Source organism: Saccharopolyspora elongata (genome assembly GCF_004348985.1).
Lineage (GTDB): Bacteria > Actinomycetota > Actinomycetes > Mycobacteriales > Pseudonocardiaceae > Saccharopolyspora > Saccharopolyspora elongata.
Map to the genome: position 1 here is coordinate 56,678 of NZ_SMKW01000034.1, position 45,658 is coordinate 102,335.

44 protein-coding genes (1 of these 44 only partly in view) are annotated in these 45,658 nt (G+C 68.1%); 14 read left to right on the top strand and 30 right to left on the bottom strand.

What is annotated here, in order from left to right:
• The 3 genes in view from E1288_RS24345 to E1288_RS24355 are tightly spaced (at most 19 nt apart) and all read right to left on the bottom strand, a layout consistent with a single transcriptional unit that may run on beyond the window.
• Positions 1-1,186 carry the 5' portion of an amidohydrolase gene (locus tag E1288_RS24345; protein ID WP_132488822.1) on the bottom strand. The gene continues 107 nt to the left of window position 1, outside the view, so 1,186 of the gene's 1,293 nt are visible here — the first part of the coding sequence; it begins with the start codon at positions 1,184-1,186; the stop codon falls past the left edge of the window.
• The gene (locus tag E1288_RS24350) at positions 1,186-2,544 is read right to left on the bottom strand and encodes an MFS transporter (RefSeq protein ID WP_132488824.1); all 1,359 of its coding nucleotides are present in this window, start codon (positions 2,542-2,544) and stop codon (positions 1,186-1,188) included. The genes E1288_RS24345 and E1288_RS24350 overlap by 1 nt, the downstream gene beginning before the upstream one ends.
• 19 nt (positions 2,545-2,563) lie before the next feature.
• Entirely contained in the window at positions 2,564-3,370 is an 807-nt protein-coding gene (locus E1288_RS24355; protein ID WP_132488826.1) for a class II aldolase/adducin family protein, read from the bottom strand.
• Positions 3,371-3,509: 139 nt separating this feature from the next.
• On the opposite strand from E1288_RS24355, the gene E1288_RS24360 reads away from it, so the two are divergent.
• Both E1288_RS24360 and E1288_RS47140 read left to right on the top strand, forming a co-directional pair.
• Positions 3,510-4,139 (top strand): TetR/AcrR family transcriptional regulator, encoded by a 630-nt coding sequence (locus tag E1288_RS24360; protein WP_132488828.1) that lies wholly within the window; start codon positions 3,510-3,512, stop codon positions 4,137-4,139.
• Between the two features lie 15 nt (positions 4,140-4,154).
• Positions 4,155-4,325, top strand: a complete 171-nt coding sequence (locus E1288_RS47140) for a cupin domain-containing protein (protein ID WP_207954532.1) — start codon at positions 4,155-4,157, stop codon at positions 4,323-4,325.
• Between the two features lie 49 nt (positions 4,326-4,374).
• Here E1288_RS47140 and E1288_RS24365 read toward each other — a convergent pair whose 3' ends face one another.
• From E1288_RS24365 to E1288_RS24415, 11 genes are all read right to left on the bottom strand, one after another.
• Entirely contained in the window at positions 4,375-6,030 is a 1,656-nt protein-coding gene (locus E1288_RS24365) for a CoA transferase (protein WP_132488830.1), read from the bottom strand.
• Complete coding sequence (locus E1288_RS24370) at positions 6,027-7,367, bottom strand: MFS transporter (protein ID WP_132488832.1); 1,341 nt, start codon at positions 7,365-7,367, stop codon at positions 6,027-6,029. Before E1288_RS24370 ends, E1288_RS24365 begins: the two co-directional genes overlap by 4 nt.
• A 291-nt stretch (positions 7,368-7,658) precedes the next feature.
• A complete protein-coding gene (locus E1288_RS24375; protein WP_132488834.1) occupies positions 7,659-9,722 on the bottom strand; it encodes a 3-hydroxyacyl-CoA dehydrogenase NAD-binding domain-containing protein in 2,064 nt (687 codons plus the stop codon).
• The gene (locus tag E1288_RS24380; protein WP_132488836.1) at positions 9,719-12,016 is read right to left on the bottom strand and encodes an acyl-CoA dehydrogenase family protein; all 2,298 of its coding nucleotides are present in this window, start codon (positions 12,014-12,016) and stop codon (positions 9,719-9,721) included. The genes E1288_RS24375 and E1288_RS24380 overlap by 4 nt, the downstream gene beginning before the upstream one ends.
• On the bottom strand, positions 12,009-12,668 hold the full coding sequence (locus tag E1288_RS24385; protein ID WP_132488838.1) for a 3-oxoacid CoA-transferase subunit B: 660 nt from the start codon (positions 12,666-12,668) through the stop codon (positions 12,009-12,011). Before E1288_RS24385 ends, E1288_RS24380 begins: the two co-directional genes overlap by 8 nt.
• Entirely contained in the window at positions 12,665-13,339 is a 675-nt protein-coding gene (locus E1288_RS24390) for a 3-oxoacid CoA-transferase subunit A (RefSeq protein WP_132488840.1), read from the bottom strand. Before E1288_RS24390 ends, E1288_RS24385 begins: the two co-directional genes overlap by 4 nt.
• The gene (locus tag E1288_RS24395) at positions 13,336-14,508 is read right to left on the bottom strand and encodes a thiolase (protein WP_207954533.1); all 1,173 of its coding nucleotides are present in this window, start codon (positions 14,506-14,508) and stop codon (positions 13,336-13,338) included. Before E1288_RS24395 ends, E1288_RS24390 begins: the two co-directional genes overlap by 4 nt.
• Positions 14,502-14,939, bottom strand: a complete 438-nt coding sequence (locus E1288_RS24400) for a Zn-ribbon domain-containing OB-fold protein (RefSeq protein WP_207954534.1) — start codon at positions 14,937-14,939, stop codon at positions 14,502-14,504. Before E1288_RS24400 ends, E1288_RS24395 begins: the two co-directional genes overlap by 7 nt.
• Positions 14,940-15,045: 106 nt before the next feature.
• Positions 15,046-15,972: a LysR family transcriptional regulator gene (locus E1288_RS24405; RefSeq protein ID WP_132488842.1), complete on the bottom strand. Its 927-nt coding sequence runs from the start codon at positions 15,970-15,972 to the stop codon at positions 15,046-15,048.
• A 312-nt stretch (positions 15,973-16,284) separates the two neighbouring features.
• Entirely contained in the window at positions 16,285-17,067 is a 783-nt protein-coding gene (locus tag E1288_RS24410; RefSeq protein WP_132488844.1) for an enoyl-CoA hydratase, read from the bottom strand.
• Positions 17,068-17,169: 102 nt separating this feature from the next.
• Complete coding sequence (locus E1288_RS24415; RefSeq protein ID WP_132488846.1) at positions 17,170-18,396, bottom strand: CaiB/BaiF CoA transferase family protein; 1,227 nt, start codon at positions 18,394-18,396, stop codon at positions 17,170-17,172.
• Positions 18,397-18,692: 296 nt separating this feature from the next.
• Here E1288_RS24415 and E1288_RS24420 point away from each other — a divergent pair, with 296 nt between their 5' ends.
• Positions 18,693-20,855 (top strand): ATP-binding protein, encoded by a 2,163-nt coding sequence (locus tag E1288_RS24420; protein WP_132488848.1) that lies wholly within the window; start codon positions 18,693-18,695, stop codon positions 20,853-20,855.
• A gap of 248 nt (positions 20,856-21,103) precedes the next feature.
• Here E1288_RS24420 and E1288_RS24425 read toward each other — a convergent pair whose 3' ends face one another.
• A complete protein-coding gene (locus E1288_RS24425; protein ID WP_132488850.1) occupies positions 21,104-21,424 on the bottom strand; it encodes a GYD domain-containing protein in 321 nt (106 codons plus the stop codon).
• 563 nt (positions 21,425-21,987) lie between these two features.
• Here E1288_RS24425 and E1288_RS24430 point away from each other — a divergent pair.
• The 4 genes from E1288_RS24430 (at position 21,988) to E1288_RS24445 (ending at position 26,251) form a co-directional block, all read left to right on the top strand.
• Positions 21,988-22,281 (top strand): hypothetical protein, encoded by a 294-nt coding sequence (locus tag E1288_RS24430; protein WP_235883775.1) that lies wholly within the window; start codon positions 21,988-21,990, stop codon positions 22,279-22,281.
• On the top strand, positions 22,262-22,879 hold the full coding sequence (locus tag E1288_RS24435) for a DUF6879 family protein (protein WP_132488852.1): 618 nt from the start codon (positions 22,262-22,264) through the stop codon (positions 22,877-22,879). Before E1288_RS24430 ends, E1288_RS24435 begins: the two co-directional genes overlap by 20 nt.
• A gap of 46 nt (positions 22,880-22,925) precedes the next feature.
• The gene (locus E1288_RS24440; RefSeq protein WP_165968234.1) at positions 22,926-25,343 is read left to right on the top strand and encodes an ATP-binding protein; all 2,418 of its coding nucleotides are present in this window, start codon (positions 22,926-22,928) and stop codon (positions 25,341-25,343) included.
• A 188-nt stretch (positions 25,344-25,531) separates the two neighbouring features.
• Positions 25,532-26,251, top strand: a complete 720-nt coding sequence (locus E1288_RS24445; protein WP_132488854.1) for a methionyl-tRNA formyltransferase — start codon at positions 25,532-25,534, stop codon at positions 26,249-26,251.
• 226 nt (positions 26,252-26,477) lie between these two features.
• On the opposite strand, the gene E1288_RS24450 is transcribed toward E1288_RS24445, so the two are convergent.
• From E1288_RS24450 to E1288_RS24465, 4 genes are all read right to left on the bottom strand, one after another.
• On the bottom strand, positions 26,478-26,750 hold the full coding sequence (locus E1288_RS24450; protein ID WP_132488856.1) for a hypothetical protein: 273 nt from the start codon (positions 26,748-26,750) through the stop codon (positions 26,478-26,480).
• Positions 26,751-26,851: 101 nt separating this feature from the next.
• The gene (locus E1288_RS24455) at positions 26,852-27,901 is read right to left on the bottom strand and encodes a hybrid-cluster NAD(P)-dependent oxidoreductase (protein WP_235883776.1); all 1,050 of its coding nucleotides are present in this window, start codon (positions 27,899-27,901) and stop codon (positions 26,852-26,854) included.
• Between the two features lie 5 nt (positions 27,902-27,906).
• Entirely contained in the window at positions 27,907-29,154 is a 1,248-nt protein-coding gene (locus E1288_RS24460; RefSeq protein ID WP_235883777.1) for an aromatic ring-hydroxylating oxygenase subunit alpha, read from the bottom strand.
• 17 nt (positions 29,155-29,171) lie between these two features.
• Positions 29,172-31,205, bottom strand: a complete 2,034-nt coding sequence (locus tag E1288_RS24465; protein WP_132488862.1) for an oxidoreductase — start codon at positions 31,203-31,205, stop codon at positions 29,172-29,174.
• Between the two features lie 112 nt (positions 31,206-31,317).
• On the opposite strand from E1288_RS24465, the gene E1288_RS24470 reads away from it, so the two are divergent.
• Positions 31,318-32,238, top strand: coding sequence for a LysR family transcriptional regulator (locus E1288_RS24470; protein WP_132488864.1), 921 nt, complete (start codon positions 31,318-31,320; stop codon positions 32,236-32,238).
• A gap of 315 nt (positions 32,239-32,553) precedes the next feature.
• Positions 32,554-33,432 (top strand): hypothetical protein, encoded by an 879-nt coding sequence (locus E1288_RS24475; RefSeq protein WP_132488866.1) that lies wholly within the window; start codon positions 32,554-32,556, stop codon positions 33,430-33,432.
• A gap of 80 nt (positions 33,433-33,512) precedes the next feature.
• On the opposite strand, the gene E1288_RS24480 is transcribed toward E1288_RS24475, so the two are convergent.
• Both E1288_RS24480 and E1288_RS24485 read right to left on the bottom strand, forming a co-directional pair.
• Complete coding sequence (locus E1288_RS24480; protein WP_132488868.1) at positions 33,513-34,094, bottom strand: hypothetical protein; 582 nt, start codon at positions 34,092-34,094, stop codon at positions 33,513-33,515.
• 174 nt (positions 34,095-34,268) lie between these two features.
• A complete protein-coding gene (locus tag E1288_RS24485; protein WP_207954535.1) occupies positions 34,269-34,406 on the bottom strand; it encodes a hypothetical protein in 138 nt (45 codons plus the stop codon).
• Between the two features lie 150 nt (positions 34,407-34,556).
• On the opposite strand from E1288_RS24485, the gene otsB reads away from it, so the two are divergent.
• Both otsB and E1288_RS24500 read left to right on the top strand, forming a co-directional pair.
• Entirely contained in the window at positions 34,557-36,125 is a 1,569-nt protein-coding gene (otsB, locus tag E1288_RS24490; RefSeq protein WP_132488870.1) for a trehalose-phosphatase, read from the top strand.
• A gap of 687 nt (positions 36,126-36,812) precedes the next feature.
• Positions 36,813-37,001: a ubiquitin-like protein Pup gene (locus E1288_RS24500; protein ID WP_132488874.1), complete on the top strand. Its 189-nt coding sequence runs from the start codon at positions 36,813-36,815 to the stop codon at positions 36,999-37,001.
• 172 nt (positions 37,002-37,173) lie between these two features.
• Here E1288_RS24500 and E1288_RS24505 read toward each other — a convergent pair whose 3' ends face one another.
• The 7 genes from E1288_RS24505 to E1288_RS24535 all read right to left on the bottom strand — a co-directional run bounded on the left by E1288_RS24505 (position 37,174) and on the right by E1288_RS24535 (position 41,701).
• The gene (locus E1288_RS24505; protein WP_132488876.1) at positions 37,174-38,061 is read right to left on the bottom strand and encodes a universal stress protein; all 888 of its coding nucleotides are present in this window, start codon (positions 38,059-38,061) and stop codon (positions 37,174-37,176) included.
• 18 nt (positions 38,062-38,079) lie between these two features.
• Positions 38,080-38,586 carry a universal stress protein gene (locus E1288_RS24510; RefSeq protein ID WP_235883778.1) on the bottom strand — a complete coding sequence of 169 codons (507 nt, stop codon included), beginning with the start codon at positions 38,584-38,586 and terminating at the stop codon, positions 38,080-38,082.
• Between the two features lie 99 nt (positions 38,587-38,685).
• Positions 38,686-39,324: a hypothetical protein gene (locus E1288_RS24515; protein ID WP_235883779.1), complete on the bottom strand. Its 639-nt coding sequence runs from the start codon at positions 39,322-39,324 to the stop codon at positions 38,686-38,688.
• A 38-nt stretch (positions 39,325-39,362) separates the two neighbouring features.
• Complete coding sequence (locus E1288_RS24520) at positions 39,363-39,611, bottom strand: SHOCT domain-containing protein (protein WP_132488914.1); 249 nt, start codon at positions 39,609-39,611, stop codon at positions 39,363-39,365.
• Between the two features lie 22 nt (positions 39,612-39,633).
• The gene (locus tag E1288_RS24525) at positions 39,634-40,518 is read right to left on the bottom strand and encodes a universal stress protein (protein ID WP_132488880.1); all 885 of its coding nucleotides are present in this window, start codon (positions 40,516-40,518) and stop codon (positions 39,634-39,636) included.
• A complete protein-coding gene (locus E1288_RS24530; RefSeq protein WP_132488882.1) occupies positions 40,515-41,468 on the bottom strand; it encodes a nitroreductase family protein in 954 nt (317 codons plus the stop codon). The genes E1288_RS24525 and E1288_RS24530 overlap by 4 nt, the downstream gene beginning before the upstream one ends.
• Complete coding sequence (locus E1288_RS24535) at positions 41,465-41,701, bottom strand: CBS domain-containing protein (RefSeq protein ID WP_132488884.1); 237 nt, start codon at positions 41,699-41,701, stop codon at positions 41,465-41,467. The genes E1288_RS24530 and E1288_RS24535 overlap by 4 nt, the downstream gene beginning before the upstream one ends.
• A 347-nt stretch (positions 41,702-42,048) precedes the next feature.
• Between E1288_RS24535 and E1288_RS24540 the strand changes: the two genes are divergently transcribed.
• The gene (locus tag E1288_RS24540; RefSeq protein WP_132488886.1) at positions 42,049-42,867 is read left to right on the top strand and encodes a universal stress protein; all 819 of its coding nucleotides are present in this window, start codon (positions 42,049-42,051) and stop codon (positions 42,865-42,867) included.
• 108 nt (positions 42,868-42,975) lie between these two features.
• Here the strand turns inward: E1288_RS24540 and E1288_RS24545 are convergent, their stop codons facing one another.
• Together E1288_RS24545 and E1288_RS24550 are read right to left on the bottom strand one after the other, a co-directional pair.
• Positions 42,976-43,140, bottom strand: coding sequence for a lasso RiPP family leader peptide-containing protein (locus E1288_RS24545; RefSeq protein ID WP_132488888.1), 165 nt, complete (start codon positions 43,138-43,140; stop codon positions 42,976-42,978).
• 313 nt (positions 43,141-43,453) lie between these two features.
• Complete coding sequence (locus E1288_RS24550; RefSeq protein ID WP_132488890.1) at positions 43,454-43,828, bottom strand: hypothetical protein; 375 nt, start codon at positions 43,826-43,828, stop codon at positions 43,454-43,456.
• Positions 43,829-44,000: 172 nt separating this feature from the next.
• On the opposite strand from E1288_RS24550, the gene E1288_RS49895 reads away from it, so the two are divergent.
• Both E1288_RS49895 and E1288_RS24555 read left to right on the top strand, forming a co-directional pair.
• Positions 44,001-44,135, top strand: a complete 135-nt coding sequence (locus tag E1288_RS49895; RefSeq protein WP_268951860.1) for a hypothetical protein — start codon at positions 44,001-44,003, stop codon at positions 44,133-44,135.
• Positions 44,136-44,245: 110 nt separating this feature from the next.
• Complete coding sequence (locus E1288_RS24555) at positions 44,246-45,553, top strand: helix-turn-helix domain-containing protein (RefSeq protein WP_132488892.1); 1,308 nt, start codon at positions 44,246-44,248, stop codon at positions 45,551-45,553.
• Positions 45,554-45,658 lie beyond the last annotated feature (105 nt).

Here is a 45,658-nt window from a genome sequence, read left to right on the forward strand (position 1 = left end):
GGGCGAACAGCGCCGAGTGGTTGCCTGGGATGTGCGGCGGAATGCCGTTTTCCAGCAACGCCTCCCGGTCGATGTCGCCGAACGCGGCGTGGTCGGTACCGCCGAACATCCAGTACACCGACGGCGCGTCGAGAGCGGCGCCGAAAGCACCGAAGTCCTCGCTACCGGTGACGGCCTGCGGCAGGGTGAACACCAGCTCCGCACCGAAGGTCTCGGTGAACGCGCGGAACACCGTCCCGGTCGCCGCCGGGTCGTTGACGGTCACCGGAAAGCTCTCGGTGATCGTCACTTCGGGATCCCGGTCGGCTCCGGACGCGACGGCTTCGCCGCGGATGATCCGTCGCACGGCCGCCAGCACCTGCTCGCGGATCGCGGCGGTCTCGCTGCGAACGCTGATGTGCAGCTCGGCGGTGGACGGGATGATGTTCGCCTTGGTCCCGGCGTGGATCGCGCCCACGGTCACCACGGCCAGCCTGCCCGAGCCGATCTCCCGGGCCACCACCGTCTGCAGGCGCGTCACGATCGCAGCCGCCATCACCACCGGATCCACCGTCGTCTCCGGCCTGGACCCGTGCCCGCCCCGGCCGAACAACCGGACCCGCAGAGTGTCGGCCGCGGCCATGACCGGACCCGGCCGGGTTCCGACGGCTCCCACCGGTACTGGGCTGACGTGCTGACCCAGGCACACGTCGGCGCGCGGGAACCGCTCAGCGAACCCGTCCTCGATCATCGCCGCAGCACCACCGACCTCCTCCGCGGGCTGGAAGACCGCCACAACGGTGCCCCGCCAGGCGTCCCGGTTCTCGGCCAACAGCGCGGTGGCACCCAGCAGGCACGTGACGTGCATGTCGTGGCCGCAGGCGTGCATCACGGGCACCTCGTTGCCCTCGGCGTCCACCGCGGTCCGGGTGGAGGCGTAGGAGAGGCCGGTCTCCTCCCGCACCGGCAGCGCGTCCATGTCGGCGCGCAGCAGCACCACCGGCCCCTCGCCGGAACTCAGCACGCCGACCACGCCGGTGCCGCCGACCCCCTCGGTGACCGCCCAGCCCTGCTCGCGCAGCCGGGAGGCGACGATCCGGGCCGTACGCACCTCCTGGAACGAGAGCTCCGGGTGGGCGTGCAGATCCCGGTACAACTCGTGCAGCGCCGGCAGTTGGCCGTCCAGACCGGCGATCAGGGCAGTCATCAGGTCTCCGTTTCCGCTCGAACTGGTGGCAAGGGCGATGTCTCGGACTCGCTGCGCGGGAACCGCACCAACAGCGTCAGCAGTACGGCGAGGGCGAGGGCTCCGGCCAACAGCAGGAAGGCCTGGTCGAGTGATCCGGTGCTCTCCTTGACTGCACCGACGAGAGTCGGGCCGACCAGACCGCCGAGCTGCCCAATACTGTTGATCATCGCGATACCGCCCGCCGCTGCCCGGCCGGTGAGCAGCCGTGCGGGCAGCTCCCAGAACACCGGCAGTAGACCGCTGGCCCCGAAGGAGGCCACCGCGACGGCGACCAAGCTGAGCCCGGGCGGGAGCACCGCCGCAGCGGAGAGCCCGACGATGCCGATGAACAGGCCGATGAGCAGAAGACCGCGACTGTTCTCAGTGCGCCCCGCCTTGCGACCGAAGTACAGCAGGCCGATCGCGGCCACCAGGGTGGGGACCGTGATCAGCATGCTGAACGCGGTCGTGCTGAGCTGTCCGATCTGACCGACGAGCGGCGCAAGCCAGAAGCTCACCCCGTTTGTCACGAGGTGGTAGCACAAGAAGATAATCGCCAGTAGCAGGACGCGTCGGTCCCGCAGGGCCTTCCCGAGAGAGAGCGGTTCCCGGCCCCGGACGGCCGCCGCTTCTGCCGCGATAGCGGCCTGGACGGCCTGCGCGGTCTCGGCGTCGAGCCACTTGGCCTCGCCCGGATGGTTGGGCAACCACTTGGCCGCCCACAGCCCGACGAGGACGGCGGGCAGTCCTTCCACGAGGAAGAGCCACTGCCAGCCGTGCAGCCCGCCCGTCCCGGCGAGCCCCAGCAGGAGGCCGGCCAGCGGCCCACCCAGCACCCCGGCGATCAGCGGCCCGGCGAACAGCAGTGCGGTGGCCCTCGCTCGCTGCCGTTCGGGGAACCACTGCGTGATCAGGAACAGGACGCCTGGGAAGAAGCCCGCCTCGGCGATGCCCAGCAGCACGCGGAAGACGATCAGCGAGGTGGCGTCCCAGGACAGCGCGGAGAGCATGCTCACCGCGCCCCAGGTGATCATGATCCGCCCGAGCCACTTGCGCGCTCCGACGCGGTAGAGGATTAGGTTGCTCGGCACCTCCAGGAGCGCGTAGCCGAGGAAGAAGGCTCCTGCCGCAGCACCGAACACGGTCGCGCTCAATTCGAGCGTGCGCGAGATCGAGGGTTCGGCGTAGCTCAGGTTCAGCCGGTCCAGGTACGAAATGACGTACATCAGGACCAGCACCGGTATCAGCCGCCGCCTGGCCAGCGCGACACCCCTGTCGACCAGGGACTGGTCCAGGGGTGCCGGCCGGGCCGGCTCTGGGACGGAAGCGGAGCTCATGTCGTCCTCCCCGAGCCGCTCAGTCGAACAGGTCCGGTTGCTCCTCGGTGATGCGGTCCCACATGGGCCGGAACTGGAACCACCCCGACAACGGGCTGCCGATCTGCTCACGCACCTGGAGGGCGGTCTCGCGGTCGATCTCGTGCGGATGCCCGGCCGCCATGGCCAGCAGCTGCGCCTGGCAGGAACGTTCCATGGTGACGAACCACCAGGCGGCCTCCGCCACGGTCTGGCCGACCGTCAGCAGGCCGTGGTTGGCCAGGACGACCGCTTTGTGGCCGCCGAGCGCGACACCGATCCGCCTACCCTCCTCCGTGTCGTTGACCACCCCGCGAAAGTCCTCGTACAGGCCGTGGTCCTCGAAGAACGCGCAGGCGTCCTGGGTGATCGGGGACAGATGCCGGCGCAGGGTGGCGAACGCCTTGCCGTGCAAGGAATGCGCATGAGCCGCCGCGACGGCATCCGGTCGGGCCTTGTGCACTTCGGAGTGGATGCAGAACGCCGCGCGGTTCACCGGTCGGCGGCCCTCCACCACATTGCCGGCGTGATCGACCAGGATCAGGTCGGAGACCTTGATCTGGCTGAAGCTCATCCCGAAGGGATTGACCCAGAACCACTCGGGGTTCTCCGGGTCGCGAGCCGTGATGTGCCCGGCCACCCCTTCCGAGAAGCCGAGCTTGCCGAACAGCCGGAAGGCAGCGGCCAGTTCCTGCTTGCGGTGCAGCCGCTCCTCCTCCACCGAGTCGAAGGCGGGAGGGAGCATCGCCTGGAATCCGGGCGGGGTCGGTCCAAGTCCGATGTGCACGTCGGCAGCGGTCGTCTCCATCAGAACTCCTTGAGGATCAACGAAACGAGTACGCAGTCGTAGCTCATGCAGAGTCGTATTTCATACAGAGCCGTATGTCATACGATGCTGTATCGTGAAGGGCGTCACGTCCGGATGTCAATGCCCGTGGAGGAATGCGTTGCCGAAGGGACAGACCAAACGCCGCCCGAAGACCACCGAGCGCCTGCTCGATGCGGCGCTCGAGACGTTCGCCGACCGCGGCTTCTACGGCGCCTCGATCGAGGAGATCTGCGACCGGGCGGACCTCACCCGCGGCGCGTTCTACTACAACTACCGCACGAAGGAAGACCTGTTCTTCGCGTTGTTCGACCTGCACGCCCAACGGGTCATCGACCGGCTCACCCAGGCGATCGAAGAGATGCGGGACGCGCCGGACCCGCTGGGCACGCTGATCGCGCGCACCAACGCGGTCGACGACAGCGAACGTCGCTGGTACCTGCTGTCGACGGAGTTCACGCTCCACGCCATCCGCAACCCCGAGACGGCACGCGCTCTGGCCGAGCACGACCGCCGCCTGCGCGACGAGATCGTGCGACTGCTGGGCACGCTGTTCGACCGCCTGGGCCGACAAGCCGCCGTCGACCTGGACTCGCTTGCCCGGTTCATCACCGCCCTGCACGAAGGCTCCCTGGCGCAAAGCCTCGTCGAGCCGGACCAACTGGCCCCGGACGAGCTGGCGACGGCCTATCTGCCGCCACTCATCAAGGCCATCTCCCGAAGCCGAGCCAAGCGGAAAACCAGCCCCTGACCCGAGTTCCGCACGATGCGGCGTTCGCAACCGGCAAGAGTGTCCGGCCGGGTCGCCCTGGTCGACCTCGAAGGCGGCCGCGAGGAATTCGTCCCCGGCCAGGTCTTCTTCGTGCCCGAAAACTTCCGCGGCACCTGGCTCACCCTGGAACCTTCGAAGAAGTTCTTCTTCGCATTCTCCCGTTGATCCGCACCGAGGTCAGCGGCATGAGCCGGGGCGATCAACACGCTTGGCGCTACGGCGCCTCGGTCGTCGCGAACTCCTCGCGGAGCGCCGCACCGTGCTGGTCGAGCGCGGGTACGGATGCGGACTCGAGTGACCAGGTCGAGTGCTGCGTCGGGGGCGCCGTCACAGAAACGGTGCCGGCAGGCGTGTCCACCCCGAGCCGGCTCAGCTGGGGGTGGGCAGCGAGCTCCGGAACCCCGTTGATCCGGGCGCACGGGATGTCGACCTGCACGAGCCGGGCGACGGCCTCGTCGGCGGTGAGCGGCGCGAGAAAACCTTCGACAAGACCGTCGATCTCGGCCCGGTGGGCGACCCGCTCGACGTTCGTGGCGTACCGCTCGTCGCCGGCGAGCTCTGGCCGGTCGAGCAGCCGCTCCGCGAACCGCCGCCACTGGACGTCGTTCTGGATGCCGACCAGCACCATCCCCTCGCCGGCGGTGGGATATGCCCCGTACGGGGCGATGACCGGGTGGTTGAGGCCCACCCGCGGCCAGATCGTGTGCTGGTGCTCCCAATGCAGCAATGGGACGGCCATCCACTCTGCCATCGCCGCGAACATCGAGACGTCCACAACGCCGCCTGAACCCGTAGTCGCGCGCCTCAGCAGCGCCTCCACGATCCCGGCGTGGGCGGAGAGTCCCGCGGCGATGTCGCATGCGGACACCCCGACCCGGCCTGGCGCCTCGGGCGTGCCCGTGACCGATGCCAGCCCGGACTCCGCCTGGATCAGCAGGTCGTAGGCCTTCATCTGCGCATAGGGCCCGGTCCGGCCGTAGCCGGAGATGGTGCAGGCGACGAGCCGGGGATTCGCCTCCACCAATGATTCCGCTTCGAGACCGGCACGGGCCGCTGCACCGGGACCGAGGTTCTGCACGAAAACATCAGCGCGGCTGATCATGGCTCGCAACAGGGCAGCGTCCTCTTCCCGGGTGAAGTCCAGGCAGATCGACTCCTTGCCGCGGTTGAGCCAGACGAAGTAGGCGCTCTCACCATGGACCGCACGGTCATATCCGCGGGCGAAATCTCCCGATGTGCGCTCGATCTTGATCACACGAGCGCCCGCGTCGGCAAGCCGGCACGTCGCCAACGGCGCGGCGACGGCCTGCTCCAGGCTGACGACGAGCATCCCTTCCAGAGGCTTGGTCATCCGAGGGTGTCCTCTCCTGTTCTCGCACTGCTGGGGATCAGATCTGCGTGGCGGGCCATCGCCGACCGCCGACTCGCGCTCGATTCCCAACTCGGCTCCGTACCGAGTCAGCGCTTCCATCGTGTCGGCGGCGGCGAAGGTACCGACGAACTCACCTACGCCGACATCGATGCCCACGTTTGTGGTCGTGTTCTGCCACGTCTCGAAGAGTCGCTTCTGCGACGCCAGCACGGTTGTGGTGTGGCTCGTGACCTTCGCCAGGAAGGTTTCGAGTACCTCCTCCAACCCACTCGGCTCGACGAGCCGGTTGCAGAGACCGGCGAGCTGCGGTGCGGTGGCCGGGTAAAGATCACCGGTCAGGATCATCTCCTTCGCGTGGCCGAGACCCACGTACTGCTGCAGGAGGCCGGCGTCGATGACCGACGGGATGCCCAGCTTGATCTCCGGCAGGCCGAAGCTGGATCGCGTCGTCACCAGACGCACATCGCAGGCGACAGCCAGCTCCAGGGCCCGGATCATTCGTGCGGTGCGGGAGTCCGGTTCAGGAGGGCCAGGGAGCAGACCAGCGACAGCACGACGTAGCCGATCGTCAGCGCCACCACCGAAGTGATCGAGCCCGTCGTGGTGAGCAGGTACTGGCACAGGAACGGTGCGGTGCCCGCGAAGACCGTGGTGGACATCTGGTAGCAGACCGAGATGCCGGTGTAGCGGGTCCGGGCGGGAAAGGCGTTGGAGAGGATTCCGGCCAGGGTCGCGTAGAACATCGAGTGCGGGAAGGTCGCCAGCACCATGCCCACGATGGCCAGGGCGGTAGACCCCGTGCCGATCAAGTAGAACATCAGCGGCATCAGGAAGATCTCCGGCACCAGGATCCAGACGATCGCGTTCCGGGTGTCGAACCTGGTGGCCAGCACCGCGCCGAAGGGCTGCGCCAGCACCTGCGCGATCAGCGCGATCATGATGACCATCAGGAAGGTGGACCGGGAGAAGCCGATGTCCTCGGTGGCCCAGGACAGCGCGAAGGTCGTCTTGACGTACGAGGAAGCCATGCCGATCGCGCCGGCCAGGATGCCGAGCACGACGACCTTCGGCGTGGACCGGAGCACTTCCGCCAGCGGCAGCCGTACAACCGTGCTGGACCGGCGGAGGCTCTCCATCTCCGGCGACTCCTCCAGCCGGGTGCGGATCACGATGCCGACGATGACCAGCACCGCGGAGAACAGGAACGGGATCCGCCAGCCCCACGAGGTGAACTGCTCCTCGGGAAGCTGGGTGATGGCGATGAACGCCAGCGTGCCCAACAGGTTTCCGACCGGCGAGCCCTGTTGGGCGAACGCGCCGAAGAGGATGCTCTTCTTCTTGGGCGCGTGTTCGGTGGCGATCAGCACCGCGCCGCCCCATTCGCCGCCGATCGCGATGCCCTGCAGCATCCGCACGGTGACCAGCAGCAGCGGTGCGGCGATGCCGATCTGGCCGTAGGTCGGCAGCAGGCCGACCATGATGGTGGCGATCCCCATCATGGTCAGGGTGATCATCAGCATCTTCTTGCGGCCGAGCCGGTCGCCGAAGTGACCGAAGATGACGCCGCCGAGGGGGCGAGCGATGAATCCGACCCAGATGGTGGCGAAGGCGACCAGCGTGCCGATGGCAGGCGACACCGTCGGGAAGAACAGCGCGCCCAGCACGAGCGCCGATGCGGTGCTGTAGATGTAGAAGTCGAAGATTTCGATGGTGGTTCCGACGAAGGCCGCGACTCCGGCCCGGCGGGCCATCCTGGATCGCGCGGCGGAGTCGATCGGAGCCGCGACGCCGGAGGCGTCCTCCGGCGTCCCGGTATCGAGCGAACGTGTGGACATGCGGACTCCTTCGTCCAGCAATGAGCGTTTTTCATCCTGGTCGGCCCGCAGTCGCGGGTCGCAAAGCTGCACGTCGATGGGGTGTCGCATGCGCCGCAGGCGCATAGCCCACGTACGACACGGGCGCCGCCGCGGGTTCACGGTGCCCACCCCTCCCGGGGTTCCCCCGGCGAGGACGGCCCCTCCGCCGCGTATTTGGACAGGGGCACCCACAGACCAGGGAGCCTCTGAGGTTCCGCTACCCGCACCGCCACGCGAAACGAGGTTGGAAGAACCTCAATGAGACCGGGGTCAGAGACTGGTGCGGCCTTCGGCCACGGCGCGCTCCAACAGCGGCGCGGGTGTCCAGAACTCGCCATGCGCGGCGTGCAGCGCCTTGATCTTGGCCAGGGTGATGTCCAAGCCGGTGGTTCGGGCGTGGTGCATCGGTCCGCCGCGCCAGGCCGGGAATCCGTAGCCTTGGACGTACACGACATCGACGTCCGAGGCCCGCTGCACGATTCCCTCTTCGACGATCCGTGCGCCCTCGTTGATCAGCGCGAGCACGCAGCGGTCCACGATCTCCTCGGTGGAGATCTCGCGGCGCTCGATGCCGGCTTCCCGTGCGCACTGCTCGATGATCTCCTCGACCGCTGGGTCTGGGATCGGTGTGCGGTCGCCCGGTTCGTAGCGGTAGAAGCCGGCGTTGGTCTTCTGCCCGAACCTGCCCTGCTCGCAGATGCGGTCGGGCACCGCCGAGTAGCGCAGGTGCTTGGGGCGAGTCGGGGCGAGGCGCTTGCGGGCGGCCCAGTTGATGTCCAGTCCCACGAGGTCGGACATCGTCAGCGGCCCCATGGCCATGCCGAAGTCCTTCATGGCCCGGTCGATCTGCTGCGGCGAGGCGCCTTCTTCGAGCAGGAACCAGGCTTCGCGCCAGTAGCCGGTGAGCATCCGGTTGCCGACGAATCCCTCGCACACCTTGACCAGCACCGGGATCTTCCCGATGTCGGTGGCGATCCGCATGCTGGTGTCGATCACCTCGTCGGCCGTCCGGGCGCCGCGGACCACCTCGAGCAGCCGCATCACGTTGGCCGGGCTGAAGAAGTGCAGCCCGATCACGTCCTGCGGCCTGCTGGTCGCGGCGGCGATCTCGTCGATGTCCAGCCGGGAGGTGTTCGTCGCCAGGATCGCCCCCGGCTTGCACACCGCGTCCAGTTGCTGGAAAACCGCCTTCTTGATGGGCATTTCCTCGAACACCGCCTCGATCACGAGGTCGGCGTCGGCGACGTCGGGCATTTCCAGCGTGGGTTTGATGCGCGCCAGCCGTTGGGTGATCTCGTCCTGGCTGAGTTTGCCCTTGTTCGCGGTGATCTCGTAGTTGCGGCGGATCAGCGCCAGCCCACGATCCAGCGGCGCTTGCTCGCGTTCGAAGACGGTGACCGGGTATCCGGCGTTGGCGAACGCCATCGCGATTCCGCCGCCCATGGTCCCCGCACCGATCACGGCCACCGACTTGACCGGGCGGTTGCCCGGCCCGGGTGCCTTGGCCGCCTTGCGTTCGGCGAAGAACAGGTGCCGAAGGGCTTTCGACGTCGGCTCGCCGACCAGCCGTTCGAAGACCGCTCGCTCCCGGTCCAGGCCGTCGGTCAGGGGCAGTTCGGTGGCGTGTTCGACGCAGTCGATGGCGCCGCGCTGCGCGTCGGCGTTGCGGGCTCGCGGGGAGACCGCTGCGCGGGCTGCGGCGAAGTCGACTTCGGCGGCTGCTGGAGCGCGGCGGCCGATCACCGGGTGACTCGGCGCGTCGAGCACCGTGCGGGCGAATTCGACGCCGCCATCCACCGGGTCGCCGTCGAAGGCCGCATCGGCCAGGCCGAGTGCCACCGCCTTGGCCCCGTTCACCGTGCGGGCGTGCTGGATCAGGTCCAGCGCGGCGGCGACCCCGATGAGCCGGGGCAACCGCTGGGTGCCACCGCCGCCGGGCACCAGGCCGAGGTTGACCTCGGGCAGCCCGAGGGTCGCGTCCGCGGTCACCACTCGGTAGTGGCAGCCCAGTGCCAGCTCCAGTCCGCCGCCCAGCGCCATGCCGTGGATCGCCGCGATGACCGGTTTGGCGGACTCTTCGATCGCGGCGATGACCTGGTGCAGCATCGGTTCGGCATTCGCCGCGGGGGTGTTGAACTGGCGGACGTCGGCGCCGCCGGAGAAGCCTCGGCCGCGCCCGGCGAGCACCACGGCCCGCACCGCCGGGTCGGCGACCGCCCTGGTGATGCCTTCGAACAGTCCTTTTCGGACGGTGTCACCGAGGCCGTTGACCGGCGGGTTGTCGAGGAGGAGGACGGCGACGTCGCTGCGCCGCTGGTAGGTGGCGGTGGTCATGAGTTCTCCGCGAATCTGGTCAGGTGGTGGCGAACGCCGCCGTAGGTGTGCTCGATGGCGAACAGGCGCTTGACGTAGTGGCCGAGCGCGAGCTCGTCGGTCATGCCGATGGCTCCGTGCAGCTGGATGCCCTGCTGCCGCAGGAGGCGCCCGGCTTCGACGCAGCCGACCTTGGCCGCGGAGACCATCCGGGCACGCATCGCCTGGTCGGCATCGTCGACGTGGCGGGCCGCTAGCCAGGCCAGCGAGCGGGCCTGTTCCAGCGCCAGCAGCATGTCCACCCACCGGTGCCGGACGACCTGGAAATCCGCGAGCCTGGAGCCGAACTGGCGGCGGTCCCGGATGTACTGGGTGGTGAGGTCCAGGACGGTGCTCATGAGCCCGACCGCTTCCGCGCACAACGCGGCGGTCGCGGCGTCGAGCGCCTTGTCCAGCACCGGGAAGGCCTGATCGGGAGCTCCGATCAGGGACGTTTCCGGCAGGTGGATGTCGGTGAACCTCAGGTCTGTCCCGCGGCGGCCGTCGATGGTCGGGTAGTCGCGGAGGTCCAGCCCGGTCTGGTCGCGGTCGACGAGGAACAGCGAGATGCCGGCCTCGGCCGCCGCATCGCCCGAGGTGCGGGCCGAGACGATGAAGTGGTCGGCTCGGCCACCGTCGATCACGACGATCTTCTGCCCGGTCAGCGACCAACCGTCGCCGGTGCGCACCGCTCGGGTCTCGACGCTGCGCGGATTATGATCCGTCTGCGCCTCGCCGTGGGCGAGAGCGACGATGCGCTCGCCCGCAACCACCTCGGGCAGGATTTCGTCGCAGGCGCGCTGCCCGCGAAGGCCGCCGGCGAGCAACCGTGCGCCGAGCACCGCCGTGCTCACGTACGGTTCGTCGACCAGACGGCTGCCGAACTCCGCCAGGACTACGGCCGTCGTGCTCGCATCCGCGCCGGAATCCTCGGCGGCAAAGCCCAGCAAGCCCATTTCGGCGAAGGACTTCCAGTGCGCGGGTTCGAGCGTGGTTCGCGGCGGCGAGTACTCGCGGTCCAGGTAGCTGCCGACGGCCTCGGCGATCGCCCGCTGCTCGTCTTGCAGGTCCACGTGCTGCCAGCGGCCTTCGCGCTGGTCCAGCAGGGCCTTGGCGATGATGTTGCGCTGGATCTCGTTGGTTCCGCCGCAGATCGAGATCTTGCGCAGGTTCAGGTGGAAGCCGGCGAGCGGCTCCGCCCAGTCCGGGCCGACTCCGGCGCCGTCCAGTGAGAAAGCGCCGTCCGGGAACCGGATGCCGTGCACCCCGGCCACCTCGACCTGCTGCTCCGTGATCCGCTGCGCCAGGTCCGCGCCGAGAAGCCGCAGCACCGACGCCTCGGTGCCCAGCCCTCCGTCGGCCAGCACCCGTTCGGTCAGCCGCAGGTTGGTCTCCTGCAAGGCGAGCGCGTCGATCTCCAGCCGCGCCAGTTTCGAGGCGAACACCGGGTCCGCGCTCAGCGGCGCCCCGTCGATGTCCCGCTGCGCGGCGATCCGCTGGAGGAACGCGAGTTCACGCTTGGCCCGGCCCACGCGTGCGGCGCCGAAGCGTTCCTGCGCCAGCAGGAACTTCGCGCAGGTCCAGCCGCCGCCGAGCTCGCCGACGAGGTTGTCCACCGGCACCCGGACGTCGTCGAAGAACACGTCGTTGATCTCGGTGTCACCGTCGATGGTGCGGATCGGTCGCACCGTGACGCCCGGCGAACGCATGTCGACGAGCAGGAACGAGATCCCCTCCTGCGGTTTGCCACCGCTGTCGGTGCGGGCCAGGCAGAACATCATGTCCGCGTACTGCGCGTAGGTGGTCCAGGTCTTCTGTCCGTTGAGGACGAAGTGGTCGCCGTCCCGGTCTGCGCGCAGCTTCAGCGATGCCAGGTCGGAGCCCGAACCTGGTTCCGAATAGCCCTGGCACCACCAATCCTCGCCGGTCAGGATCCTGGGCAGGTAGCGTTCTCGCTGCTGCGACGTGCCGTACTCGAGCAGCACCGGGCCGACCATGCGCAGGCCGAACGGTGGCGTCTCGGGCGCCCCTGCGATGGCGGCTTCCTCGTCGAAGATCTGCCGCTGAGCCGGCGACCATCCAGCCCCGCCGTGGGACACCGGCCAGTTCGGCGCGGCCCAACCGCGCGCTTGCAGGATTCCTTGCCAGCGCGGGAAGTCCTGCTTCTCCAGGCGTCGGTGCTCGATGACCTTGCGGCGCAGGTCCGCGGGCAGCTCGGCGGCTATGAAGTCCCGCACCTCGGCCCGAAAAGCCGCCAGTTCCGTGTTGTCAGACATGCTTCTCCTCCAGCTCGAAGCACAGCGGGGCACCGGTCCGGTCCTGCAGTTGCGCGCGGGTGAGCCCGGGAACCATTTCGCGCACCACGAAGCCGTTCATCGTCACGTCCACTGTGGCCAGATCCGTGTAGACCCGGTTGACCACTCCCGCGCCGGTCAGCGGCAGCGAGCACTGCGCCACCAGACGTGGTCGTTCGTCCTTGGTGAGGTGTTCCATCACGACGTGCACCCGCTTGGCGCCGACCGCGAGATCCATCGCACCGCCGACGGCATCGGCCCGGCCGGTGTCCCCCAGCGACCAGTTCGCCAGGTCGCCGGAAGCAGAGACCTGGTAGGCCCCGAGGACGCAGTAGTCGAGATGTCCGCCGCGCATCATGGCGAACGAGTCGGCGTGGTGGAAGAACGAACCGCCCGGCACCATGCCCACCGGTGCCTTCGCGGCGTTGGTGAGGTTCGGATCGGGCTCCTCGCCGGGCGCCAGGGCGCGCATGCCGAGGATGCCGTTCTCGCTGTGCACGACGACGTCGTCGGCGGGCGTCCAGTGCTCCAGGGCGAGGACCGGCAGCCCGATCCCGAGGTTCACGTACGAACCGGAGGGGATGTCCCGGGCGACCGCCCGCGCCATCTCCGATCGACTCCGCTTCTCGATCATGCGGTCCTCCCATTCGCGACGACCACCCGCTGCACGAAGATGCCCGGCGTGACCACCGATTCCGGGTCCATCGCACCGAGCTCGCAGGACCGGTCGGCCTGCACGATCGCCGTGGCGGCGGCCATGCACATCAGCGGCCCGAAGTTCCGGCCCGTCTTGCGGTAGGTGAGGTTTCCCCACCGGTCGGCGTTTTCGGCCTTCACCAGCGCGAAATCGCCGTGCAGCGGCGCTTCGAAGACGTGGCCCCGGCCATCGATGACCCGGGTTTCCTTGCCGTCGGCCAACGCGGTCCCGTAGCCGGTCGGTGTGAAGAAACCGCCTAGTCCCGCGCCAGCGGCGCGCAGTCTCTCCGCCAGCGTGCCCTGCGGCACGCATTCGTACTCGATGCGGCCCGCTGCGAACGCCTCCGCGAAGACGTGGGATCCGGTTCCGCTGGGGTAGGACGCGATCAGCTTGCGAACCCGGCCGAGCTTGATCAGCCGGGCCAGCCCGTCCTCCCCGGTGCCGCTGTTGTTGCACACCACGGTGAGCTCGGCGGCGCCCTGCTCGGCCAGCGCCTCCAGCAGTTCGACCGGCTGACCTGCCACACCGAAACCGCTGACCAGAACGGTGGATCCGTCGGCGATGCCGGCCACCGCCCGTTCGATGGACTCGACGAACTTGTTGATCACGACCGCACCTCCGCCGGGGACGCCGTGGACAGGATCGCGGTCGCCTCGCTGGAGAAGACCCCGCCGTTGCCGTGCACCAGAGCGGTCCGCGCTTCCGGCACTTGCCGCGCCCCGGCCGCACCGCGCAGCTGCTCGACCGCCTCGATGACCAGGAAAATGCTGTACATCCCCGGGTGCGCGAAGGACAGGCCGCCGCCGTTGGTGTTCATCGGCAGGCTGCCGCCGGGCTCGATGCGGCCGTCCGAGACGAACGCGCCGCCCTCCCCCTTCGCGCAGAAACCCAGGTCTTCCAGGAACAGGATCGGCGTGATGGTGAACGCGTCATAGAGCTCGACGACGTCGATGTCCGCCGGGCCCAGGCCCGCCTGGGCGAAGGCGGCGCGGCCGGAATCGACCGCCGGGGTCACGGTGAGCTCCGGCATGCTGGAGATCTGCCGGTGCCAGTGCGCATGTCCGGTGCCGAGCACGTGCACCGGGGCCGGGTGCAGGTCGCGGGCCCGGTCGGCACGGGTCACCACGAACGCGCCCGCGCCGTCGGTGACCAGGCAGCAGTCCCGGACGGTCAGCGGCTCCGAGACCATCTTGGCGTTCATCACGTCGTCGACGGTGAGCGGATCGCGTTTGAACGCAGCGGGGTTCAGCTGCGCCCACTTGCGCGCCGCTACGGCGACCTTCGCGAGCTGTTCGCGCGTCGTGCCGTATTCATGCATGTGCCGTGCGGCGGCGAGGGCGTAGCTGGTCGGTGGGTTGAACGGCTGGTACGGGTGCTCGTACGGCTGGGGGTCCAGCGCGGCGCGCATCTGGTTGACAGCGGTGCTGCTCGGCGCGCTGCGCGGAGTGGCGCCGTAGCAGATCAGCAGGTTGTCGCATTCGCCCGCGGCGATGGCCAGCTGGGCGATCTTCAGCGCGGCGATGAACGACGAGCCGCCGAACATGGTGCTATCGGAGAAGCGCGGCCGGATGCCGAGGTACTCCGCCATCCGCATGACCCACCACGGAGAGGTCAGGCTGGCGGTGATGATGCCGTCGATCTGCTCCATCCGCAGCCCGCTGGCCGCCACCGCCGTCGACGCGGCCTGCGCGATGATGTCCTGCTCGCTGCGGGTGCCCGCGTGCCCGAGCCCGGCCATTCCCGTGCCGAGCACGGCGACCGAGGGGTTGGTCAGCACTGCTCCTCCCCCGGTTCGAAGGTCAGCAGCGGACCGGCTCCAGCCGCCTTGCCGACCACTGCGACGACCGGCATCCCGATCCGGACCGCGGCCGGCTCGATGCCAGTCACGTTGGTCATCAGGCGCGGACCTTCGTCGAGGTCCACCAGCGCGACGTTGTAGGTCTCGTCGTTCCGGCGATGCACCACGGTGGTGGAGTGCACCGTGCCGCGACCCGACGGCTCGACCCACCGCAGGTTCGCCGAGCCGCAGTGCGGGCACAGGATGCGCGGATAGAAATGGGGCCGGCCGCAGTCCTCGCAGCGCGGAATCACGAACTTCCCGGCTTCGAGACTCCGCTGGAAATGGTCATCGACGCCTACGACCGCCGCTCCGTTGCGATTTAATTCCATGAGTTCCAATAACCTTGTGATCCACGGGGCACGCGACATCCGATTCACCGATGCGCACTACCGAACGAAATGAAATACTATTCCCAACGACCCGGGAAATCGACTTGAAATATTCGAACCCAGGATTCGTGGATATCGAAGGCACTCACGCCCCGGGCGGGGCCGCCTGCCGGGTGGCCACCACCCGGGGGTCGGTGAGCAGGAAGTCCACGAACGCCGCCGTGAAGCTCGGCAGCGCGGCGTCCACCGAGGTGACCAGGTGCAGCTCCCGGGCAGCCCACGGCTCCAGGATGCGCAGCGCGGCCACCCGGCCGCTTTCGGCCATCGGCCTGGCCACGCTCAGCGGCACCAGCGACACCCCGACGCCCGTCTCCACCAGGTGCAGCACGGCGTTGAACGAGTGGACGTGCAACCGCGCGTTCAGCGTCTGCCGGTCCCGCTTCGCGACCTCGGCCAGGAACAGGTAGTTGCTGCTGGTCCGGCTCATGCAGATGAAGTCGAACTCCAGCGCCGCGCCGAATCGGATCTCCGGATGGCGGGCCAGCGGGTGGTCGATCGGCGTGACCACCACCAGCTCGTCCACCGCGTACCGCACCGACCGAACGCGGCTGTCGGAGACTTCCCCGGCCAGCACACCGACATCGACCTCGCCGGTGGCCACGCCTTCCGCGATCGCACCGCTCAGCCGCTCCTCCAGATCCAGGTTGACGTCAGGGTGGGCCAGCAGGAATCGGCTGACGCTGGGCAAGATGAAGCCGTTGAGGGAACTGCTGTTGGCCCACAGCCGCACGCTGCCCTTGAGCCCCTGCGAGAACCGGGACACGTCCCCGTGCATCCGGTCCACACCGGCCAGCAACTCCCGGACGTGCGTCAGCAGCACCTCACCGGCCGGGGTCAACCGCATCCCGCGCGCCGTCCTGGTGAACAACGCGGTGCCCATCGCGTGTTCGAGGTTCTTCAGCCGGTAGCTGGCCGAGGACGCCGTGATGAACACCGCCGACGCACCGGTCGACAGGCTTTCCGCCTCCGCGATGGCGCGGAACAGCCGGAGATCGGTCAGTTCGTACCGCATGCCGCCGCCCAATCCGCCACCTCCACACCGGTCGCGCGCGCGGCCCCTCACCTGCGGTATCGACCCGGCGAAATTACCACGGCCAAAAGCCCAGGCGAGGACCCGACGAGACGGCCATCACAACGTCGCACGGCGTCCCGGCCGCGCACCGTCGGTGACTACGTGGGTGGCTGCAACCCCGCTGCCCACCCTGCTCCGAGAGGAGGGCAGCACATCTTCGATCTCGATCACCGGTTCGTTTCCCGATCACCGCCCTCAGCGCCGCGACGGGGCGGGCCCGATTCATTCCTCGACCCGCTCATCGAACCGCGGTCACCGGGAGCGCTTCCGGTTCAGGAATTCGGCCATGAACCGCTGCGGTTCACCGGTGTCGAAGGCTGCCGCGAATTCCGGGATGCTGGCCGCTACGGCCTCGTCGACCGGGAGGTCCTCCCACGAGCGCAGCAACCGCTTCTGCTGGCGCAGCGCGGCCGGGCCCAGCTCGGCGAGACGCTTCGCGTTGCGGGCTACCGCAGCATCCAGCTCGGGTAGGTCGCAGATCTCGTGCACCAAGCCCCAGGACAGCGCGGTGGGCGCATCGATCTGGTCGCCGGTGAGGGTCAGCCAAGTGGCGCGGCCGTTGCCCACCAGCCGTGGCAGCAACGCGGCGTGGATCACCGACGGAATGCCGACCGCGACCTCGGGCATGCCGAAATGCGCATCGCTACTGGCGATTCGCAGGTCGCAGGCGGCCGCCACTTCAAGGCCGCCACCCAGGGTGTAGCCGGCGAGCCGGGCGATCACCGGCGCAGGGAAGTCGCGCACCGCATCGCACATGCCCTTGAGCCCTGTGATGAACTCAGCGGCGCTGCTCCGGTTCAGCGTGACCATCTCGCCGATATCGGCGCCGCCGATGAACGCCCGGTCACCGGTGCCGCGCAGCACCAGCACCCGGACGTCGTCGCGGGCTGCGAGCGCCTCGATCGCCGCCGTGACGTCCTTGATGACCGCGCTGCTCAGGATGTTCAGCACCTTCGCATTGGTGATCGTGACCGTTGCGATGCCGTCGCCGTCCAGCGTCGTCGTGGTGTGTTCGGAAGTCTTGTTGTCCGCCAAAGCTGCTCCCAAGTCCGGGGTTCACTGTCAGTTCTGCCTGTGACCGGCACGTCACAGCGGGTCGTGCGGGATTGGTCGGTTGCCGCAACGAAGAACCCGCCCTCAACCGGAGTGGACGACGCCCCTGCGCACCAGAGCCGCGATCTCGTCGCCCCCGAGGCCGAGTCCGCTGAGGACTTCGACCGAATGCTCACCCTTCGCCGGCGGCGGTCGGTATTCGGTCTTCTGGTCCCCGGCCAGCAGTGGGTTGCGCACCATCGGCACGACGCCCAGCGTGGGACGCTCGGCCTCGATCCGCATGCCCCGGTGCACCACCTGGGCATCGCGGAAGACGTCGTCCAGCGTGTTGATCGCGCCCCAGGGAACCCCGGCCTCGTCGAGCACGCGGCACCACTCCTGGCGGCTCCGGGACGCCATCGCGGCGGCCACGGCCGGACGCAGCTCGGCCAGGTTGTCGATGCGGGCGGCATTCGTCGCGTACCGCTCGTCGGCCGCGAGCTCGGCCAGCCCGGCCGTGGCGCAGAACCGCCGGAACTGCGCATCGTTGCCGATCGCGAGGATCAGGTGACCATCGGCGCAGGCGAACACGTCATACGGCGCGCAGTTCGGGTGGGCGTTTCCGATGCGCTGCGGAATCTTGTCCGACACCAGGTAGTTCGACGCCTGGTTCGCGTTCATCGCCACCGCGACGTCGAGCAGCGCGATGTCGATCGACTGCCCCGCACCGGTCGTCGTGCGCTGCAGGAGAGCGGCCAGGATCGCACTGGTCGCATACATCCCGGACATCAGGTCGACCACCGCCACCCCGGTTCTGCACGGCCCGGCTCCGGGTGTGCCGTCGGCCGGCCCGGTGTAGCTCATCAGCCCGCCCATGCCCTGGAAGACGTAGTCGTAACCAGGCTTTCCAGCCATCGGCCCGCTGGCACCGAAGCCGGTGATGGCCAGGTGGATCAGCTTCGGGTTGATCTCCCGCAGCGCGGCATACCCCAGGCCGTACCGGTCGAGGGTTCCGGGCTTGTAGTTCTCGACGACGACATCGGCCTCGGCGGCCAACTCCCGAACGAGCGCCGCACCAGCCGGCTCGGCGAAGTTGATCGCGATCGACCGCTTGCCCCGGTTGCAGCAGATGTAGTAGCCGGAGAACCCGTCCGCAACCGTGGTGTCCGGCAAGTACGGCGGTCCCCAGCCCCTGGTGTCGTCGCCGCCGTCCGGGTTTTCGATCTTGATCACCTCGGCGCCGAGATCGGCCAGGTTCTGGGTGCACCACGGGCCGGCCAGGATTCGGGACAGGTCCAAAACCTTGATTCCCGCGAGAGCCCCGCTCAGCATGCCCATTCCATCGTTTGTCGCACGACATCACCCTAGATCGCCCATTCCGCGAGAACCATTGGAAAATATCGAACCCGGTCTCCGCATTTTTCGAAGACGCCGGAACCAATCGCGAAAATGAAGGTTCTCGGCATGCTCGACGGTCCTCGATGCAGCGGAATCCGCGGGTTCGCCGACCAGTGGAAGCCCTACGGCGTCGCAGAAACCATGCGGCCGTACGGGTCAACCGCAGGCGATCACCGAATACTTTCCTCTCGCTTGATTACTGTGATTCCAGGGGTAGCAGGAGGAGAGAAATGTACGACACCGAGCCGGAGACGACGGCTGGCAGGACTGCGGTGAGCAATGACGCCAGCGGGGTCGTGGCCGGTTCGGTGGTGCAGGCCGGATCCATCGCGGGGAGCGTGCACGTCCACAACTCCCAGCCGGAGCAACCGGTACCGCGGCAACTCCCGTCCACGCCCGCGAAGTTCGTCGGCCGCGCCGAGGAACTCGCGCGACTGACCGAAGCACTGGACAAGGTGACAGATGCGGACAGCACGGTGCAGGTCTCGGCTTTGGCCGGAGCTGGGGGGACCGGCAAGACCTGGCTCGCACTGCACTGGGCCCACCAGCATCTGGACCAGTTCCCCGACGGGCAGTTGTTCGTCGATCTGCAGGGCTTCTCGCCTGCGGACGCACCTATGGATCCCGCAGTCGCGGTGCGGGGCTTCCTCGATGCCCTCGGCGTCGTCCCCGACCGGGTCCCGCCCGACCTGCACACCCAGACAACGTTGTTCCGCAGTCTGGTCGACGGCAAGCGAATGCTGATCGTGTCGGACAACGCCACCGACGCCACCCAGGTGACCCCGCTGCTGCCGGGAAGCCCGACCTGCAAGGTAGTGGTGACCAGCCGCCGACACCTGACCAGCCTGGTCACCCGCCACGGCGCCCACCACCTCCGCATCGGGCCGCTCTCCGACACCGAAGCACGCCAGCTGCTCACCACCCGGCTGGGCGCGGACGGGGTGGCGGCAGAACCGGACGCAGTCACTGAACTGGTTGCCTGCTGCGGCGGGTTTCCACTGGCACTGGGCATCGTGGCAGGCCGCGCACACATGGCCTCTGATGCCCCACTAGCAGTGCTGGCCGCCGACCTTCGCGACGCCGCAACTCGCCTCGGTGCCCTAACGGACGATGACCCGGCGGTAAGCCTGCCAGCGGTCCTGTCCTGGTCTCTACGTGCGCTTACCGACGAGCAGGCCCGCGTGTTCGGACTGCTCGGGATCGCGCCCGGCCCGGCCATCAGCTTGCTGGCCGCCGCCAGCCTCACAGCCCTGCCCACCACCCGCGCCAGTGCAGTACTACGCGGGCTGGAGCAGGTCAGCCTGCTCGACCGGGACACCAATGGCCGGTACCGGATGCACGACCTGGTTCGCCTGCACGCCCGTGACAATCATCCCGAAGCCGACCTTGAAGTGGCGTTGCGGCGGGTGGTCGACTTCTACCTGCACACGGCATACGCCGGCGACAGGTACCTGAACCGTCACGCCACCCCTCTCGATCTGGATCCGCCGTTGGCGGGCTGCCAGCCGCAGCCTCTGACCGACGCCGCAGCGAGCATGGCATGGTTCGTCGCAGAGCACCCCTGTCTATTGGGCGCACAACGGGCAGCTGCCGTGCGGGGCTGGCATCAGGTCGTGTGGCAATTGGCTGGGGTTTTGCAGCAATTCCACTACCGGCGGGGGCACCGTCACGATGCTGTCACCGTCTTGCGGACAGGACTGGCTGCAGCCGATCAGCTAGCCGACCCCACCTCCTCCATTCATGCGCATCGGCTCCTTGGAGCCGCTCTCGCCCGGATAGGACGGGAGGGCGAAGGGCTGGAGCATCTCCAGCAGGCCCTCTCCCTGGCCGAACGTGCTCATAGCCGTCATCACCAAGCCCACACCCACCAGGCTCTCGCAAGCGCCTGGGGGAGGCGAGGGGAGCATGGGCGGGCACTGGAGCACGCCACCCGCGCTCTGCACCTCTACGAGCAGGACCCGACCTCTCCTGTGTGGAAAGCCAGCGCCCTCAATCTGATGGGCTGGTACGCCGCGCAGATAGGTGACTACCAGCGAGCCCGTGCGCACTGCCAAGCCGCACTCGATCTGCACCGCGACCACCTCAACCACGACGGTGAGGCAACGGCCCTCTACAACCTCGGTTACGTCGACCATCACAACGGCGACCACGATCAGGCCCTAGCCCACTACCGGCAGGCCCTCGTCCTGCGACGGAACACAGGTAACACCTATCAAGTCGCCAACACCCTTGACAGGGTCGGCCACGAGCATGTGGCATGCGGGCAGACAGAGCAGGCCCGGGCGGTATGGCGGGAGGCACTGGAGCTGTTCCAGGCACAAGGACGCGACAACGCAGCCGTGCGGGTACAGCGGCAACTCGATGATCTCGACCAGCGGTCAGGCATCGCGTAGCCGGTGTCCAGGAGACCGGCAGGCTCTCGAACAACGCCGCCGCCAACCCGGTGCACAACCCATTCCGGTCACTGCCCGTCCATCCACAATGGACGACGAGAACGTGCTTCTCGGCCTTCGGCGAACCTCCGCAGGCTGACCTCGGAGCCCCCGTCACGGACTTCGGGGGCCACGGGAGACGGAACTTGGACCTGCGGACCGCGGAACGCTCAGTTGGTCAGCGGAACCATCAACGGCATCAGCCACGCTCAGGCGCCGGGGGCGCGGTAGTCGACAGTCTTCCGCGCAGCCTCGTCGACGTCCTCGGGGCGAAGGAGCGGCACCGCTCTGGTCGTCACGGCCCCAGCTGCCCTAATCGCCATAGCCATGGCAGCCATGGAGACGTCGTCGGGCATGTCAACAACGACGAAGACATCGTCGGCTCCGAACGCGAAGTAGAACGACTCAAGCGTTCCGCCGCACGACCCGACGACCCTTTCAACAGCCTCCCGCCGCCCGGTTCCGCCCTCGGCGAGCACCCCCTTCGTCCCCCCGGCGGTGTAGCTGCCCTGCACCAAGTACTTCGGCATGTCGCTCCCCCCACTTCACCCTGCAGATGCCCGCAGCCGCGGGTTCCGCTCCCACCATCGGGCACCAGAGCAAGCCCTGCCAATCGAAGCGCAGCTCCACGACCGACAACTCGAAACCGACACCGTCCCCCTCTGGCGACTGCCCGAGAACGCCCCCGGATCCACGCGCACGTGGCCACACCACCGCAAGGGCAACAGGGTTGCGCACGCACCCCGTTCCACAACGTCTCATGGCAGTGCGAGCAGCAGGAGGGCCTGTGCGTTCCCGACTCTTCCTCGTGCTCCGATGAATGGATGGCCTCCTTTTGTCGTAACTCTGTTTACGATGGTCGTCACATTGTGACTGCGACTCCAAGGTCCAACGTGAACCTATGGGCCCGAGAACCTTCCGCAAGCAGGAGACCGCGAGCAGGCGGTGCGAGACATGCCGCTTATGTTCCGTATCGGCAGGAACAAAGCCCGAATGTAGAGGCTTCCCCCGATAGCACCTCGTAGTTCCGCAGTCACTTGACGTAACATGACGTTGCTGGTAATCGTTATGCGTTTTAGGCTCGGTTGATTGGATGTGGTTTCTGATGCAAAGAAAATGGGAAGCCGACGCTACGGCGGCTTTTGCGCGACGTTTGGGCAAATCAGCACTGGAGCTGTCGATGACAGACGAAAATCCGAGCTGTCCGGATATCTGGGAACTAGCAAACGGAGATGTTGCGGTCATCGGACGAGATCTCACCGAGAGCTACATACGGCGATTGCCTTCGGGCGTGAGTATCGGCCACGACGAGCGGCTTGTCGTCATCCCTGGGAAGATGTTGAGGTCAGCAAAGGGGGATATCGCCGATGAAGAATCCTCCGCGTGAACTGCTGGGCGAGCGCCTGTCACCCGAGGAGTATCTCCGTGACTTCGATCCTCGTTTCTGGCGGATCACGGAAAACGATTTCTGGAAGTTCGAACGGCGGCAGTCGTTTCAGGAGCAGGGCAACTCGAGCTGGGATGCGTTCGCGCGTGGTGACTGGAGCGAGTCGCTGAAGCTGCTCGAGGACAGAACGGAAAACCTGAAGTCCTACTTCCGACGAGTTACTGAGCAGGGATTCACGACCTACCGAGTACGTGTAGTCGAAGAGCCTCTCACTCCGTACATGCAGTGGCTCATACATTCCCAGCGTCAACGCAGCGAATACGGCGGGCATGTGCGGATCGTCGGAGTCGACGAGGTCGCCCCGTTTGAGTCTGATGGGACTCTTCCCGAGATCGTGACGGTCGGCAGTGAGGCCATCTATCAGGTCCTGTACGACGCCGACGGCGTCCTAGAGGGGGCGATTCGATCGGATGCTCCGGAGGATCTCGCCAGCTGGCGAGATTTCATGATGCGGCTGTACGCGACAGGCGAGGACATCGCCGACTACTTCGAGCGCGTCGTAGAGACACTGCCCCCGCCCGATCCCGGCGAGGAATGACCCGGACATCGACAAGTTCCTCGTTCAGGACAGAAAAGGCCGATCCGTGCACACAACGCCAGAGCCGGATGAGTACGACCCGCATAAGCATGCCGCGACGCACTCGGAACTGTCCGGTCGCGCCGCTGACGTCGTCCAGGCCCGCGACGTCAGCGGAGGCGTCCACTTCCATCACCCGCCAGCAGCCGAGCACCGGGCGGATGTGCCCGTGCCGCGTCAACTGCCGCCCGACGTCTGGGATTTCGTCAACCGGGACGCCGAGTTGCAGCGCCTCGACCTCAAACTCCTGAGGCACGAGAGTTCCGCCCGTGTCTCGGCACTGTGCGTGATCGTCGGTACCGCTGGGGTCGGCAAGACCGCCTTCGCCCTGCACTGGGCTCACAAGGTCCAGCACGAATTTCCCGATGGGCAGCTGTACGTCAACCTGCGCGGCTACGACCCCGGCTCCCCCGTCACCCCCCATCAGGCCCTCGAACGCTTCCTGCGTGCCCTAGACGTGCCGGCCTCGGCAATTCCGCGTGAGCTGGAGGATCGGGCGACGTTGTTCCGCTCCCGGCTGGCCGGGCGCCGGATACTCGTGGTGCTCGACAACGCCTCCGGTCCCGGCCAGGTCCGCCCCTTACTGCCGGGCACATCGGACTGCCTGGTGCTGGTTACCAGCCGCAGCCGTTTGTCCGGGCTGGTCGCCCGAGACGGCGCCTACCGCCTCACACTGAACCTCCTCGACGAGGCCGAAGCCACCACACTTCTCCGCAAAGCCTCCGCCGACTACCGGAGCACCGACAGCGCGACTGATCTCGCCGAGCTATCCCGCCTGTGCGCACGCCTTCCCTTGGCCTTGCGGATTGCAGCCGAACGGGCCGCGAGCCAGCCGACAATACCGCTGCGCGAACTGATCGCCAGACTCCGCGACGAGTCCGAACTTTGGGACGCGCTCACGGCCAGCCACGATGACGAATCCGATGCGGTCCGCTCGGTATTCGCCTGGTCGTATCGTGGCCTGACCGCAGGCGCTCACCGTCTGTTCCGGCTCCTTGGCCTGCATCCCGGCCCCGAATTCAGCACGCATGCCGCCGCAGCGCTGGTCGAAGCCACCGTGGGTGAGGCCCGACGCCTGCTCGACGAGCTCGTCGGTACGCATCTGCTCGAACAGATCGCACGGGATCGCTACCAGTTCCACGATCTGCTGCGCGCCTACGCTCTCGACGAGGCACGGCATGAGGATCCAGATACTGCCGGTGCGGCACTGCGGCGGCTTTTGCTGTGGTACCTGCGCACCGCAGATGCGTGCATGGCCACCGCGGTGCCGGGAGCGTTCCGCACCTCACTGGCCGAGCAAGCCGAAGGCTCCCCGCCAATGAGCTTCGACGACCAGACCGAGGCGATCACATGGTTCGACCAAGAGCGGTCGAACCTCCTCGCCGCCGCTCAGGCCGCACACAGCGCGGGCATGCCGGATCTCGCTTGGCAGATTCCCGCCGCGATCCAACGGATGTACGCCCGTTACAACCACTTCGACGACTGGCGCACCGCCTGTACGATCGCACTGCCCGCCGTGCGCGAGGTCGGCGACCGCAGTGGCGAGGCCGTGATCATCGAGAGCCTGGCGAAACTGCACACACAGAGCTTCGAACTCGATCAAGGGATCGAGTTCCACCAAGCAGCCCTCGCCCTTCGGCAGGGAATCGGTGACAGGATCGGGCAAGTTTCCTCGCTGAATGGAATCGCACTGGCCGCACTGCGGGGCCACCGCCTCGACCAAGCACACGACTACTTCGAGCGGGCCCATTCCATGGCGATGGAACTCGACGATCATGCGTGGCAGGCCATCACCGCCAACGGGCTCGCACACGTACACCTCGAAGCCGAGGACTACAAGCAGGCGCACGAACTCAACAGGATCGCGCTCACGCTGTACCGCGAAGTCGGCAACGAGGCCGGAGAGGGGGACGCGCTGCGCTGTGCCAGCGAAATCCAACGCAGAACAGGGCACCTCGAGCAGGCCTACGAGAGCATTGACCGGGCACTCGGCATCGCCGAGGAAGCCCGCAACCCCGTTTGGGAAGGATGGTGGCTGCTCGATCTCGGCCGGCTGCAGGTCGCACTCGGCCAGGCCGAGGACGCGCTGGAGACCTACCACCGAGCGGCGGCCCTGCAGCGCCGCATCGGCGACCGATCCCGAGAGGGGATCGTGTGGGACGCTATCGGCCAGGCCTACGCGGCACTCGACCGCTACCCCGAGGCCACTGAGTTCCACCGCACTGCCGCGGAGCGGCACCGTCAGCTCGGCGACCGCTGGAATCTGGCCCTGACACTGACCCACCTCGCCCATGCCCTGACCGCAACCGGTGCGCGAGCCGAAGCCTCCACCCACGCGAACGAGGCGCAACAGATCCTCGCCGAGTTCACCGACCCGGCGGCCAGACGACTCCACAACCAGGTGAGCGCTCTGTCAGCCGAGTGAGCTGTTCACCGGACAAGCACCGCACACATGACTGTGAAAGTGAGACCACGATGTCCCGGGTCGCTCTGGTGTCCTTCCGATCCGACCTCTTCGCCGCGCTCCACGCAGGCAGCAGACTGGGAGGGCATGAGCCGGTCCTGTACATCTCCGGACGTTCCGCCCGCCCTAAGGGAGACAGCTATCCGAACATGGGCGAGAAGGTGGACAACATTCTCGAAGGGATCCCGCCCGAAGTCGACCTCCTGCTGCCCGGTGACGTTGACGGACTAGCCAACGCACTCCGCGGCTACCGCATCGATGTCGCCGTTGTCTTCGGCCTGTCGTGGAAACTGCCCCCTGCTGTCCTCGACGTCCCCAGGCTCGGCATCGTCAACGTGCACCCCTCAGCACTGCCCAAGTACCGAGGCCCCGCATCGGTGCAGTGGGCGATCCGCAACGGCGACACCCACCTCGGCGTGACCGTCCACCGGATGGACAACAAGATTGACACCGGAAACATCATCGCCCAACACGACGGCATCCACCTTCCTGAATTCATCACCTACGACCAACTCTGGGACCAGATCACCCCGAGCGTCGAGATCACCCTCGGCAAAGCCCTAGACCTCGTCGCCGACGGATTCCCAGGTATGCCCCAGGACGAGAAAGCAGCGACGAGGGCCCCCTTGATGGAACCGGACTTCAGCTACATCGACTGGTCCCAGCCTGCACACGTCATCCACAACCAAGTACGAACCTTCTACTACGGAGCCGGCATCCCCGGACCATTCGCCGAAATCGACGGGAGCTGGATGCGCATCATCCGCACCCGGCTCGAACCCGGTGACGGCACTCGCGTGGAATGTTCCGACAGGCCGATCTGGATCGTCGAAGCGGAAGCCGCGCAACCACCGACGGATTGTTCGTAGCCGGACGCACCGTTGGTTCCTCGCTGCGCTCTTCAGCCACATGGCAGGCGTTGCACCGGATTCATCTTGCTCTGGGCAACTCCGGCTGAACCACCCCGCCCCGCCTGTCGGCCACCCCGCCGGAGCCGGCGCGCAGCTCCTCATCGGTGAACAGACCTGCTCGGCGTATCGGAGCGGCCCGACCTTCCGCCGCCGACGCCCCTGAACACAACCGGTTCGCTCTCGCCTAGCCACCCTCGGACGGCGGGACAACAAGACGCCGGATGCCCTCGGAATTCATCGGAACCCCGCACAGCCGCATGAGCACCGAGGGCTTCCCCGCCGTCGCGTTTGGCGGCTCCGTCGGCGGGCACCGCAGCTCCGTCGGTGTCAGCTCGACTTTGACGACGGTCGACCGGCTGGTACTCGTCTGCTCCATCGCCAGCGACACACCGATGAACAGCGCTCCGGCCGCCACGGTTCCGCCGGCCACCACCGCAACGGCCTTCCCGAACTTCAACCTTCGCCCCTTTCCGCAAGATCCACCTTCCCTATCGCCACACCGCCCTGTCCCGTCACACACCCTGGTAAGCCCCGAAATCGCACTCGACCGGAAGGGGATCAGGCGTCTATCACCAGGTCTTCGAGTGGTTTCGCGCAGCACAGGAGGATCTTGTTCTCCGCTCGGTCCCGGGGACGGATACCGCCGTTGTGCCGCATGTCCACCGAGCCCTTCAGCAGCGTTGCTTTGCAGGTGCCGCACATTCCTTGTCCGCAGGACGACGGCAGGGTGATGCCGGAGCTTGCCGCGGCGTCCAGGATCGGCGTGTCCGCGTCGCACTCGACGGTCCGTCCGCTGCGGGCGAGCCTCACCTCAAAACTCCCTTCGCCGCCGGATGTTTCGGGGACCAGGGCGTCGATGGTGAAGCTCTCCTCGTGGTAGTGGTCCATGGCGAAACCGGCTTCCGCGAGCATCAGGCGCACGGCCGCCATGTAGCCGGCCGGGCCGCAGGTGAACACCTCGCGGTCCAGGAAGTCCGGGGCGATGCTCCGCAGCATGTCGATGTCCAGCCGACCGCGCCGGCCCGCCCAGCGCTCGTGCGCCCCGTCGTCCTCGCAGACGTGCGTCACCCGGATGCGCTCCGAAGTGGCTTCGATGAAGTCCAGTTCTCGCCGGAAGATGATGTCGTCCGGGGTGCGGGCGCTGTGCACGAAGACCACGTCCGCCGGGCTGGCCAGGTCATGGAGCGTCCTGGTCATCGACATCAGCGGCGTCACGCCACTCCCCGCGGAGAGGAACAGGTACTTCGGCGCCGGGCGCCGGTGCATCGAGAACTCGCCGAACGGGCCCCGTGCGTGGAGGACCACACCGGGCACCAGGTGGTCGTGCAGCCAGTTGGAGACCTGCCCGCCCGGCACGCGCTTCACGGTGATCGCCGCCAGGTGCGGACGGGAGGGCGGCGAGGACAGCGTGTAGCACCTGTCGGCCTCCAGCCCGTCGACCGGCACCGTGATGGTGATGTACTGGCCCGGGTCGTGGTGGAACAGCCCGGGCTCGACGGGCTCGAAGACGAACGTCTTCACATCGGCGGTCAGCTGCTGCACCTGCTTGCAGGCCAGCCGCTGGTCCGCCGCGTCCGCCCAGTCGCGCCCGGTCCGGGAGGTTCGCACGCCGGTCATCGCAGGTGCTCGCGGAGGCGGTTGATGTACCAGTTGCAGAAGGCCTCGACCTGGTACTCGGTCGGGGCGTACGGGCCGGGCTCGTACGCCGGGCTGCTGATCCCCTGCTGGGCGCGGGCCACCAGCTGCGCATCCTGCTCGTTGGTGGCCGTCCAGACCTTGAGCAGCGTCTCCAGGTCGTAGTCCACGCCTTCCACGGCATCCGGGGCCACCAGCCAGGTGGTGCGCACCAACGTCCGGTCCGGGGCGATCGGCAGCGCCGAGAAGGTGACGGCGTGGTCGCTGACGACGTGGAACCAGGAGTTGGGTTGCAGGTGCAGCGACAGGTGCCCGAGCCGGGGTGTCGGGACGTCGCCGAGCAGGCGCCGGCACGCGGCTTTGCCGTCTGCGGTGAAGGATTCCCCGGCGAGGTCGAGCGGATCGCGCTGGATGCGGAACCCTGTTGCGCGGGTGTCCAGCTCCTCGATGAGCTGGTAGGGCAGGCCGAGGTCCTTGTAGGTCTGCCGCAGTTCGGCATCGACTCGCAGGTAGCGCTCGTGCGCCGGGAGCAGCCGCGCCGGCAGATCCTCTTCGGTGTAGCCGTAGGTGGGGAAGAACGTGCGCAGCAGCTCGGGGTGGCCGTCGCAGTGGTAGCACTCCCGGTTGTTCTCCATCACCAGCTTCCAGTTGCCTTGCTCCACCAGGTCGACCTGCGCCGCGACCTTGGCTTCGTGCAGGCGATGCGGCGCCAGGTACGGTTCGATGCGCGCGGCCACGTCGGCGAAGTCGCTCGGCGGTTCGTCGGCGAGGCAGACGAAGATGAGACCGGCGACGCTGCGGGCGTGGATGGGCTTGAGCCCGAAGCAGGTGGGGTCGAAGCCGGACGGTTGGGACGGCGCGTGCCGCAGCGCGCCGTCGGTGCCGTAGGTCCACTTGTGGTAGCCGCAGACGATGTTCCCGACTGATCCGCTCGGCTGGTCCAGGATGCGGGCGCCGCGGTGGCGGCAGACGTTGTGGAACGACTGGATGTTCTCGTCATCATCGCGCAACACGATGATCGAGTAGGTGCCGAGCGTCGTGGTGAGGTAGTCGCCCGGCTCGGGCAGTTCGGCCTCGGTGGCCACGAAGATCCAGTGCTTCGCGAAGATCGCCGCGACGTCGAGGTCGAAGAATTCCCGGCCGGCGTAGAACGCTGCTTCCAGGCTGTGGCCGACCGGCCGCCGGGCGACGAGTTCGGACGCTTCGATGGTTCCCAGTGCAGTCACTTCCGCGCTCCTCGTGTTCACATGGGCAGGCATAGCCGCAGCGCGTCGAAGACGGCCGCGTGGATGTTGCGGCTGGTCACGGCGTCGCCGATCCTGAACAGCCGGTAGTGCCCCGCCTGGTTCCGGGTGGCCTGCTGCGGCGCGAGGGCCAGCAGCGCACGGTGGTCCACTTCGCCGAGGTTGGTCGAATCGGCGAGCAGCGCCTGGTAGAGCTCGTCGTTGGGCAACGTCCCGTTCTCGACCACCACGTGGTCGACGGTCCGCTCGGCCTCCACCTCGGCGTACTCGCTGCGCAGCGTCGCGGTGAGCCGCCCGTCCGGTGTGCGGCGCACCGACCGCAGCCGGTGAGCCAGCGTGACGCGCACCGCGTACTCGGCGAAGACTTGCAGATATGCCGGCGAATTCATGCTGCCGACGTCCGGCGCGAGCATGCGTTCCGGGGTCACGTATTCGACCGATGCCCCTCGGCGGGCCAGCACCTCGACGGCGTCCATGCCCGGGTACGCGCCGTTGTCGTCGTAGACCAGCACCCGGCCTTCGGGCCGCAGAGCACCGGTGAGAACGTCCCAGGTATCGGCCACCTCGTCGCCTTCCAGCAACGTCGCGTTCGGCGTGCCGCCGGTGGCGATGACCACGACGTCGGGGTGTTCCGCGCGGACTTCCGCTGCCTCGGCCAGCACTCCGAACCGGAAGTCGACGCCGTGCAGCTTGCATTCCTCGACGCGCCAGTCGACTATGCCGATCAGGTCCCGCCGGCGGGGGTTCGCGGCCGCGATGCGGACCTGCCCGCCCGGTACGTCGTTCGCTTCGAACAGCACCACCTCGTGCCCTCGTTCACCCAGCACCCGAGCCGCCTCCAGCCCCGCAGGACCACCGCCCACGACCACCGCCTTCTTCCGCGCCGACGCGGGCGTGATGGTGTGCGGGAGCTGTTGCTCCCGACCGGTGGCGGGGTTGTGGATGCACTTGGTGTCGCCGGAGTCGTAGATCGCGTCGAGGCAGTAGCTGGCCCCGACGCACGGCCGGATGCGGTCCTCCGCTCCCGCCGCGACCTTGGCGACCAGGTGCGGGTCGGCGATCTGGGCCCGGGTCATGCCGACCAGGTCGAGCAGGCCGTCCCGCACGGCGTGGCGTGCGGTCGCGACGTCGGCGATGCGTGCGGCGTGCATCACCGGGACCTGGAGCCGCCGCCTGATCTCGGCGCTGAACTCGAGGAACGGCGCCGACGGCGTGCCCATGGACGGAATGGTCCGGGCCAGCGCGGCATCGCTTTCGATCGAGCCGCGGATGGTGCTGATGAGGTCGATGCCGTCGTCGAGGAAGCAGCGCGCCGCCGCCAGGGCGTCGTCGACGGTCAGCCCGCCCGGCCGGACCTCGTCCATCATCATCCGGATGCCGACGATGAAACCGGGCCCGACGGCCGCCCGCACCGCCCGGATCACCCGGCGCGGGAACGACATCCGGTTGGCCAGGCTCCCGCCGTAGGAGTCCGTGCGGTGGTTCGTCGTCGGCGACAGGAAGCTGTCCAGGAAGTGCCCGTACGCCTGGATCTCGACGCCGTCGAGGCCGCCGGCTTCGCAGCGAGCCGCCGCGTCGGCGTAGTCGCGCACGATCCGGTCCAGGTCCCACTGCTCGGCGGTTTTGGGGAACGCGCGGTGCGCGGGTTCGCGCACCGGGGACGCGGACAGCACCGGCAGCCAGTCCCCCGCGTAATTGCTCGTGCGCCGCCCCAGGTGGGTGATCTGGCACATGACCGCCGCGCCGGCGGCGTGCACGTCGTCGCCGAGCCGACGCAGCCACGGCACCACCTCGTCGCGGTAGAGCAGCAGGTTGCCGAAGGCCGGTGGGCTGTCGGGGGCGATGACCGCGGAGCCGCCGATCATGGTCAGCCCGACCCCGCCGCGCGCCTTCTCCAAGTGGTACAGCCGGTAGCGGTCCTTGGGCAGGCCGTCATCGGCGAAGGCGGGTTCGTGCGAGGTGCTGACCACGCGGTTGCGCAAGGTGAGCTGCTTGATGGTGAACGGCTGGAGCAAGGGATCCGTCGGGTGCATGGCGCTCCTCGCGAATTCCGGCCGAGGTGGCCGTGTGTGCCCACCAGCGTGGAGCGCCCTGGCCGGTCCGGACAATCAAATGTTCATGCAGCAGATCGTGCAAACTCTTTGCATGATTGACAGTCGACTTCGGGTGTTGCAGCTCGTCGCCAAGCACGGCACCGTCACCGCCGCGGCCCAGGCGCTGCACTACACGCCGTCGGCGGTGTCCTACCAACTGCGCCAGCTGTCCGCGGAACTCGGCGTGGAACTGGTGGTTCCGCAAGGCCGCCGGATCCGGCTGACCTCCGCCGCGCATGCGCTGCTGCACCACGCGGAACTGCTGCACGCCCAGTGGGAGCGCGCCAAGGCGGAAATGGCCGCTCTCGCCGACGAACCCGGCGGCCCGTTCACCCTGTGCGGTTTCTCCACCGCAGCAACGCACCTGCTGCCGCCGGCCGCCGCCGAACTGCGCGACGACTTCCCGAACCTGAAGGTGCGGCTGATCGAGGCCGAGCCCGCCCGCTGCTTCGACCTGCTGCTAGCCGGAGACGCGGACCTGGCGCTGGTGATCGTCACAGCAGACACCCCGCCGCTGTCGGACGCGCGGTTCGACCAGCAGCCGCTGCTCGACGATCCGCTCGACCTGGTCACGCCACTCGGTCACCCGCTGACCGACCGCCCGGCGGTGACACTCGCCGACGCGGCGAACGAGCCGTGGATCTTGGGCCGGCCGGACAGCACCTACCACCAGCTGGTGACAACCGCATGCATGGCAGCGGGTTTCAGCCCGAACATCGCGCACTACGCCGACGAATGGGACACCGGAACCGCACTCGTCGCCCACGGGTTCGGCGTCATCTTGGTGCCCCGGCTGGCACGCCTGCACAGCCATTGGCCGGTCGCCCGCATCCCGCTCCACGGCGAACCGGCACCCGCGCGCCGAATCCTGGCAGTCACCAGGATGGGTGCCCGGGACAATCCAACGATCGCCTACGCCCTCCAAGCGATCACCAAGACCGCGGCCGGAATCCTCCCGGCCCAACCCGGCTGACCACGGCGACTCCGGGTATCGAAGCCGACGGGAAGGGCGCACGCGGCTTCGCCGGTGGCAGCACGGTGACCCTGTTGGAGTGGGCAAACCCGGCCGCAGGCGTTGTGGCATGCAACATCGGCAGCGTTTGATCGGCGCTCCTCGCCGGATCGACTCCGGCGAGGAGCTCGGCACCTGACCAACCGAATGCGAACGGCGAGCTTTCTTGATGCTACGTTGCGTGACATGGGGGAATTGAATGCTGTACGGCCGCAAGAAGAACGTGAGAAGAGCAGCCCTTTCCTCACCCGCGTGGCGCGTTAGGGCCGCTGGATCGTGCCGCTGGTCATCGTCGTGGAGTTGGCCCTGCTGTTCTCCGGTGTCCTCGGCATAGGCGCCGGCGTCCTCGTGGTCGCTGTCGTGGAGGGGTCGCTGCTGGTCCTGGTAGCCGTCGAGGCCTGGCTGGTGTGGCGAGCGGTCCGCCGCGCCCGAGCACGCGGCGCGGGAGGTACCGACCCGCTGGCATCGTCGCTCCGCGCGGTGATGCCCGACTGGGCGGCCTCGGTGGTCAGGCACGACCTTCTCATGATCCGGGCCCTTTGGCTGGCAGTGCGACGCAGGCAGGACGTGCCCGAGGACGGGGAGGCCATTCACTACAGCCGCCAGCTGCGCCCGATGATGTGGGTGTTCTTCGTGCTCAACCCACTCGAGGTCGTGCTGGTCGAACTGGCGGTGCCCTGGCAGACGCTGCGCATTGTCCTGGCGGTCATCGGGATTCTTAGCACCATCTGGTTTCTCGCACTGCTCGCGACGATGTACAAGTACCCGCACAGCATTGACCCGCGCGTGCTGCGCCTGCGCTATTGTTCGTTCTTCGATTTCCAGGTTCCGGTCGGCGACATCGACAGCGTCGTGGTCGCCAAACACACGCGCGGAATGAAGAGATCGAGCGAGGCCGTCGAGGGAACCCTTATCCTTGAGGTGTCCAGAACGACCAACATCTCCATTTCGCTACGCCGCGAGCACGACGTGGATCTGGGTTTGCGTGGCACCGGGACGGTGTGCGCGGTAGATTTCTGGGCGGATGACCCCCGTACGCACCGTAGAACTCATCCGATCCCAGCTTCCCTGATTCCTTCCAGCAGCAAGGCAGAATGCCGCTACCCGATCCACCACGCCGTGTTCGCAGCCCGTTCAAAGCTATCTCCGAAATAAATAGGGAGAGTCCAGTAATACGCTCTTCATGAAGGATGATTTCCTCCTCCCGCGAGAGATCCTGACCATCCCACTGCTCCCTAAGACGTCGTGGATCCGGCTGGCGTCCGATGCCAAGCGCTCCAAGCGAGTTGGGCGAATGGAACGATCACCAGCAGGTCGACGACGTACGCGACCCATTCGAGACGAAGAACTCGGCCCAGCGGAAAGACGACAGCGGCGAGGCAGATCAGGACGGCGACCCACGACGGCGACATTCGGGTCCAGAAGAGGAGTACGCCGAATACCAGCAGGGCGAGCGGGAAGGTCGGCCCCGGAAGCCACAGCACCAGCAGGCTCTGCGGCGGGTAGTCGCCGAAGCGCGCCAGGGCCACCTGATCGTGCAAGCCGAATACGCCTTCGAAGAAGCCCTGCAGTCCGAATGCGATGCTGCCGAACATCCCGATCAACAGCAGCAACAACCACAGCCCGGCCGCGACGGGGATGCGTTCGCGCAACCGTTCGTATTCACCGATCAGCCCGTACACCCAGGGCACCATGGAAAGGGCGATCAACATCCCGCCATTCACGCCGTAATGACCGTCGACCCAGAAGAACGGCGATGCAGCAAAGATGACCGGGCCGAGGAAGAGCGCCGCCGCCTGCAACCGTTGCACGACCATCGGCGCAGGTTAGGACCCCTGCCAACGGCCCGCAACCGAACTGTGCCCACCACAGCCCCCGCAACGTCGTCCTCCGAGCTTCGCCGTACCGGTGATGCATTGGGGGCGCGAAGCAGTGGGCCGTGGTGGGGTCGCCCTACTCCCCGTGCAGGAGCAGCGCCAACCGCTCCGCGTTCAGGCACCCCGGATGCATCGCGGCACTGCGCGGATCTCCGCGTGCCGCAGGCTCAACTCGTGCCGCACATCGTCCACTGTGGCCATGGAAATGCCGTCGCCGAGCAGCTGCAACGACAGCTGCGGGCGCGCTGCCACAGGTAGCCGGGGCGTGCCTTGGTGTAGGCAGCAATGGTCGGTTGATCACTCGAGCACGTGGGACCCGGCTGCCACGTGGGAGGCCGGGGTGGAACTGCGCGGTGATCTGGGTATGCCGTTGTGGGGACGCCGTATCCGCACGGAGCCATCATGGCCGCTACGAGCATCGATCCGCTCCGCCACCGCGCGGTGCTCTTCGACCTGGACGGAGTGCTCGCCGACACCGCCACGGTGCACGCCACCGCTTGGCAGCGCCTGTTCGACGGGTACCTGGCCGAGCGCGCGCCGGCTCCGGCGGAGGACCACCTTCCGTTCACCGGCGACGACTACCTCCGCCACGTCGACGGCAAGCCGAGGGTCGACGGCGTTCGGGACTTCCTTCGCTCCCGCGGCATCCGATTGCCTCTGGGCAGCGCAGGCGACGCGGCCGGGCAGGAAACCTGCCACGGGCTGGGCAAGCTCAAGGACGGCTACTTCCGCGACGCCCTCGACGCCCAGGGCGTCGCGGTGTTCGACGACGCGATCGCCCTGATCGATTCGTTGCACCGCCACGGCGTCTGGACCGCCGTCATCTCCGCGAGCAGGAACTGCGCCGCCGTCCTCGAACGAGCCGGGATCGCGCACCTGTTCGGCGTTCGGGTCGACGGTGTGGTGGCGGAGGAACTCGGGTTGCCCGGCAAGCCCGATCCCGCCGTGCTCTTCGAGGCCGCCCGTCGGCTCGGCGTCCGGCCATCGAGCTGTGCAGTCGTCGAGGACTCCGAGCCAGGTGTCGATGCCGCCAGGTCCGGTGGCTTCGCCCTGGTCGTCGGCGTTGCCCGGTCCGGTCCCCCGACCAGGCTGCTGGGAGCGGACGTGGTCGTGTCCAGCCTCGCCGACGTCGCCGTCGCCGGCTCCGGGGAACGCCGCCTGTCCGACGTGCCCGATGCGCTCGACGGGTGGGCCGAGATCGCGGATCGCCTGCGGGGCCATCGCCCGGCGGTGCTGCTGGACTTCGACGGCACCCTCGCCCCGATCAGGGACGATCCGACCGCGGTCGCGTTACCGGCCGGGACCGGCGAGGTGCTGCGGGTTCTCGCCCGGCACTGCCCGGTGGCGGTGATCAGCGGCCGCGACCTGCGGGACTTGCGCGAACGGGTGCGGGTCGAGGACGCGTGGTGCGCGGGCAGCCACGGCTTCGAGCTGGCCGGGCCCGATGGCACGTCGGTCGTGCAGCAGTCGGGCGAAACCGCGCTGCCCGACCTCGACGAGGCCGAACGGCTGCTGTCGACCGAATTGCGGCCGGTGGCCGGCGCGCTGGTCGACCGCAAGCGGTTCGCCGTCGCCGTGCACTACCGCAATGTCCGGCCGGACGAGGTCGAGCGGGTGATCTCCATCGCGCGCCGGATCGGTGACGCACGGCCCGGGCTGCGGACGACGCACGGCCGACGCGTGGTCGAGTTGCTGCCGGACATCGACTGGAACAAGGGCAGGGCGCTGCGTTGGTTGCTGGATCGCATCGGGCTGGTCGGCCACGACGTCGTGCCGGTGTTCGCCGGCGACGATTACACCGATGAAGACGCCCTGCGCGAAGTGCACGACGACGGCATCGGCATCGTGGTGCTCAGCGCCGAACACGGCGACCGCCTGACGTGGGCCCGGTACTCCGTCGATGGACCGCGCTCGCTGTGCGCGTTGCTCTCGCGCATCGCATCCCTGGTGCAGGAGGGAAATCCGAGCTGAGCGTACGAGCCATGAACGATCGTCCTTTGTGGAGCGATTCAGCCTGCGCGGCGGTCGTCGATCATTTCGCGAGCCTGCCGCCGGGGCCCAGGCTCGCCTGAACGACGAGTTCCACAGCGAGGAAACCCAAGGCCTGCACCTCAACCCCTGCTCGAACCGCTGGCTGCCCGACCACACGCACCTGCAGCTGCACATCGGGCTCGCCATCGCCCACAACGTGTGGCATGGAAGCGCATCGCGCAACGCATGTTCGTGCCCTTTCAGGGGACGGCATCATCAGCCAGTTCGACGGCTACCGGCTCGCCGGACCAAGCAGGCCGGCGTGCTGATGCTTCAACCTGCTGTCGGCGCCGCACCGCCACCGTGCGAACCTGGCCCGGACGCCTCCGCCTCCCGGTCACCTGCACCTGCGGTGCCCGCACCGTCCACCTCGGCCCCAGGGGAACCGCCCGGTTCTCGCTGGAGGACTCGCTCCGAGGAGACGGTCCCGCGGCCCACTTCCCGCCCTGACACCTCGTCGCGAGGCTGGTTCCGGTCCGCGCGGAAGCCGCCGGAGTGGATTGGGACGAGGGTCTCTAGCGACCGCGATCGCGCTTCGCGACGCTTGTCGGACGGGCGCGACTCGCGGCCGCTTGACGCCGGCAGCAACCGGGCGTTGGGGCACGCATCGACCGCAGGAGGTGCGGAATGCGCCAGGAGAAGGCTCGCCGACACACCCACCACGACGAAGAGCTGCCAGAACCGCGAACCCACGGTGCGGACAGGCGTGACGAGCTCGACGATTCGACCGATTCCCTCCTGGAGGAGATCGACGACGTCCTGGAGGAGAACGCCGCCGAGTTCGTTCGCTCCTACATCCAGAAGGGCGGCGAATGAGCCACTACCGATCGAAGGGCTCCGGGGCAGCCTGCGCAGTCGGAACGCGGTTGCGACGTCGGCGCTGAGCAGCCGGTGGGCGAACTGGAACAACGCTGCCCGGCCGGTCTCATTTCCGGCGAGCTGGTGGCCGGAGGCGGGGCGTCCTGAGCGGCGACCCCAGTGGGCGGCGTCATCCGGCGCGCAGGACCGCGACCGGGCAGTGCGCTCGGTTGACGACCGCGTGGCTCACCGAGCCGAGCAGGCTGCGCCGGATGCGCCCCCGCCCATGACTCCCCACGACCAGCAGGCTCGCCTCCTGGGCCTCGCCCATCAAGGCCTCGGCGGGCTTTTCCGGCGTCACCACCCGCCGAACGCCGACATCGGGATACCGTTCGCCCCGTCCCGCCAGGGAAGCGGCGAGCGCTTCCTCGGCTACCTCGCGCACCTCGCTCCAGGGCAGCTCCCACTGCTGGACACGGGCGAAGGGGTCCAGCGGCAGATCGCTCCAGGCGTGCACCACGACGAGTTCGCCGCCGTGGCGGGAGGCGAAGTCGTAGGCGAAATCGATGGCCAGGCGGCTGGCCGCCGAGCCGTCGACGCCGACGACGACCGGTCCCGTGCCGGGCTGCTCCCGGTCACCGCGGACCACGACGATGGGAGCCCCGGTGCGCCGGGTCAGCAGTTCCGCCGACATCGAGCCCAGCACCCCGAGCTCCACCTCGATGCGCGGCCCGCCGAGCACCACCACCTCGGCCTCCCCCGCCATGTCCGCCAGTACCTCGGCCGGATCCCCGAACGGCATGCTGCTGTGCACTTCCAGTTCCGCGTCGATCTCCTGGCAGCCGACGACCAGTTGCGCGAGTTCGTGCCGCAGGATCTTCTGCAGCGGCTCCAGCACGTCACCTTCGCCCGGCACCTTGATCGACGTGTGCTCCTCGAACGGCCACGTGAGCACGTGCACGAGCAGCAGCGGCCGACGTCGGCTGGATGCCTCGCGTGCTGCCCACCACACAGCCCGGCGAGAGGACTCCGTCAGGTCGAACCCCGCCACCACCGCCTTGCGACTGGTCTCGGTCATCCGTTCTCCCCCTTCGGCCTAATCGAGCGCGGGATCGAAGGAGGCCACGCCGGCCTGCGCGTCTTCCCCGGTCTGCTCCGGCATTCCCTCGGGGACGACCAGCACCGGGCATCGGGCCCGGTGGATGCACCTCAGCGCCGTGCTGCCCAGGATCACGTCGGCGATCCGTCCACGACCACGATCGCCCAGCACCAGCATCGCGGCGTGGGCGGACCGTTCGGCCAGCACCTCGGCGGCGTCGCCCTCGACCAGCTCGGCGTGCACTTCCGGCGTCGTGGTTCCGCCCATGCAGCCGCGCACCAAGCTCTTCAAGTCCTCCCAGTGCTGATCCCGCACGTGGTGCGGAGCCAGCCCGGGGCTCATCAGCACCGGGCCAGGCCCGGCGAGCACGGCATGCGGCGTCCAGGCCATGACCGCGTGCACCGGCACGCACCGCCGGCGTCCCTCTGCGAGGGCCCAGTGCAGCGCCCGCGCGCTCGCATCCGATCCGTCCACTCCCACCACGAGAACCCCGTAACCGGTCACGGTTCCCACCTCGTCCCCTGCCCCAGCACGAGCGAGTCCACTTCGGTTCGATGAGCCCATTCCCGGTGCCACACGCCCGGTTTCCGCGGGGAACAGCGCTCACGGACGCGCATGCTCGGCCGCGGTGCGCAGAGTGGCCCGCATGATGGACTTGACGAACCGCGACACCGTCCGCCAGTACAGCGTGAAGATCCGCCGCGTGATCGGGTCGTCGAGCGTGACGCGGATGTCGTAGGTGGCCAGGCTGCTGCGGCGGCCGTAGGGGCGTACCGAGAACGACGCCACGATCTTTCCCTGGCCGGGCTTGCCGTACTTGGCGAACTCCTCGGCGGTCACCTCCTCCATGCGCACGATCGGCGTGCAGAACCTACCCATCGCACCGAAGACGACTTCCTGGCCCGGCCGTTCGCCGAGCAGCACCCAGTCGCCGCTCGCGCACAGGTCGTCGTAGGTCAGGCGGGTCGGAACCCGAGGCGGAACGCGGCGTTCGAGTCGCTCCGGCAGTCCCCGCACCCACATGGCCAGATCCGCGGCTCGCGACCCGATGGTGAGCAGGTCGAGATGGCGCAGCGCGCGGTACACCGCCTCCGGCGGCGCGTCGACGACCAGGTGCTCGACCGCGCCCACGTCGTAGCGGGCCGCGAAGTCGTCGACGTTCACCGAGCGCTCCGTGACCTCCCACTCCGCCGAAGCGGTGTCAGGGGGCTGGCTCCGCGTCCTGTCCGTCTTGTCGTTCATCGGCCCTCCTCCCCTCGCCGAAGAAAGCGGAACACCCGTCACGTCCGGCGTCTGCGTTCGGCCAGCGCCGTCCTCCGGCGCCGGTACTCCTCCTCGTCGATCTCCCCGCGGGCGAAGCGCTCCGCCAGCAGCTCTTCGGCCGTGGCGGTGTCGCGGTCGCTCTGCCCGGTGCGCTGCAGGTAGCGGACCAGCGCGATGATCGCCGCGATGACGAGCGCCCAGAACAGGACCATGCTCACCGTCATCATCGTCAGGCCCCACATGCCCCAGCCGTAGCCGTAAGGCATCACGCTCGCCTCCTCTGCTCGTTCAGCGCGCCACGATGAGCGGGCACGGCGCGTGGTGCACCAACTGCTGGCTCGTCGAGCCCAGCACCAGACCGGTGAACGCCCCGCGCCCGCGTGCTCCCACGACCACCACCTGCGCGTGCTGCGCGTGTTCGAGCAGGACGCGAGCCGGTTTGCCGTTCGCCACGATGCGCCGGACTTCGACCTGGGGGTACTTCTCGTGCCAGCTCACGAGGCGCTCCGCGAGGATGCGCTCCTCCTCCTGCTGGACCGCTGCTGCGCGGCCCTCGGCGTGGAAGCTGTACCAGGCTTGCTCGGTGCCGGCGGCGTGCCAGGCGTGCACGGCTTCAAGAGCGGCACCGCGCATCGCGGCTTCCTCGAATGCCGTCTTCAGCACGATCTCCCCGGCTGGTGTGCCGTCCACGCCGACGACGACGGGCGCGTCGGGGGCTTCCACGCGCGACCGTCGCACCACTGCGACCGAAGAATGGCCGTGCGCGCACAGGCCGATCGCGACCGACCCGACGAGGAGTTCGGCGAAGCCGCCGAGTCCGCTGCTGCCGACGACGGCGAGCTGCGCGTGCCGCGATTCGGCGACGAGCACGGGTATGGCGCCGCCGGCGACCACGAAGGTCCGCACCTCCAGCCCCGGGGCCGCTTCGGTCGCTTCTCCCTTGGCCCGGTGCAGCCATTGCTGGGCTTGCCTCGCCATGGCGCTCGCGTACGTTTCGGGCACCGGTGTCGTCGGCAGGTCCGGCAGGTACGTCTGGGCGAGGACGTCCGCGAAGACCACGCGCAGCCAGATGCCTCGGCGGTGGGCCTCGGCGGCTGCCCAGCGCACGGCGTCCAGCGCCGCCGCGGACCCGTCGATGCCCACGACGACCGGATTCTCCTGTGCTGCGGTCATCGTTCCCCGACCTCCGGTTCCGCGGGAAGGCCGAATCGCATCAGCAGCTGCGGCACCGCGGTGAGGCCGAGCCGCTGCGCCAGGCCGGTGCGCACCTCCTCCAGGTGCAGCGGTTGGGTCATGACGGAGGCGGCCAGGTCTCGGCTCGTCGCCTCCAGCCACGCCTGCTCCATTGCCGCTCCGGCCCGGACGTGGTCCTGCGGGGTATCGGCGCTCGTCGTGACGACGAGCACCGCCTCCTGTTGGATCCGGTCGGCGAGCAGGGACTCGTCGGGCAGCCGTGTGCGGGACGTGGTCAAGCCGACCGCCGCCAGTCCGACCGCCCCGAACGCGTCCGGTCGCACGCCATGGCCGCGCGGGTTGGTCCACAGGGTCAGTTCGCGTTGGTACTCGGTGTTGCCGCGGAAAACCCGGGCCGCGTAGTCCAGCGACCGCGCGACGGCCAACGCCTCGTCGGGACCGGAGATCCACCGGCCGGTCACGCCCGGTGCCGCGAGCGCATCCAGCAGGACATCGCGGGTGCCTTCGGGGAGTTCGCGCCGGTCGAAGGCGTGCCGGTGGCTCCAGCGGTCGGCCAGGGCGCGGCGTCGGCGGTTCTCCGCATCGGTCGGCCGGGATCGGTGGGTGCCGGTGACGGTGGCGGTCACCAGGTCACCGGCGAGGCCGGTCGCCACCTCGGCCGCCCATCCCAGCCCGCCGATCGCCAGCACCAGGTTCGCCAGTGCCGCGCCGAAGGAGATGCGTGGGTCACGCCCTTCGGGGTCGTGCTGGGCAGGCAGGCCCGGTCGTTCTCGGAGCTCGGCGGTCCGCCCGTGAACCGTCAGTTCCCATGGGCGGGTGTTGTGCACCGACGGTGCACAGTGGACGGCTTCACCGAGGACGGCGGACTCGGCTGCCGACCACGAGTCCTGCCCGTGGCCGCCGTCCGCCAAGGCCCTGGTGACGCTCATCGCGAACCCTCCTCCTCGGGCTGTGCGGCGAGGGTTCGGGCGAGGCTGCGGACGAGGTCGACCCCGGTGAGCACGCCGCGCACCCGCCCGTCCCGCATGACCAGGACGGCATCGGTGTGGGCGTCGATCACGCGTTGCGCTGCTAAGCCGATGTCGTCGGTGGCGTCCAGCTCGGGCCGCACGGCGACCACGGGAGTGCTGGCGAGATCGAGTGCGCTTGCCTGAACGGTCATGTTCCACTCCGAAAGGCCCTAACCCGGCTCGACCGTCGCGCAGCCCGCCGCGGTCCGGCAAGGGGAGATGGTCACTGGAGTTCGCCACCGTCAGACGCGGAGCTTGCGAATGAAGAGATCCTCGGGTTCGCCCGGCTCCAAGCGGATGCGTCGTCGGGTTCCGCCAGTCTCCGCAGGCGGCAGCGGTACTCGGGCCCCTCCGCTGACACCGGCCGCCCCTCCCGTACTCGTGAGAAGATCACCCCACCTCGCCAGCGGCGATAGAGCCCATCGGCCCTATCAGCGCGGCGGTCGCGGTTGGCAACGTGAGCGGCGTTGCGGTCCGAGCATCGCGGGAGGGCGCGAGCATGACACGCGCGAAGCAGTCCGTCGTGGTCGGCGTGGACGGCTCCGAATCCTCGTCGCAAGCGGCGCTGTGGGCGGCCGCCGAGGCCGAGCGCCTGTCGGCTCCGCTGCACGTCCTCCTGGTCAACAACGATCCCACCCGCGATCAATTCGCCGAGGAAGTGGTGCGGGACATCGCCAACAGCTGCCGCCGGGCGGTGGGCGAACTGGAGATCACCGAGGAGGTCTCCGCCGGGCATCCCGCCGAGGAACTGGTGCACCGGTCGGCCTCCGCGCGGCTGGTCGTGGTCGGCTCGCGCGGGCAAGGCGCGTTCCGGGAGACGTTGCTCGGTTCGATCAGCGCGGCGGTCGCCACGCACGCCTCGTCGCCGGTGGTCGTCGTCCCGGGCCACGGCACCGCCACGTCCGGGCCGGTCGTCGTCGGGATCGATGACTCGACGGGCAGCCGGAAGGCGTTGCACTACGCCTTCGACGCGGCCGACCGACGCCGCAGCGAACTCGTCGCGGTGCAGGCGCTGCCGAACGCCTACTTCATCCCCGGCCCCTACGACCACCCGGACCGCGACGAACTCCTGGCCGGCGCCGAAAAGCGCCTCGCCGAGCAGGTGTCCGCCGGGGCCGTCCCCTACCCGGAAGTAGTCGTTCGCCAGGCCGTGTCGAACATCCCGCCGGTGCAAGCGCTGCGCGAGGCCGCGCAGCATGCGCAACTGCTGGTCGTCGGCCATCGTGGGCTCGGGGGATTTCCCGGCCTGCTGGTGGGTTCCGTGACCAGGGGCGTGTTGCACCACCCACCGTGCCCGGTCGCCGTGGTCCCGGGCTGACGGCTTCATCGCCGAGGGGGCCTTCGCACGGCCCGGGCGTGTGGTGGCGGGTGGGCTGGTGTGGCGTGTTGGACACTGAGCAGCCACACGGCGCTCTCCTTTCACAACTCAGTAGTAGAAGTGCCCGCCGTCGCGGGTGTCGTCGTGCCCGCCGCCGAGCACCAGCTCGACAACATCACCAACCTCCTGTACCTGCGGTGGCTCGTAGGCGACCGCCACCATCTCCTCCTCCATAAAGGACCCCTTCCAACTCGTCGTGATCTCTTTCTCCACCCACCAAACCCTGATGGGAGCTAGTGGATCGGGGCGAGGCGTGCCTGAGACGAGCACGCCCCGCCCCTAGGTCCGGCACCTGGCCGGGGGACTCGCGACATGCGAAGACAGGTGCCGGAACTCTTATTGCGCCTGCTACTGGGCAGCGACCGTGTGGACGATCCAGGGCAGGTAGCGCGCTGTGTCGGTGTAGATGTCCGCCAGCGCCGCACCGACTATGCGACTGAGTAGGGACATGGCGCTTTGGCTCCATTTCCATTGGTGGTTCGTCTGTTCCGCCGGGCATGGCGCGGTTCGCCCGGTGGTCTGTTGTTCAGGCAGCAGTAGCGAGTTCGTCGTCCTGCGCGTCAGGCGGCAAAACGATCTGTTCGGGTTCCGGATCGCTGAGTTCGTCGGAACGGCGCAGCGCGTCGGCAAGGACCTTGACCCGGAGCGTGAATCGGTCTTCCACGTCGACTGCGTCCGCGCAGTCGTTGCACACACTCCGGCGGGCTGGGGTGAGGCTGTCCTTCTTTCCACTGCCAGGCGCGTCGTTCACGCCGGGCGGCACATCGGACCGTGCGCCGTGCACAGGACCCTTCAACTTCTTCCCGCACATTCGTGGATCAGATCCGCTGGTGACGGGATGGTGCCAGATGGACTCATGAACGCTGGCCATCCAGCGCGGTGGCAGAGGTTGGTGCTGCATGGAGGGCTCCATCTCCGGGGCCTGGCCGGCGCGTCGGGTCCCATCGACCAGGCCGATGGGACCCAGCCCGACGTGGGGTGTCGGGGTTCGCCACGTCGGGCCGGGGGCGTGGGGATCGCCAGAGAAGCGGTCAGGGCGTGGGGCCGGAGGAGTGGCCGGCGGCGGATGCCGCATGCTCTACCGGCCACCCCGCACCGCCGCGCGCCAGGCTGCGGCTTTCCTGTCGCGTCGTGGCGGTTCCTCCATCACCCCGCTGGCCATCACCCAGCAGCCCAAGAAGGACCAGCGGCCCCACGAGCAGCGCTGAAGCCACGAGGATCAAGGTCAGAAGCATCGACATGAGATCTCACCGCCAGTTCGCCCTACGTCACTTACCGTGCGTGTTTCGTGCCGGCTTGGTTGTTTGCGGAGCTAGCAGTGAAGAGCGTCGCTCTCCGCGCCGCGTTTCGGAACGCCCTCAGCACGTACCCGATACGCACTCAGGGCGTACTCGTGCGCTGCCTGCTGGATACCGTGCGGTGTGCGCGCGATGATGGGCACATGCCGCCCATCGCTCACTGGACGGGGCTCGAAGCGAAGCTGCTCCGCAACGCGCTACGGCTCACTGTGAACGCCTTCGCGGACTTGCTCGGGGTTCATCCTCGGACGATCAACAAGTGGGAATCGCGACTGGCTGAGATCACGCCGCTCCCAGAATTGCAGTCGGCTTTGGACACTGCGCTTCAACGAGCTCCTGACACCGCACGTGCACGGTTTGACCAGTTCAGAGAGCATGCTGCTTCTGACGCGGCAGTCGACGTCGCTGAGCAACCGCCGCTCGCCTCCCATAACGGGGCGAACCAGAACCGGCACGTCGTCGACAATATCGTTGAGTTCATCGGGAGCGACATGGCAACGCGCCGAGAATTCCTGGAGCTGTCGCTGCTGACGGGAGCAGCGCTCGTGGTTCCTGTCCGGCAATGGGCCGCAGAGGCCCCGGTCGTTCCCATCAAGCCTGACCAAGTCGGCCAGGACGAGATTCAGGGGCTCGAACAGGCCGTAGAACTCTTCCGCCGGTGGGACGCTTCAGGACAAGGCGGCCTTCATCGCAAGGCTGTGCTGGGCCAGCTCAACGCCGTGGTTGAAGCCCTCCAGCACCGGCGGGCAGCCACCGAGCAACGGCGTCTGTACCAGGTCACGAGTGAGCTCGCCCAGCTCGCGGGCTTCATGACCTGGGACGCCGGCTTCCCGGTCGCAGCGCAGCGTTACTTCCTGTACGGGGCTTGCAAGCGCGCTGGTTCGTTTGATCTGGGTGCCAAGATCGTCGGCGACATGGCACAGCTGTCCAAGGCGCTCGGCCAGTACGAAGACAGCTTCGCGATGGTTCGCACTGCTTTGGTCACGCTTCCAAGGAACGCCAGTCCTCTGGTGCGCGCCGAATTGCACGGCCACGAAGCCTGCGCCTACGCGCGGTTCGGTCGTAGTGAAGCCGCGAGTACTCGTCGCGCCGTAGAAGCCTCGTTGGACGCATTCGATCAAGCTGCTCCAGGTTCACAGCAAGCGTGGAACAGGTACATGGACCGTGCTGAGGTCGAGAGCCTCGCGTCCGCAGCTCACACCCAACTCGCACTCCGTGATCCGACCTCACAGCACGTGGACACTTACACCCGGCATGCGGAGGCTCACGCGCTTAAGGCTACAGAGAGCCGCCAACAGGGCCGGTCGGTAGTTGTCAAGTCAAATTGAGACGGGTTGTGTTTAGTTGACTGGTTGCTGATCTTCGGTGGGTTGGTTGATCCAGGCCGCTTTGGGTAGTGCGGGTGGCCGGGGTCGGCGGGTGAAGCGTTCGGG

Bases quoted from the DNA above. Each gene is read 5' to 3' on its own strand.
- E1288_RS24350 (WP_132488824.1), bottom strand. From the start codon at position 2,544: ATGAGCTCCGCTTCCGTCCCAGAGCCGGCCCGGCCGGCACCCCTGGAC.
- E1288_RS24355 (WP_132488826.1), bottom strand. From the start codon at position 3,370: ATGGAGACGACCGCTGCCGACGTGCACATCGGACTTGGACCGACCCCG.
- E1288_RS47140 (WP_207954532.1), top strand. From the start codon at position 4,155: ATGCGGCGTTCGCAACCGGCAAGAGTGTCCGGCCGGGTCGCCCTGGTC.
- E1288_RS24365 (WP_132488830.1), bottom strand. From the start codon at position 6,030: ATGATCCGGGCCCTGGAGCTGGCTGTCGCCTGCGATGTGCGTCTGGTG.
- E1288_RS24370 (WP_132488832.1), bottom strand. From the start codon at position 7,367: ATGTCCACACGTTCGCTCGATACCGGGACGCCGGAGGACGCCTCCGGC.
- E1288_RS24375 (WP_132488834.1), bottom strand. From the start codon at position 9,722: ATGACCACCGCCACCTACCAGCGGCGCAGCGACGTCGCCGTCCTCCTC.
- E1288_RS24380 (WP_132488836.1), bottom strand. From the start codon at position 12,016: ATGTCTGACAACACGGAACTGGCGGCTTTTCGGGCCGAGGTGCGGGAC.
- E1288_RS24385 (WP_132488838.1), bottom strand. From the start codon at position 12,668: ATGATCGAGAAGCGGAGTCGATCGGAGATGGCGCGGGCGGTCGCCCGG.
- E1288_RS24400 (WP_207954534.1), bottom strand. From the start codon at position 14,939: ATGTCGCGTGCCCCGTGGATCACAAGGTTATTGGAACTCATGGAATTA.
- E1288_RS24405 (WP_132488842.1), bottom strand. From the start codon at position 15,972: ATGCGGTACGAACTGACCGATCTCCGGCTGTTCCGCGCCATCGCGGAG.
- E1288_RS24415 (WP_132488846.1), bottom strand. From the start codon at position 18,396: ATGCTGAGCGGGGCTCTCGCGGGAATCAAGGTTTTGGACCTGTCCCGA.
- E1288_RS24420 (WP_132488848.1), top strand. From the start codon at position 18,693: ATGTACGACACCGAGCCGGAGACGACGGCTGGCAGGACTGCGGTGAGC.
- E1288_RS24425 (WP_132488850.1), bottom strand. From the start codon at position 21,424: ATGCCGAAGTACTTGGTGCAGGGCAGCTACACCGCCGGGGGGACGAAG.
- E1288_RS24430 (WP_235883775.1), top strand. From the start codon at position 21,988: ATGTGGTTTCTGATGCAAAGAAAATGGGAAGCCGACGCTACGGCGGCT.
- E1288_RS24435 (WP_132488852.1), top strand. From the start codon at position 22,262: ATGAAGAATCCTCCGCGTGAACTGCTGGGCGAGCGCCTGTCACCCGAG.
- E1288_RS24445 (WP_132488854.1), top strand. From the start codon at position 25,532: ATGGGCGAGAAGGTGGACAACATTCTCGAAGGGATCCCGCCCGAAGTC.
- E1288_RS24465 (WP_132488862.1), bottom strand. From the start codon at position 31,205: ATGCACCCGACGGATCCCTTGCTCCAGCCGTTCACCATCAAGCAGCTC.
- E1288_RS24470 (WP_132488864.1), top strand. From the start codon at position 31,318: ATGATTGACAGTCGACTTCGGGTGTTGCAGCTCGTCGCCAAGCACGGC.
- E1288_RS24480 (WP_132488868.1), bottom strand. From the start codon at position 34,094: ATGGTCGTGCAACGGTTGCAGGCGGCGGCGCTCTTCCTCGGCCCGGTC.
- otsB (WP_132488870.1), top strand. From the start codon at position 34,557: ATGGCCGCTACGAGCATCGATCCGCTCCGCCACCGCGCGGTGCTCTTC.
- E1288_RS24500 (WP_132488874.1), top strand. From the start codon at position 36,813: ATGCGCCAGGAGAAGGCTCGCCGACACACCCACCACGACGAAGAGCTG.
- E1288_RS24505 (WP_132488876.1), bottom strand. From the start codon at position 38,061: ATGACCGAGACCAGTCGCAAGGCGGTGGTGGCGGGGTTCGACCTGACG.
- E1288_RS24515 (WP_235883779.1), bottom strand. From the start codon at position 39,324: ATGAACGACAAGACGGACAGGACGCGGAGCCAGCCCCCTGACACCGCT.
- E1288_RS24520 (WP_132488914.1), bottom strand. From the start codon at position 39,611: ATGCCTTACGGCTACGGCTGGGGCATGTGGGGCCTGACGATGATGACG.
- E1288_RS24525 (WP_132488880.1), bottom strand. From the start codon at position 40,518: ATGACCGCAGCACAGGAGAATCCGGTCGTCGTGGGCATCGACGGGTCC.
- E1288_RS24530 (WP_132488882.1), bottom strand. From the start codon at position 41,468: ATGAGCGTCACCAGGGCCTTGGCGGACGGCGGCCACGGGCAGGACTCG.
- E1288_RS24535 (WP_132488884.1), bottom strand. From the start codon at position 41,701: ATGACCGTTCAGGCAAGCGCACTCGATCTCGCCAGCACTCCCGTGGTC.
- E1288_RS24540 (WP_132488886.1), top strand. From the start codon at position 42,049: ATGACACGCGCGAAGCAGTCCGTCGTGGTCGGCGTGGACGGCTCCGAA.
- E1288_RS24550 (WP_132488890.1), bottom strand. From the start codon at position 43,828: ATGCAGCACCAACCTCTGCCACCGCGCTGGATGGCCAGCGTTCATGAG.
- E1288_RS49895 (WP_268951860.1), top strand. From the start codon at position 44,001: ATGCTCTACCGGCCACCCCGCACCGCCGCGCGCCAGGCTGCGGCTTTC.